The following is a 55,532-nucleotide window of genomic DNA, read 5'->3' as shown; positions in this document are numbered from 1 at the left end:
CAGGACCCGCATGGTCGGTTCGAGCCGGCCCGTGATCTCCCAGAGCGTGATCGCCGCCCTGAGCCGGGACCAGTGCGTGAGGTTCTCCATGAGGGCGCGCAGCCCGTCCGCGTAGGGTGCCGCGTCGGAACCGAATCCGGCGAGGGTGCTCATCGGACCCCACCCGGGGTTCTCCGCCGTGAGGACCGCCTCACCGATGACCCGCAGGGCCGCGTCGCGGTCACCGCCGATACGCGCGGAAGTCCAGGCCATCAAGTCGTGGTTGCCCGGATGGTCCTCCACCTGGCAGGTCCGCAGGGCGGGTTCGGCCGAGGCCGCGGCCGGTCCCATGCTCAACAGGATCCTCAGGACCGTGGTCGAGGTGGAGGTGTCCGTGAGGAGCGGGAGGAGCTCGGGCAGGGCGGCGGACTGCGCGTCCTCGCCCCAGGCCTCCAGCACGTGGAGGATGGTGTGCGTCAGACCTTCTCGGGGTCCGCCCTCACGGATCGCCTCCAGCATGGCGGGCAGCAGGACGTCCGCGTGCGCGCGCAGCGGGACCAGCACGTCCGTGATCTCCGGCCGCCTCGGATCACCGATGACGTAGCCTCGGCCCTGCTCCTCCGCCTGTGCGCGGAGCTGCTCCATCAGCCCCGGCAGAGCGCGCGGGTCGTCGATCCGGGTCAGTGCCCACCGGGCGATCTCCCGGACTGTTCCGTCGAGAAGGTCGTCGGACGCGTCGTCGTCGAGCATGTCGGCGAGCCGGTCGGCGTAGGGAGCCGCCGCCGGGCCGAGCACCGCGAGGATGTTCGCCGCCCTCAGCCGCAGGGTCCCGTCCGGATGGGTCAGCAGCCCGCCCGCGAGGGGCAGCAGGGCGGCTTCCACGGACCGTCGTTCGGTGAGGAGGCGCCACGCCACGTCGAGTGCCTCCCGGCACAGTGCGGTGTCCGCCGTTCGCCCGGCCGTCTCGATCAGCGTGACGGCGAAGGAGAGTTCGGCCTCGCGCTCGTGTTCGAACAGCACGGCCGTCGACCGCACCAGGTCCTCGCGGGTCCAGGAGCCGTCGACGTTCGGGGAGTACCAGACCTCTTCGAACCGCGGTCTCAGGACGAGGTCGGAGAACACCTCGATCAGCCTGTCCATGTGCCGGAGCGGCAGGTCGCGGTCGAGCTCCGCCGAGGCGTGCACGGCCGCGACCCACAGGACGGGGTCGTCGGCGTCCAGCATCGCGGACAGCACGGCTCGTACCTCGTCCTCTCGTTGCCCGGCCCGCCCGGCCGCGGCCTCTTCGCCGAGGGCGAGCAGCAGTGGCAGCCGTACCGCCGGGTCCGTCTCCACCCGCCACCGCTCCAGGAGCCTTTCGGCTCCGACGGCCAGCCCCATCCCGGCCCGCCGCATCGCCGGCTCCGGATCCGCGAGCAGGGCCCATGCCCCGGACCAGTCCTCACCGTTCAGGGCGGGTGCCTGCATCGCCACCAGTACGTCGACGAGTTCGCGGCGCACCCTCACCGGCACGACGGGGTCGGCGGCGAGGGCGATGACGAAGGGCAGGGCCACCGCCGCCGCGGACGGCGGCTCACACCCTTCCCTCGCGACGAGCGAGTACAGCGGGTAGGCGTCCTCCTCCTTCGCCGCCGGGCCGGCCGTGACGAGCCGGCGAAGCGCCCGACGGACGTCCTCGACCTGCTCCGTCGGACTTGCCGTCGCAAGGCCGTCCCACACCACGGCGTCGAGCGCCTTCAGCGACATCCGCGTCCCCCTGCCTCGTTCATCCCCGCATCATCCTGCCACCGGGCCGCCCCTCGTCGTCGGGCCGATCGGCCCCTCGCCCCGGCGGGCGTGCGGCCCTCGTCGTGGCCCCGCCCCCGAAAGGGCGGGGCTCGGCGTCAGGCCTCGGTCCGCTGGCGGCGGGCGAGGGCGTCGGCGGCCGAGCGGCGACGCTTGTCGTGTACGTCCACGAGGACGCCGGCGCCCTGGCCGGAGGTGCGCTGCCCGGTGCGGAGGCGTTCGGCGACGGCGGCCAGTCGGGTGTCGTCGGGGCCGACGGCGAGGTAGAAGAGGGCCTCGTCGACGGCACGGTCGTCGCCGCCCCAGCGTACGACGCCCTGGAGTTCCGCGAGGATGTCGCGGAGAACGGCGAGTTCGAGGGGGAAGTAGCCGCCCTTGGTGCCGGGCGGGAAGTGGCCGGGGCGGACGCGGACGGCGGTGCCGGAGGCCAGGTTGCGGGCGGGCCCCCGGAGCCCGTCCGGAGCGGTCCAGCCGACGGCCTCGCCGGGCTGGAGCTCGGCGATCTCGTAGTGGAAGCGGCGTACGAGGTGGACCAGGACGGTCTCGGGTGCGCCGAGCCGGACCTGGAGGTCCGTCACGGGGGTGCCGGGCACGGGCCGGGTGGCGATGGATCCGCCCTGGTCGGCGGCGGCCTCGATGGCCCAGCCGTTGGCCGAGCGGGCTCCGGTGAGGAGTCGCTCGTTCCGGGCTTCGGCCCGTGCGACGCCCTCGCGGATGGCCCGGGGGAAGGTGTAGTCCCGCGGGGCGACGGCGTACGCCGGGGAGGCCAGCGCCTGCGAGTGCGGGAGCGCCACCGCGGCGGTGGCGACGGCGGCGGCACGCAGCAGGAAGCCTCGGCGGGACAGCGGGGAGGCGGGAGTGGCGCTCACGTGTTCCTCTTCTCGGAATGCTCGGAATGCGGGGAAGGCGCGGGATGCCGGGGGCGTACGGACGGGGTGGTGCGGCGGTGTTCGGCAACGGCGAGCAGGGCGAGCGTCACCGCGATCACCGCACTGCCCGTCATCACGGGTGTGAGGAAGTCGGGGACGGCCGCCGCGTACGAACCACCGGATGTCAGCCGGCAGTCGAGGCCGGGGGGCAGATAGGACACGCTGTAGCCGCTCACCTGCCCGTACAGGCCGGGGTTCGCGTCCTGGCAGGCCTGGGCGGTGCCGCTCTCGTCGCGGAGGAGCGACACCAGGCCCCAGGCGTAGGCGACCGCGGCGAGGGCTCCGGCGAGCGCGGCGCCGCCGCGTGCCACGGCCCCCCGGCCGATCGCCGGGAAGCCGTAACCGGTGAGACCGAAGGCGGTGAGGGCGGCGACGACGATGCCGATCAGCAGGGGCACGAAGGCGGGGTACGAGGAGGTCATGGCGACCACCTCACTCGCCGGCGAGCTGCCGGACAAGGTTGTTGTACTTCTCGAAGATGTGGTAGAGCCCCATCCGCTTGGCCGCGTCGGTCTCGGCCTGGTCGCCCCAGCCCTGGTAGCGGCGGATGATCTCGAAGATCTCGCCCTCGGTGTAGTTCAGGCTCATGTCGCGCAGAGTGGTCTCGCCCGCCGGCGGGTTCTTGCCGCCGGGCTTGCCCGCGACGCCCCAGAGGTGGATCAGCGGCACGGTCCGCAGGGAGAAGGCGTTGTCCTGATTGACCTTCTGCCACATGGTCCAGATGTCGGCGTCCTTGGTCGGGTCGGTGCGCGTGCCGGTGACGAAGCCCTTGTCGATGCAGTGGTTCCAGGCCCGGATGCCGACCTCGCCGCTGATCTGCCCGATGCCGGTCGAGGAGTCCTTGACGATGCCGATGCCGTTGAGGTGGTACGAGGCGACCTGATGGTCCACCCCCTGGTCGATGAGGTCGTAGTGCCGCATCTCCCAGTAGGCGGAGGTCTGGATGAGCGCCTTGCGCATGCTGTAGGCGAGGGACAGCTGGGTGGTCTGCGCGTCGTGCGCCATGATCGTCTCGAAGCACTGGGTGTGCGTGAAGAGCCGGGCGTCGGTACCGGTGCCGCCGTCGTCCTCGTAACCGATGCTGCGCATGTACCGGCTGAGGTCCTCGTGCAGCGCGGTGAGGAAGGAGCCGTCGAAGGCGACGTCCGGGCGCGGCGGGCGCGGCGGGTCGAAGGAGCCCTGGCCGGTGTCGCGGCCGGAGGCGATGTTGACGTCGATCTCGATGGAGCCGGCGCCGGAGCCGACGGTGCGGGTGACGATCTGGTCGTACGCCCAGTCGGCGGGGAGCGGGTAGCCGAGGTTCCCGGAGAAGCCGGAGGACATGTCGGAGACGAACGAGGCGGTGGAGTGGCCGGCCTCGCCGACGCGGGTGCAGACGTTGCGGGGGCCGTACACACCGATCTCGAACCGTCCGCCGTCGGCGGCCAGCGCGTCCACGATGCCCTTGAAGTGCGGCAGGACGTTCGACGTCACCTCGTGGTCGAGCGCGTCGAAGTCGACGGCGAAGAAGATCCGTGAGCCCGGCTTGAAGCCGTGGTCGAGGGCGGCGTTGGCGGCGGCCTGCCCGGCGGCCCGTCCGGCGGCGTAGTTGAAGCCGTCGGCGTCCCGGCCGTACGTCTGGTAGATCGGGAAGCAGCGCAGGCCGTTCGCGGCGATGGTGGCCAGCTCTCCGGGCTGGATGGCCTTCTCGGGGAGAGAGGTGGCGCTGGGGTTGGTGAGGTAGCGGCCTATGTACTTCACGCCGGCCGCCTTGAGACCGGCCGCACGGGCGTCGGTGATCTTGGTGACTCCGTCGCAGGCCTCTCCGTTACGACTCTGGTCGCCGTAGGAGACGAGGAGGGAGGCCCAGGTGGAGAAGTCGCCGTTGCCGGTGACCGGGAGCTTCGCGAAGGACTGGAAGCCCTGGACGGCGGTGGACACCGCGCCGGTGAAGTCGCCGAAGGCGACGGACCTCTGATTGAGGATCATCGCGCCGGTGAACAGCCGCGCCCAGTTGCCGGAGCTGCCGACCGACTGGGTGTGCGACTTGAGGCCGGACTGGGTGCCGGGCCCGAAGACACCGTTGGCGACGCCGTCCGCCATTCCGAGCTCGTACTGGACGGCGAAGAGCATCGACTTGGCGACGTCGCGCGAGTGGTGGCCGTCGCAGGGGATGACGTAGAAGTCCTTGCGCAGCACGTACTGGCCGTTGAGCCACTGCTGCACAGAACGAACGGCGCTGGAGCCGCCGTTGACGGTGACGTACGCGTCCATGTTGAACAGGCCCTTGATGACCTTCGGCCACAGCGCGCTGCCCGGATAGACCGCGCTCAGGCCCATGTCGGCGTTGAGCTCGGTGACGGACTGCTGGACGCGGGCGCTGTACGTACCGTCGATGCCGCCGCCGTCGTAGCCCTTGCAGTACAGGGCGGACTGCAGGATCCGGCAGAAGTCCGCGGACGGCACGTTGGACGCGTCGATCTTGCCGTACTTCTCGGCTATGGCCGCCAGGGTGGCGGGGCCGAAGCTGTTCGACAGGCTGGTGATGCCCAACTCGTACTGGAGCGCACGGGTCAGGGCGTACATGACGTTCCAGCTGGTCTGGCCGTTCTCCTCGACGCTCATGCCGATACGGCTGCTGTACGTGCGGTTGATGGAGACCTGGGCTTGACGCACCATCTCGTCGGCCATGGGGTGCCCTTCTCGACAGGTGACAGCAGGTGAAAGCCGGTGGACAAGGGCCTGCCGCGACCTGGGTCGGTCGGGATCAACGCCCTTGAGGAGCCCTGGTCTTGACCATTTCACGGCCAGTGCGACGACGGTCCTGGATCTTTCCGAGCAATGGACCCCGGATCGGACCCGGCCGGTGATCTTCGTGATGATCTCGTGACGTCGACGACACCGAACGTGCGCACAACCTTCCGCCCGCTCGCGCGTCTCCTCTTCAAGACCCCACACCGCAGGCACACTTCCCTCACGGGGGCCTCAGGCCGAGGTTCCTCCGTAGCGGTCGGCCAGTGCGGAGGCGCGGTCGTGCAGGGCGGTGCGCAGGGACTGCGGTGCCAGGGCCTCCGCGTCCATGCCGAGCTGCCACAAGGCCCATTCGGCGTGTCGTGAGTCCTGGTAGGTCAGCTCCAGACGCAGCCGGCCGTCCGCGTCCGGTGCTTCGGCGCGTACGGCCACCGCGGTGTCCAGCAGGTCCTCGCGGCGCGCCGGGTTCACCCGTACCAACACGACGAGGTGGTCGTCGCCGAGGAACCGGGCGGAGCGCTCCCGCCAGATCCGGTCCAGGTCGACCCGGTCGGGCCGTTCGGCCGCCTCGGCGAGCTCCTCGGCGGCCCGTACCCGTGACAGCCGGTACGTGCGGTCCGCGCCGGCCCGTGTGGCCAGCAGATAGCCCCGGTCGCGCACCGTGACCAGGCCGATCGGGTCCACCGTGCGCCACTCCGGATCCTGGCCCGTGGCCGCGTAGTGGATGCGCAGTCTGTGTCCGGCGAGCACCGCGCGCCGGACCTCGGTCATCGTGGTGCCGGGTACCTCGTCGGCGACCACCCTCCGCGAGAGCAGGTCCGTCTCCGGCTCGACGAGAAAGCGCCGGACCGCGTCGCTCGCGGTGGCCCGGTGGTTCTCGGGCAGCGCGTCGAGAACCTTCCGCAGGGCCGAGGCACGCGCCGAACCGAGGCCGAACGCCTGCTCCCCGCGGCCCGGTCCGGCGGTCAGCAGGGCAAGGGCCTCGTCGTGGTTCAGCCCGGTGAGCTCGGTCCGGAACCCGGGCAACAGGGCGAAGCCGCCGTGGCGGCCGCGCTCGGCGTAGACGGGGACACCGGCCGCGGAGAGCGCCTCGATGTCGCGCAGCACGGTGCGGGTGGACACCGCCAGCTCACGGGCCAGCGCGTCCGCGGTGAGACGACCGCGCTGACGCAGCAGGAGCACCAGGGAAACCAGCCGGTCGGCACGCATCCGAGAACGTTAACGGAATACATGACCAAGGGTGTCGTGATTTGTTGGGAGGCTCGTCACCACGACATCGGAGCAGGCGGCCGCCACGGCGATGGACGTACGCACTCCCCATGGATCGACATGAGTCGAACGAATCGAACGGAGCTGATGTGGCGATGGAGCGAACCGCGGTCAACCCGGTGACGTGGTCGGTGGAGAAGGGGTTCAACCAGGGCGAGCTCGTCTCCGGGCACACACGGACCCTGTACATCTCGGGCCAGACCGCGATGAGCGACGAGGGCGGGCCGCGGCACGAGGGCGACATGGCCGGGCAGTTGGCGCTGAGCATCGACAACGTCGAGGCCGTGCTCGCCGAGGCCGGGATGTCCCTCGCGAACCTCGTGCGGCTCAACGTCTATACGACCGACGTCGATCTGCTCTTCCGGCACTACGGCGAGCTGGCGGGCCGGCTGGGCGCCGCCGGGGTGGCGCCGGCCACCACGATGCTCGGGGTGACGCGGCTGGCGCTCCCCGGCCAGATGGTCGAGCTCGAGGGAACCGCCGTCGCCTGACGCGACAGCGGCGGCCCGCTCCTCGTGCCGGCTCGGCCGGCACCAGGAGCGGGCCGGGCTCACTCGCACCCTGCCGGTGCGGCCCGTGCTCGCATGCTCGTCGACCTGCTCGCGCGCTTCTCCGGGGGCACTGTGGAGGTAGTCGTTCGAAGAAGGTGACGGCCATGGGAGTCACACCCGGCCAACAGCCCCCTTCCTGGGGAGGTCAGCCGCCCCCCTCGGGCGGAGGCTCAGGAGGTCAGCCGCCTCCCCCGGGCGGGGGCTGGGGAAGCCAGCCGCCTCCCCCCGGCGGAGGCTCGGGAGGTCAGTCGCCTCCGCCCGGCGGGGGCTGGGGAGGCGGCCCGCCGCGGCCTCCGCGGAAGTCGAGGACCTGTCTGGTCGTGGGCCTCGTCCTCGGCGGCCTCGCGCTGCTCGCCGTGATCGGCGTCGTCGCCCTCGTGGTCACCGTGGACGATCCCGGCCGGGACGATCCGGACGGCCCCGCGGGGGATGTGAGGATCACGGCCTGCCAGGTGGACTCCGGCACGAAGTGGCCGCACGCCGAACTGGACATCACCAACCGCAGCAGCAAACCGAGCGACTACTTCATCGACGTGGAGTTCACGGCCGCATCGGGAGAACGCCTCACCGAGGCCCACACCGCCGTGAACCACCTGGCTCCCGACCAGGTCGCCCACGAGCGGGCTCAGAGCCTGACCCAGGTCGACGAGCCCGTCACCTGTCGGATCACCGAGGTGACGCGGGTCGCCTCCTGACCTCTCGGGACGCGAGGATCCTTCTCCCGGAGTGACCTGGGAAACACCGAGAACAGGGCAACCATTCAGCGCAGTCGCGAGTCTCCTGATCGATCACGCCGGTGATCGAACCCATGAGGAGACCATCATCACCGCCATACGCAAGACCCTCACCGCCACCGCAGTCGTCGGCGCCGTCCTGGCTGGTTCGGCCGCCTGCGGCACGGTGGAGCAGCTTTCCGCCGGGAAGAAGCTGGACCAGGCCTTCGAGAAGCTGGGCAAGGAGAAGTCGATCTCCTTCGAGCTGGACCTGGACGTCGACGCGAAGACCCTCAAGCTGATGGACGCCGAGTCGGACCCGGAGCCCGGCGAGGAGATCCCCGAGGAGGCCGCGGAGCTGATCAGCGGCGCGAAGATCAGCGTCACGGTGGAGTCGAAGAAGGCGATCGACGAGTCCGAGGAGAAGGACTTCGTCGGTATGGCCATGAAGGTCAGCACCTCGGGCGGTGACCTTCTCGACTACCGGGTCGTCGGCGACTACACGTACGTCCGGTCCGACGTCGAAGCCCTCGGCAAGGCGATGGACACGCCCATGCCGCCCGCCGACGAGCTGCCGCCGGAGGCGAAGGGCCTCAAGAAGGTGCTCGCGGGCGAGTGGGTCAAGTTCAACACCAAGGAGATGGAGAAGGCCGGCCAGGAGATGGCCGAGGAGATGGGCGAGGCGCCCGGCGCCACGCCGTCGCCGGAGGCCTCTCTGGACCCCAAGACCCAGAAGAAGCTCGTGGAGGCCCTCCGCGAGGTCATCGCCCGTGAGGTCGACTTCAAGACCGCCGGCGGCCAGGACGGCACCGAACACATCACCGCCACAGCCCCACTGCGCAGCCTGCTCACGTCCCTGATCGGCGAGCTGCGTCCGCTCACCAAGGACCTGCCGCCCGGCATGGACCTGCCGTCGGACAAGGACCTGAAGGACACCCCCGACACCAAGGTCTCGGCCGACTTCACGCTCAAGAACGGCGAGCTGACCGAGGTGTACGTCGACCTCGCCAAGCTGGCCGAGAACGCGAAGGTCAAGAAGTTCGGTCTGGCGCTGAAGATGAGCGGCGGCACCAAGCCCGTGGCCCCGGCCGGTGCCACCGAGATGAACCTGGAGGAGCTCATGGGCGGCTTCTTCGGCGCCATGATGGCGGACGAGGGCCTCGAGGAAGGCTCCGAAGAGGGCTTCGAGGGCGGTGCCGCGTAGGCGCACCGCGTACGGCGTCTGCCGCGTTGGCGCACGCGCGTACGGCGTGTGCCGCGCAGGCATTCCGCGTACGGCGTCTGCCGCGTAGGCGCACCGCGTACGACGCAGAGGGAGGCCCGCTCCGCGACCACGAGCCGACCCCGCCCGCGGGACGGCTTCTGACGCACGGCGCCCGGTCCCGTGCACGGGGGAGGCACAGGACCGGGCTGTCTCCTACGGTACTGGTCGCGGGCCCTGCCGCGTAGGGTCTGTGGCCGATTCCGGTCGTCCACAGCGCCGGCGCGCTCGGACCGTTCCACCTACTTCCGGGGTGGCGGTGGAGGCTCGGTATCGGTCTCGCCCTTGCGGCGTACGCGGGTGGCGAGCAGACCGCCCAGGAAACCGAAGAACAGGCCCCACAGGACGGCGAATCCGACCGTCTTCCAGATGTGGGGGCGGAGGATCACTTCGCCGCCCAGAGAGTCCAGGTCGCCGATGCCGAGGACCGAGAGGCCGAGGCGGGCCTCCACCAGGGTCAGCGGGGCCGCGACCAGCATCGTCAGCGCGAAGGCGATCCCCAGGTGCAGGGAGTGCTGCCAGAGCTTGATCCTGGCCGGGGAGCGGACCGCCGCCACGAAGGCCGCTGCGAGGACCAGGACGGCCGCCACGGGGAGCAGCCACCACGCCCGGGCGTCCTGCGCCGCGAGCGAGCTCAGGTCGATCGTCGAGAGGTCCGTGCTGTCGCCCGTGCCGTCGCCCTGGCGGAGCACGGCGTCGAGGATCTGCGGCATCGGCAGGCCGAACGGGCCGTCGACCCGGCCCTCCCAGGAGCCGCCGATGCCCACGCCGAGCGCAAGCCAGGTGACGTTGGGCAGGCCGAGCAGGAGGACGGCGAGGGTCTCCGCGGCGTGGCCCTTGGTCGCCGCGACCACCACGCCGATGACCAGGCCCACGACCACGTACGCGAGGAGCAGCAGGAGCATCGCGTGCGCCGCCGGCCGCACGGTCTCGTGGTATCGGACGAACCGGGGCGGCAGCGGGGTTCTGCGGGAGACGAGGAGTGCGACGACGAGCACGCCGATGATCCACAGGAGACCGTAGAAGAAGGTCGGCCCGAAATCGGTGCGGAAGCCGACGGTGGGGTTCACGGCGTCGAGCAGCTCGCCGAAGATGTCCATCAGGGCGTCCTGCTCGTCCCCGCCGCCGATGGTGATGGGGAAGTCGTGCCGGGCGACGACGGAGACTCCCGCCAGGGCCGCCAGCCAGAGGACGACCGTGCTCACGCCGCGGAGCAGGAGCTCGCGGGAGCTGGTCACCGCGTGGTGCCGCAAGGGCCGCAGGAAGCAGTAGCCCGTGACCAGTGCGCCCACCAGGGTGACGGTCAGCGGCATGGCGGTCAGTTCGGCCTGGGTTCCGGCGAGGCCCCCGGCGTCGCCGGAGAGTTCGACCTTGCCGCCCGCGGCCATGACGACGACGGCGGCAAGGACGGCAGTGAAGCCGCCGGGCAGATCGCCCGCGCCCGCCGCCCAGAGGCCGAGACCCGCGACGATGCCCATGGCGACGTACCCGGCGACCACCGCGGCCAGGGACTGCAGGCCGACCCGGGCGAGAAGCCCGGTGGTGGGGGCGGCGGGCGGTGCGGAAGTGGGGAGCCGACTGCTCACCCTGCTCACGCTAGTACCGGTGACGGCCGGCCGCTTGTGGACGGGTCCGCACGTGTACGGGCTCCTGGGGGCGGCCGCGCGTGGACGAGGCCGCTCGTGCACGGGCGGTCCGTGAACGGGGCAGCCGCTTGCCGGGCTCTGCCACTCGGGGTTCTCCGCTTGCGGGTACCCACCGTTCGGCGCACACAATGGGCCCGGAACGGAAGAAAGGGAAAAACGTGACTTCCCACCCGCCGTCCGGCCCTCCGTCGGTTCCTCCCGCAGGTCCCCCCTCGGGCCCCCTCTCGGGCCCGGGCGCACGCCCAGGATCCGCCGGGCCCCCGCCACCGCCCCCCGGCCCGCCCCACAGTGGCGCGGGCGGCGGTGCGGGCGGCGGCGGTTCTTCCGGCGGCGGGGGTTCGGGTGGTTCCGGCGGTCCGGCCGGCCCCGGCGGAGGTGCCGGCGGTTCCGGTGACGGCACTCCCGGCGTCCCTGGGAACGGCGGCCCGAAGAAGGGCCCCTGGTGGCGTTCCGTCCCGAAGGTCGCCTCCGTCACGGCCGTCGCGGTCGCTGCCGCCGCCCTGGCCGTGGTGCTCACCAACAGCCCCGACGACAAGAACGACACGGCGGGTTCCGGCGGCGGCGAGGTGTTCCTCCAGAACGCGGCCGCGTCCGGACCCGACCCGTTCACCAGGTCGACGGCCCGTTCCGGGGCGACCACCGCCTCACCGGCCTCGCTGCCTCCCCGTACCGCCTCTGCCACCCCCGAGGTGTCGGGCTCGACACCCGGCCTCTACGGCGGAACGCAGTCGGTGGCCAGCTGCGACGTGGAACAGCAGGTCCGCTACCTCTCCGAAGAGCCCGCGAAGAACACCGCCTTCGCCTCCACCCTGGGCATCCAGGCGAACCAGGTGCCCGGCTATCTGCGCTCCCTGACCCCGCTTCAGCTCCGGGCCGACACCCGGGTGACCAACCACGGCTACAAGAACGGCGCCGCCACCACGTACCAGTCGGTACTCCAGTCCGGAACGGCGGTCCTGGTCGACAACCGCGGGGTACCCCGGGTGCGCTGCGCCTGCGGCAACCCTCTGACCCCGCCGGTGGCCCAGAAGTCACCGAAGACGACGGGCACACCGTGGCAGGGCTACAACGCGAGCCAGGTGGTCGTGGTGGCGCCGTCGGTCACCGTCGTGAACGTCTTCGTGGTGTACGACCCGAACGACGACAGCTGGTTCGCGCGGCAGCACGGGGACCACGGCAAGAACGACAAGCCGACCCCGCCGCCTCCCCCGCCTCCCACCAAGTCCCCGTCGACCTCGCCGTCTCCGTCCACCTCGACGTCCCCGTCCGTCTCCCCGTCGACACCGGTGCCGTGCGTGACGGTGACGGGCGACGAGACCCCCACGCCGAGGGACGGCGTGACACCGTCGCCGTGCCCCTCGACGCTCACCCCGACGGAGTCGACGTCCTCGCCGCCGACTTCGCCCCCGGACACGTCCCCTTCCACCGACACGCCGCCGCCCGACACCCCGCCCGCGGACGACACCACCCCGCAGGACAACGCGTCGTCGTCGACCGACACGTCGGGCCCCGAGTCCGCGCCGGTCACGGCGAGCTAGGCGGATCTGTCCGGCGAGCCGGCCGGCGGCTCCGCCCCCGCCCCGGTCGATCCCCTTCGACCGGGGCGGGGGTACGGGCGTTCCGCCGCAGGACGCGGGCCCCGCCCGGGAGCAGCGCGGGACCCGGGACGGTCAGCACCGGGCAGCCCGCATCCTTCAGGACGGCCCGCAGGACCGGACGGCGGCGCAGTCGCGCGACGGCCGACCGGCCTCGGCCCGGCGCCGAGCCGACGACGAGCAGGTCGCCGGGCAGACACGCCACCCGGCACAGGGCCGCCGCCGGGGTGCCCCTGACGACGCGCCCCTCGAAGGCGACTCCGGCGGGGAGGGACCCGAGTCCGTCGACGACCGCGTCCTCCAGACGCCGCCGGGCGTCCTCGGCCCACATCCGGGCCCAAGACCGGTCGGGCATCCGGGCGTACAGCGCCTCGCCCTCCGGCGGCTCCCAGGCCAGCACCGCGAGCAGCGGTACGCCCTCCCGCCGGGCGAGAGCCGAGGCGTGGCGCAGGGCGGAGAGCGAGGCCGGCGACCCGGTCACCCCGACGACGATCCGGCCGGATCTGCTCACGCCTGTTCCGCGGGGCGAGCGGTGACCGGAGGCGTCTTCGTCCCCGCACGCAAGGCCCGCAAGGCACGCGACGTGCGCGATACCTGCGGGCTCTCCAGGTTGCGCAGGCTCCGCAGCCGCGCCCCGATCCGCAGTGGCCGGGCCACCCGCTCCTCCGCACGCCGCTGCCACATCCGCTCGTCACGGTCGGTGAAGTGTCCGGACATCGGTCGTCCCCTTTCCCCTGTGGAAGGTGGCCACCAGGCCACTGGAAAGGAGTCTGTAACCTTATTGGACCGGACAGCAGAGCCAATGAGGAGTGATTGGCATGGCAGTGGCACGCGTGGTCCACACAGCGGACCGGACCCTCACGGGTCGTCAGCTGGCCTCGCTCCTCACCCCGCCCCCCGACGGCCGCTTCGGCTACCGGGAGCTCGCGCGGGCGGTCCGGGAGGCCCTTCTCGACGGACGGGTGGCCCTGCGGCTGCGACTGCCGGCCGAGCGGGAGCTCGCCGCGGTGCTCGCCGTGAGCCGGACGACGGTCACGGGGGCGTACGACCTGCTCCGGGAGAGCGGGTACGCGCACAGCCGACGGGGTGCGGGCACCTGGACCGCGCTCCCGGAAGGCCAGGCACCGACCGCGCTCGGGGCCTTCCACGACCACACCGGGGCGACCATCGACCTCGCCCTGGCCTCGCCGGAGGCCCCCGCCGAGGAACTCTCCGCCGCGCTCGCCTCGGCTGCCGCCGAGCTCCCCCGGTACGCCGGCACGCAGGGCTACCACCCGTACGGACTGCCCGCACTGCGTGCCGCCGTCGCCGCGCGCTACACGGCCCGTGGCCTGCCGACGCTCCCGGAGCAGATCCTCGTCACCACCGGGGCACAGCAGGCCCTGTCCCTGGTACTCACGCTGCTCGGCCGGTCCGGTGACCGGGTGCTCGCCGAGAACCCCTCGTACACCAACGCCCTCGACGCGATGCGGGGCCGCATGCTCCGCATCACCCCGGTGCCGGTCACCGAGACCGGCTGGGACACCGGGCTCGTCGACGCCGCACTCCGGCAGACCGCGCCGCGCCTCGCCTATCTGATCCCCGACTTCCACAACCCGACCGGTCGTCTGATGCCGCAGGAACAGCGGCGTGACCTCGCGCGGTCGGCGCGGGCCACCGGGACCTGGCTGGTGGTGGACGAGACGCTGACGGACATCGCGCTCGACGTACCCGCGCCGCGGCCGTTCGCGGCGACGGCCGCCGGCGGTGACAGCGAGCAGATCGTCACCGTGGGCTCACTGAGCAAGAGCTGCTGGGGCGGTCTCCGGGTCGGCTGGGTGCGGGCTTCGTCCCGGGTCGTGACCGAACTGGCCCGGGTACGGATCACCGCCGACCTGTCCGGTTCGGTGCTGGACCAGCTGGTGGCCGTCGCCCTCATGGACCGGCTCGACGAGATCCTGCCGAAACGCCTGGCAGAGCTGCGGCTGCGCAGGGACGCGCTGACCTCGGCCCTGGCCCGCCATGTGCCCGAGTGGCGGTGGACGGTTCCGCCCGGCGGGATGTGCCTGTGGATCGACCTGGGCCGACCGGCCGCCTCGGCCCTCGCGGCCCGCGGTCTGCGGCACGGGGTGCGGGTGGAGGGCGGGGCCCGGTTCGGTGTGGACCCCGGCACGCACGAGCACCGGCTGCGCCTGCCGTTCACCCTGCCCGAGGACGTGTACGAACCGGCGGCGGAACGGCTCGCGGCGGCCCTCGACGGGGCGCCGGGGCGCTTCACCGACCCGGCCCTGCCGGACTGGGTGGCCTGAGGACCCTCGCCGCGGGGGCTTATTCGGATGCCCGCCGACCGAGGTGCATGTACGGTCCACCGAGTGGAACCACTGACCGACAAACAGATCCGCTCGTCCTTCGTGAACTGCACCAAGGGCGAGGCGGCACGCCTCAAACTGCCGCTCGACTTCGCCGAACTCGCCTGGGAGGAGCTGGACTTCCTCGGCTGGATCGACCCCGGTGCACCGCTCCGCGCCCACCTGGTCGTCCCTCGCCCGGACGGGCCGGTCGGCGTGAGCCTGCGCGTCCCGGCCGCCGGGCGGACCAGTGCCATGAAGTCGAGCATGTGCCAGGTGTGTCTGACCGGGCACGCCTCCTCGGGCGTCACCCTCCTCGTGGCGCCGCTCGCCGGGCCCCGCGGCCGCGAGGGGAACACCGTCGGGATCTACCTCTGCGCCGATCTCGCCTGCTCCCTGTACGTGCGGGGCAAGCGGCAGCCGAAGCTGCGCGGCCGGCGCCAGGAGGAGTCCCTCACGGTCGGCGAGCAGGTCGCCCGGCTGACGGGCAACCTGGACGCCTTCGTCGACCGGGTGACGTCGGGCTGAGCCGGGAAAGGCCGAACCAGCGCGGGGCGAGCCGGCGTCAACGGAGCCCGCGCCGGGCCCGCGACAGACCGAACCGACGTCAGGGCGAGCCCGCGACAGACCGAACCGACGTCAGGCCGAGCCCGCGTCAGGCCGAACCGACGTCAGGACGGCCTGCCGGCTCGGCGCGGCTCAGCGGAACGCCTGTTCGCCGGTGAGCGCCTTGCCGATGACCAGGGAGTGGACCTCGCTCGTGCCCTCGTAGGTGAGCACCGACTCCAGGTTGTTGGCGTGGCGCAGCACCGGGTACTCCAGGGTGATGCCGTTGGCGCCCAGGATCGTGCGGCACTCGCGGGCGATGGCGATGGCCTCGCGGACGTTGTTCAGCTTGCCCACGCTGACCTGCTCGGGGGTGAGCGCGCCCGCGTCCTTGAGCCGCCCCAGGTGGAGGGCGAGCAGCATGCCCTTGCCGAGTTCGACGGACATGTCGGCGAGCTTCTGCTGCGTCAGCTGGTACGAGGCGAGGGAGCGGTCGAAGACGGTCCGCTCGCGGGCGTAGGAGATGGCCGTCTCCAGGCAGTCGCGGGCGGCGCCGAGGGCGCCGAAGACGATGCCGAACCGGGCCTCGTTGAGGCAGCCGAGCGGGCCCGACAGGCCCCGGGCGTCCGGCAGCACGGCGTCCGCCGGGAGGCGGACGTCCTCCATGACCAGTTCGCTGGTGACGCTCGCGCGCAGCGACAGCTTCATCTTGATCTCCGGGGCACTGAACCCGGGGGTGCCGGCCGGAACGAGGAAGCCGCGTACGCCGTCCTCGGTACGGGCCCAGACGACGGCGACATCGGCCACCGAGCCGTTGGTGATCCACATCTTGGTGCCGTTGAGGATCCAGTCGGAGCCGTCTCGCTTGGCGTTGGTCCGCATGGCGCCCGGGTCGGAACCGGCGTCGGGCTCGGTGAGGCCGAAGCAGCCGATGTACTCCCCCGCCGCCATCTTCGGCAGCCACCGCTGCTTCTGCTCCTCGGAGCCGTACTTCCAGATCGCGTACATGGCGAGCGAGCCCTGCACGGAGACGAGCGAGCGCAGTCCGGAGTCGACCGCCTCCAACTCCAGACAGGCGAGGCCGTACGCGACGGCGTTGGTGCCCGCGCAGCCGTAGCCCTCCAGGTGCATGCCGAGCACACCGATGCCGCCGAGGGTGCGGGCGAGTTCGCGGGCGGGGACCTCACCCTTCTCGAACCAGCCGGCGACGTGCGGGCGCAGCTCGCGGTCGGCGACGGCACGCACGGTCCGCCGGATCTCGCGCTCCTCGTCGGTCAGCAGTCCGTCGACGGCGAGCAGGTCGAAGGGGTGGACGGGGGCGGAGCTGGACTGCGACGACGATGGCGACTGCGACGACTTCACGGACGGCCTCCTGGCGGCTGTGGCAACTCGGCGAGGCGAAGCGTAGCCCCAGATCGGATATTGGATCCAGTATTGAAAATCCCCTGTCCCGGACCTACGGTCCGAGGGGACCCGATGGCCAGTGAGGGAGAGCGGAATGCGCGCAGACCAGCCGGGCACACCGGGGCCGACGGCGGCCGGCGCCCTGTCCGGGATCGTCGTCGCCGACTTCGGGCGGGTCCTGGCCGGGCCGTACATGACGATGCTCCTCGCCGACCTGGGCGCGGACGTGATCAAGATCGAGCGGCCGGGTTCCGGGGACGACACGCGCGCGTGGGGGCCACCGTTCGCCGACGGCGAGGCCACTTACTTCCTCGGGGTGAACCGCAACAAGCGCTCGGTCGCGCTCGACCTCACCGACCCCGACGGCCTGGCGACGGCACGTGCGATCGTGGACCGCGCGGATGTCCTCGTGGAGAACTTCCGCCCCGGGACGATGGAGAAGCTGGGCCTCGGGTACGAGGACGTGCGGACGACCAACCCCGGTCTCGTCTACTGCTCGGTGACCGGATTCGGCACCGAGGGGGGCGCCCGGCTGCCCGGTTACGACCTGCTCGTCCAGGCCATGGGCGGTCTCATGAGCGTGACGGGCGAACCGGGCGGACAGGGGACGAAGGCCGGGGTCGCCCTGGTCGACGTCATCACCGGGCTGCACGCGGGCATGGGCGTCCTCGCCGCCCTCCGCCACCGCGAGCGCACCGGCGAGGGCCAGCGGGTCGAGGTGTCTCTGCTCTCCTCCCTCCTGTCGGCGCTCACCAACCAGGCGGCCGCCCACCTCGGGGCGGGGGTCGTGCCGCGCGCGATGGGCAACCGGCACCCGAGCATCGCTCCGTACGAGGTGTTCGAGGCACGGGACCGGCCGCTGGTCCTGGCAGTGGGCAACGACCGTCAGTTCCGGGTCCTGTGCGAGCGGCTGGGACTGCCCGGGCTCGCCGAGGATCCGCGCTTCGCGACCAACTCGGCCCGGGTCGCCCACCGGGACGAGCTGGTGACGGCACTCGCCGGACCGCTGGGGACCCGTAACGCCGACGGCTGGTTCGAGGAGCTCACCGCGGCCGGGGTGCCGTGCGGGCCGATCAACGACCTGGCCGCCGCGTTCGACCTCGCCGACCGGCTGGGGCTCGCCCCGCGCGTCCCGGAGTCCGCCGCGGGTCCCGGCCAGGTCGCGCATCCGGTCCGGCTCGGCGCGACCCCGCCCGCGTACCGCTCCGCTCCCCCACGCCTCGGCGCGCACACGGAGGGCGTGCTGGCCTCGCTGGGACGGACGGAGGACAGGGCAGCGGGAGCTCCGTGACCACGTGCGCGTAGGAAGATGGTCGGCACCGGTGGAGAGATCGTCCGGTGGGGAGCACGAGGGATCGGAAGGTCACAGGCGATGAGCAGCGCGGTGCAGAAGCGGCGGCCGCAGACCGCCCAGCAGTTCGTTCTCGGGGAACTGCGGCGCGCCATCACCAGCGGGGAGCTGAGACCCGGCGGGCAGATCCGTCAGGACGCCCTCGCGGCCCGGTTCGAGGTGAGCCGGGTGCCGCTGCGCGAGGCCCTGAAGGCCCTGGAGGCCGAGGGGCTGGTCGTCCATCACATCCACCGGGGCTACTTCGTCGCGGAGCTCTCGCTCGCCGATCTGGAGGAGATCTACCGGATCCGTGAGCTCCTGGAGACGGAGGCCGTACGGAGGGCGGTACGACGGATGCCGGACGGCATCGTGGCCACCCTGGAGCGCGTCCAGCGCGAGGTGGAGCAGGCGGCCGACGAGGGCGACGTGCCGGCGATGGCGGCGGCGAACCGCCTCTTCCACTTCACGCTCATCGAGGCGTCGGGGATGCCGCGGCTGGTCCGCCTGATCGCGACCCTGTGGGACTCCACCGACGCCTACCGCTCGCTCTACTACACCGAGGACCCGCACCGGAAGCAGGCCGTCCGTGAGCACCGCGATGTCATCTCCGCGCTCCGGCAGGGCGACGAGGACGCCACCGTCCGCCGGCTCGACCGGCACCGGGCACACGCGGTGGCGGCCCTGCGCGAGGTCCTGGACCTGGAGCGGGACTGACATGCGGCCGCGTTTCGACATGCGCATGCAGTTCGTTTACATCGCCAACACGTGAGCTGGACGCCATCCTCCACCCCTCCGTGTACCTTTGAAGACATGGAGGACGACACCGCACGCCTGGCAACCACAGAGCCCCTTGTCACCGCGGCCGAGATCGCCCGGCTGACAGGAGTGACACGTGCCGCCGTCTCCAACTGGCGCAGGCGTCACGAGGACTTTCCGACCCCGGTCGCGGGTGGCGCCGGCAGCCCTCTGTACTCCCTGCCCGAAGTCCGATCCTGGCTCGAGAACCAGAGCAAGGGCAAGGAAGCGTCCACTGAGGTCCGCCTGTGGGAAAGGCTGCGCACCGTCTACGGCGACGACATGGTCCGCGGACTCACGGAGGTCGCGGAGACCCTGGTCCAGGGTGACCGAGGCAGACACAACGGCGACGACGCTCTCCGCTCCCTCGTCGCTGAACTCACGGCGGACCGCTCCCCCGCCGAGCTGCTCGCAGGACTCACCGCCCGGTACGTCGACTCTTCCGGGCGTGCCGGGTCCGACGGCATCACCTCCCAACGGCTCACGCAAGCGATCACGTACTTCGCGGGTGACGAGGCGAGAACCGTCCTGGATCCCGCCTGCGGAATCGGTTCGCTTCTGTTCGCCGTCGGCGGCCGGGCCGACACCCTGTACGGCCAGGACGTCGACCCCGCGAACGCCCGTTTCGCCGGGCTGCGCGCGGGGCTGATGGATCTCCCCGACACCACCGTCCGGGCCGGCGATTCCCTGCGGGACGACCAGTACCGGGACCTCAGAGCCGAACTCGTGGTCTGTGAACCGCCGGTGGGCATCGCCGACTGGGGGCGGGAGGACCTTCTCCTCGACCCACGCTGGGAGTTCGGCATTCCTTCCCGCGCCGAGAGCGAGCTGGCCTGGCTGCAGCACTCGTACTTCCACACCGCCCCTGGCGGTCAGGTCCTCATCGTGATGCCCACCTCCGTCGCCTATCGAAAGGCCGGACGCAGGATCCGGGCCGAACTCGTACGGCGCGGCCTTCTCACCCACGTCGTCGCCCTTCCGCCGGGGATGGCCGCCTCCCACGCCCTTTCGGTTCATCTGTGGGTGCTCAGGCGTCCGTCGGACACTCACCAGGCGGTCGAGTCCGTTCGCATGACCGACCTCACCGGCAACGCGCTCGACGCGTCCTTCGAGCCCCAGCCGGGCCAGAGCACCGAGGTACCTCGTATCGAGCTGCTCGACGACACCGTCGATCTGACACCAGCGACACACATCGCCGCCAGGCTGACCGACTACGCAGCGCAGTACACGGCCGTCCGGGCCGACATCGGCGCACGACTGGCCCAGCTCCAGGGCCTCTTGCCCACGCTCTCCGAAGGCTCCGGCGGCCACCTGCAGGACGGCGCCGTGGTGAGCCTCTCCGAACTCTCCCGCGCGGGACTCATCAGAACGTCCGAGGACGCGGCGGTGTCGACCAGCGACCAGCTCGACACCGACTACCTCAACGGCTTCCTCCGAAGCCCCGCCAACAATCGGCGGTCGACCACGGCGAGCGGCACGTTCCGTACCGACACACGTGGCGCCCGCATCCCCCGGATGGGGATCGAGGACCAGCGCCGGTACGGCGCCGCCTTCCGCTCCCTCGTGGAGTTCGAGCGGCTCATGCGGGACCTCACCGAGCTCGGTGAGCGCGCCGCCACGCTGGCGCGTGACGGTCTCACCGGCGGAGCCCTGCTGCCGCCGTCGGACAATGACGCCGGCAGCTGACTTCCCTGCTCGTCTGAAGGGGATCTGTCATGGTTCCGGCAGGAACGGGCTCGGTGCCCTGCCGGGCTGTCCCCGCCGTCGCCGCCTTGCGGCCCTTGTTCGCCCTGGGCCCCTTGCGGGCCCTCAGCCCCTACGGACCCGGCCGGGCCCTGCGCCCCTGAGGAGCCGTCGCGACAACGTACGCACCGGCCGCGCCCGAGAGCGTGACGACGGCCAAGGTGGCCGCCATGCCGATCGCCAGGCGACGACGGGTGGTGCTCATGGTCCTTCCTTGGGGTCAGTGGACATCGTGGGGGCGTATGCGGCGAAGGCGCGGGCTTGCTCTGTCTTCCGTACCAGGCCCAGTTCGATGGGGCGCAGGCCATAAGGACGGCCCAGGGCACGGAGGATGTCGTCGAAGTAGGGGACGGGAGTGTGGCCGGGCCCGATGACCAGGGACGAGAGGAGCACTCCGGGGATGTGGGGCTGTCTGTCGACAGCCGTCAGGATGGCTCTCCGCGCCTCCGGGGAGAGTTCTCCCGGCTCCGTACCGGCCGCTGCAGCAAGAGTGTGCCAGCCTACGCAGACCTGGCGGCGTGCGGCATCGACGAGAGCCTGCCGTACAGGTCCCACGGCCCTTCTGCTGATCACGCCCATGCCGTCCAGCACCCGCGCGGTCTTGCTCCGCTCGGCGATGCGGTCTGGGGAGCGACCGGCCGACTCGTACGCGCGGTCCCGACCGATGCGCCACGCGGCGGCCACCGTGGGCGTCCTCCTGCTCGGTCGCCAACCCAACGCGGTCAGTACCTTCTCGAAGGACGGAGCGGGCCCATCCGTACCCTTCGCCTTGACGAGCGCTGACAGCATCGCACCGCCTGGCTTGAACGGCTCGTCCACGGCGGCGAGCATGCGGACTTGAGCGTCGAAGGACACCGATGTCGCGTCGATGCCCTGCCGTTCCAGGAGTGTGGCCCATCTGATCCGACCGCCGGCCTTGGCCACACCCATCAGCCCCTGACGGAGTGCACTCACCAACTCCTCATCGTTCAGATGCCGTTCGGACTCCGCGCGCGGACTCGCCACATCCGGGTTCTGGGCCCGAGGCTGAATCGACTGCTTCCAGATGCGGTGCACCTCGGAGTCGGTGTGACCGGTACCCAGGCCGAGTCGGGCGAGGATGTCGGCGAAGAAGGGCGCGGGACCCGGTGCCGCGTGTGCCGGCTTCACGACGGCGGAGAGCAACGGCGCTCCGGGGGTGTGCGGCGAGTCGACCGCAGCCAGGATGCGGGCGCGGTCGGTCGAGGTGAAGTCACCGGACTTGGCGTCCGCGTGACGTATCAGGGTCTCCCAGTTGATGAGCCCACGCGAGCGATGGATCGGCTCCAGCTTCTCTCGGAAGAGCGCGACCATTTCCTCTTCGCCCATGACGAGCCTCGGCGGGGCGGGCGGGCGAAGGTCCGGCCAGCGGGGGTCCGTCCTGTGCGGGAGCGCGACCGCGGCCTCGGCGCGTATGAGCCAGTGACTGTCCGCCAGTGGGATCAGGTGCGCGATGCCGGTGAGTGTGTGGATCAAGTGGGCCGGCGGCACGGGGGCCTGGTGAGGCAGGGTGATCCGGGCGCGGGTGACGGGCGAGCCTTCGGGCTGGACGTCCGCCTCGTAGAGGCGCGTGCCGTCGGCCTGGTGAGCGGCTAGCTCGACCGCCCCGGTGAACGCGACGGCTCCGGCCTGGAGCGGGAAGGCCACCAGGGCGGGAGCCTCAGGTGCAGGCACCGATCTCCTGGCAGCGAGAGTGGGCGTGATGATGCCGTCCTCCGTCAGGCGGCATTCGGGGAGCGTCGTCCACTCCACCGCGTGGCCGGGGAGCTGCGTCCCGACGTACACCTTCCGCGTGCCGCCCTCCGTGCGGCAGGAGAACCGGATGGCGTGGCCGTGTTCGTCGACCTCGTTGTGAGCGAGGCCGCTGTCGGGGCCGTAGGACCAGTGAGCGCCGCGCGGATGCTTCCGGGCGAGGCGGTCGCGGTCGGATTCCCACGTACGGAGCGGAAGCCGGCCCATCTGAACGCGGATGAGCCGGGAGCCACCTCCGAACCGGATCTCGATGGCCCCGCCGGGACCGGCGCCCTGGTCGGGATAGGCGACGGTCGCTCCCGGGTGGCCGCAGTGGCGACCCAGCCAGTCCAGGATCGCCTTGCCGATGTAGAGGTGGTCGGCGCTGGACTCGCCGTTCGCAGTACGTCGGCAGTGGACGGGCGGGCGGTGCGCGAAGTGGCACTTCTTCTGCGTGTACCGCCTGGCCGTCAGCTTCTTGCCGCAACCACCCAGGAGAATTCCGCAGTAGAAGTCCTCGCGGGAACGGCCCCGCATGAACGTGTCGAACTCGTCGGGCTCGAAGGGCAGGAAGACAGGCATGTCGGATCCTGCCCGCCCGATGACGGCGGTCTGGACTTTGCGGGTGTCTTCCTCGTCGGCGTACGGCGTCATGGCACGGCTCCGAGCAGTCGGTAGTGACGAATAGGTGGGGCGGGATGTTCGCGGTGGGTCCGGCGGGAGACGGTCCACGGGACGGCCATGGGCCGGATGAGCCGTCAACTCATGCTGGAATCCGCAAGGTTCACCACGGCCAGATCATCCTCGTCCATGCCCCGGGAGCCGGAGAACGTCCACCCGGCCGGGCGCACGTCGGCAGGGATCTTGTAGACGAAGACGGCGTCACGCTTGAACCCGGGTTGCATGGCTTCGCCGCAGGCATCGGCCTTCTGGTTGGCCTTGACCAGATACGCGTCACTGATGAGGTCGAATGTCCGACCCTCGGCGTCGATGAGACCCTGCGAGATGCCGCCTCCGCAGACGGGATCAAAGGGCTCGGTACCGTCGTTGTAGACAGTCGTCTCCACGATCGCGAACTTCGCCCCGACACCGGCCTTGAGGATCTTGTCTGTCTCGAAGTCGTCGAGTGTCACTGTCGCGGACTCGCGGACCTTCTTGACGACGACGGTCGCGCCGCTGCTCTTGGCCTTCTCCCCGATGGCGTAGCCCTTGACCGTGGGAGACGGGACGGGCTCTGCTTCCGGCCCTTGCGGGGGATCGGCGGGATAGGTACGTGTGTCCTGCCATATCGACGGCCTGACCACCGGCGCCGCGGTGACGCCGTCACTGTTGCCGACGACGGCGACGGTGATTCCGGAGGAGACCCCGGCGACGAGCACCGTCCAGACGACCGCCAGCACGGCGGCGCGGCGGGACGGCCTGGGGCCGGCGGGCGCGGGAACGGGAGCGGCGGGAAGCACGGGCTCGTCGGTGGGCTTGGGCGGGATCATGCAGAGGACTCCTGAGGTGCCGGCCCGTCCAGGTCGGGCGGGCGGTTCCGGGGCTCATCGCGATCGAGGGTTCAGGTGGAGCAATCGGAGCTCGGACGAGGTGGCCGCCGACAGGGCCGAAGCGGCTCACGTGAAGCCTGTGGAGGTGCGTCAGGCTCGCTTGTCGGGTGCACGAGGAGCCCCTGTAACCGGGTGTCCCTGCACTCTCATCCTTCCTCGTCGCCCCCACGCCGACGGAGCGTTCGCTCGGCGATCCCGCTGGAGAGCCTGCCTGTCGCCGATCTGGCCCGGCCGAGGGTCTCGGTGCCGAGGCGCCGGGCGGCGTCGACGTTCTCCGCGCCCTTCTCCAACGCCTTGTCCCTCACTTCCACGGCCGCGTCCTTCCAGCGTCGCGCCTCCAACGACTCCTGATCGCGCTCGATCCCGAGCCGTCCGTGGAAGTCGACGACGGCGACCTCGACGTTGTTGCGCGCGTGCACCACCTCACGGGACGTGGTCGGGTGCAACAGCACCTTCGCGTTGGCCGTGCCGGCGGCCGTGTGCATCCTGGCCACCAGACGCTCGGTACTCTCCGAGATGAGATCCATCCGGTTCTTCCGGGCGGCCCGAAGTCCGAGACGGTGCGCGTCCAGCTCGTGCGGATGCGTCTCCCGCACCCGGTCGAGTTCGAGTACGGCGAAGGCGTCCTGGAGCTGGAAGCAGTGCGCCAGAACGGCGAGCCACTCCCGCGCCCTGGACTCGATCCCCTTGGACGCCTTGGCCAGTTCACCGACCTTGCTCTTGGTCTCCGACTTCTCCGCGAGCGCGTCGAGTTGACGCAGCGCGTACGCCTGAGTGTCGGCGATGGTCGTGGATGTGTGCTGCACCTTGGACCACGTGACCTCGGAAACACGGCCCACCTGCTCCCGGACGGTGACGGCATCCTTGAGCACGAGGTCCACCCCGATCATCCGGGCCAGCGCCTGGTCCTTCTGGGCGCGGAGCACGTCGTCGACCTTCTCGTCGATCGCGGCGAGGTAGTCGGCGATCTCGTCCATGGCCTGCTGCATCGCCAGCTGCGCCATGACCGTTGCGATGTTGGCCATCTGGGCCGGGTTGCCCTTGAGCGGTCCCGACCCCTTCGCGAACTCGACGAATCCCTTCACCTGCCCCTTGGGCCCCTTGAGCACTCCTGTTTCGAGACCGGTCCTGGCACTCTTCCGCAGCCCGATCCTGTCGATCCGCTGCGCGGACTCCTTGGTCAGCTTCACCCAGCGACCCGAGCCGGCGGCGATGTCGGAACCGGCCTGCACGAGCCCGGCCGCATCGCCAAGGGCGGCCCCGAGCCGCCGTGTTCCGTGCCCCCTCGCCGGCAGCCCCTCGGAGACAAGAAAGCGTTCGACCGCAGCCGGGTCTCCGATGACGGCCAGGCCGTCACCGTCCCTGAACAGCTGGATCTCGTCGTCCATGGTCGACCCCTTTCGGGTCGCGGCCCGGACCGTGGCTCCCCTCCGGTCCGGGCCGCCTAGGCGTGGCGGGCGTCAGACTGCCGATTGGCGGGGACGGTGACTCGGGAGAGGGGTGAGGGTGGAGGTGTACTTCTCGCCGTCCACAGGGGGGGTGGTGAGAATGACGCCGGCCGCCGCGCTGCGGTCGCATGCGGCGGGGATGAGCCTGAACCGCCCCTCGACCGTCTCCAGGTCCATGGCCACTCCCTCGCACGCTCCCCGCGCACCCTCTGGTCCAGAGCGTGCGCCTCCCCTTAGCACCTACCGGGGCTCCGTCGTCGCCGACGGAGCCGATCCGACGAGAACACTGTACACGCTCACGGCACCCCTCACCCGAATATCGCTCTGTTTACATTGCCAACACGTCAGTGCTCTATACCAGGGGCGGACCACTCGCCGCCCTCACGTGACGGATGGGTGACCTTGGACCTCAGGCACGGGCGAGACCGGCTCCTGAGCCGAATCGCAGGAAACCGCGCGCGAGCGTTCGCCATGTTCAGTTCTCAACCATCTCCGACACGCACGATGGGGAGAAGGTTGCACAGTCGCGCCCAGAAAACCCGCAAACGGCGGAAACCGTCCGCCGGCTCGACCGGCACCGGGCCCACGCGGTGGCGGCCCTGCGCGATGTACTGGAGCTGGAGCGGGACTGAGTCACCGGCAGTGGTGCCCGCCGTGGGGGCGAGCGGTCAGTCGAGACAGAACTCGTTGCCCTCGATGTCCCGCATCCCGATGCACGCGTCGTGCCCGTCGTACAGCAGGCGCTCGCGTACCGCGCCCAGCGCCGACAGTCGTGTGCACTCGGCCTCGAGCGCGGCCAGACGCTCCTCACCCACGAGCCCGGTGGCGACCCGGACGTCGAGGTGCACCCGGTTCTTGACGACCTTGCCCTCGGGTACGCGCTGGAAGTACAGGCGCGGACCCGCGCCCGAGGGATCGGTGCACGCGAACCACGCTCCGCGCTCCTCGGCCGGCTGCGAGCGGTGGTAGTCCTCCCAGGTGGCGAATCCCTTGGGCGGCGGCGGTACGACGTACCCCAGCACCTCGCACCAGAAGCGGGCCACGCGCTCGGGATCCGCGCAGTCGAAGGTGACCTGGAACTCCTTGATCGACGACATCGGCGCACCCTAGCAGGGGTACCGATTAGGCTTCTCGCCATGTATCACGGGGGATTGGTCAACGTCGTCGACGTCGAGGCGACCTGCTGGGAGGGCGAACGTCCGCCCGGCGCCGTCAGCGAGATCATCGAGATCGGGCTGACGGTGGTCGATCCGGGCGCGGGTGAGCGGGTCTCGCGGCACCGGATCCTGGTGCGGCCGGCCCGCTCGAAGGTCAGCGCGTTCTGCACCGAACTGACCGGGCTCACCCAGGCGGAGGTCGACACCGGTCTGGACTTCGCCGCCGCCTGCCGGCTGCTCGCGACCACGTACGAGGCGGGTCTGCGGCCCTGGGCGAGCTGGGGCGACTACGACCGCAAGCAGTTCACCCACCAGTGCCGGGTCACCGGCACCCCGTATCCCTTCGGGCGCCACCACACCAACGCGAAGGCCGTGTTCACCGAGGCGTACGGCCTGCGCAAGCGCCCGGGCATGGCGCGCGCCCTGGAGGTCGCGGGGCTGCCGCTGGAGGGGCGTCATCACCGGGGCGAGGACGACGCCTGGAACATCGCGGCGTTGGTGCTGCGGCTCGCGGAGCGTGACGCGTGGCCGCGGGCCGGCGCGGTGGACGTTCCGTAGGCGCCCGGGGGACCTGCGGTTACCCTGGCGCCGGACGCGAGGAGGAACCATGGGGCGGATGCCGTCGGCCGAACGACGCAGACAGCTGGTCGACGCGGCGATCAGGGCGATGACCAGGGACGGGGTCGCCCGGACCACCACCCGGTCGATCTGCGCCGAGGCGGGCGTCTCGCTGAGCGTCTTCCACTACTGCTTCGAGTCCAAGCAGGCCCTCCTCGAAGCCGCGATCGAGACGATCAACAGCAACTACGTGGCGCGCGTGATGTCGGCTGTCGAGCCGGGTGCCACCCTGCGCGAGACCGTACGGGGCGCGCTCCAGTCGTACTGGGACCATGTCACGGCCCGCCCCGGTGAGCACATGCTGACGTACGACCTCACCCAGTACGCCCTGCGGGAGCCGGGGTTCGAGCATCTGGCGCGCGCCCAGTACGAGCAGTACGTGGTGTCGGCGGTCGCGCTCGTCGAGCAGGTGCGCGCGATGCGGGGCATGGAGCCGCGGGTGCCGGTGGAGACGATCGCCCGATACCTGGCGGCGGCGATCGACGGTCTCACTCTCCAGTTCCTGGTGGTCGGGGACGAGAAGACGGCGGCGACCCTGCTCGATCTGACGGCCGATCAACTTGTGGTCCTCATCGACGGATGAGGACTCGCCCCTTCACTTCGGGGGAAGCCTCATGACCATCAACAGGTCATCTGTCCCGGACTATTGACTCACTCCGCCAACACCGCGATCCTCGGGGCGCCCGGTACTCCCCCACCGTCCGGAGGCATCGCTGACCATGACCCGACCCCTTTCGCGCCGGACCGGCGGCAGATCCGCCCTCCTCGCGCTGTTCCTCGCCCTGGCCGCCGTCCTCTTCGGCTCCGGTCCCGTTCCCGCTGCCGCCGCCGGCGGTTCGTGGTGGGAGCCCACCACCCGGCCCGCCGCCGACTCGCAGATCAATGTCACGGGCGCGCCGTTCGCGGGAACGGACGCACAGGGGAAGGTGCGCGGCTTCGTCGACGCGCACAACCACCTGATGTCCAACGAGGGCTTCGGCGGCCGGCTCATCTGCGGCCAGACGTTCTCCACGGCGGGTGCCGCCGAGGCCCTCAAGGACTGTCCCGAGCACTATCCCGACGGTTCGGGCGCACTGTTCGAGAACATCACCGGCGGAGCCGACGGCCATCACGACCCGGTCGGCTGGCCCACGTTCAAGGACTGGCCCGCCCACAACTCCCTGACGCACCAGCAGAACTACTACGCGTGGGTGGAGCGCGCCTGGCGCGGCGGGCAGCGCGTGCTCGTCAACGACCTGGTGACGAACGGCCTCATCTGCTCGATCCTGCCCCGTGACCGGAGCTGCGACGAGATGACGTCGATCCGCCTCCAGGCCCGCAAGACGTACGAACTCCAGGACTACGTCGACGGGATGTACGGCGGGCCCGGCAAGGGCTGGTTCCGGATCGTCACCTCCGCGGCGCAGGCGCGCTCGGTGATCGAGCAGGGCAAGCTCGCGGTCGTCCTGGGCGTCGAGACCTCGGAGCCGTTCGGCTGCAAGCAGATCCTCGATGTCGCGCAGTGCAGCAAGGAGGACATCGACCGCGGTCTCGACGAGCTGTACGGGCTCGGGGTCCGCAGCATGTTCCTGTGCCACAAGTTCGACAACGCGCTGTGCGGTGTCCGCTTCGACTCGGGCACCATCGGTACTGCGGTCAACATCGGCCAGTTCCTGTCGACGGGCACCTTCTGGGCGACGGAGAAGTGCGCCGGCCCCCAGCACGACAACCCGATCGGGCTCGCGGCCGCCCCGGTGATGGCGTCCAAGCTGCCGCCGGGCGTGAGCACCCCCTCGTACGCCTCCGACGCGAAGTGCAACACGCGTGGTCTGACCCGGCTCGGCGAGCACGCCCTGCGGGGCATGATCGACCGCGGCATGATGCTGGAGCTCGACCACATGAGCGTCAAGGCCGCCGGGCGGGCACTCGACATCCTGGAGTCCGAGGAGTACCCGGGCGTCCTGTCCAGCCACAGCTGGATGGACCTGGACTGGACGGAGCGCCTCTACAAGCTGGGCGGTTTCGTCGCCCAGTACATGCACGGCGCGGAGGGCTTCGTCGGCGAGGCCGGCCAGAAGGCCGCGCTGCGCGCGAAGTACAAGGTCGGTCTCGGCTACGGCACCGACATGAACGGTGTCGGCGGCTGGCCCGCCCCGGTGGGCAGCGGGGCGCCGAACGCGGTGAAGTACCCCTTCCGCAGCTTCGACGGCGGCTCGGTGATCGAGCGTCAGGTGACGGGCGACCGCACCTGGGACCTCAACACCGACGGCGCGGCGCACAACGGCCTGGTGCCGGACTGGGTCGAGCAGATCCGGCTCAGCGGCGGCCAGGGGGTCGTCGACGAGCTGGCGGCCGGCGCGGAGTCGTACCTGACCACGTGGAAGGCGACCGAGAACCACGAGCCGGGTGTCAACCTCGCGAAGGGCGCGCCGGGTTCGGCGAGCTCCTCGGAGTGGAACCCGTTCGTCAGCTACGCACCGGGCCGCGCCCTCGACGGCGACACCGGCTCGCGCTGGGCCAGCGACTGGTCGGACGACCAGTGGATGGGCGTCGACCTCGGGGCGGTCCGCAGGGTGGGCAGGGTCACCCTGGACTGGGAGCGAGCGTACGCGCGCCAGTACCGGATCGACGTGTCGGAGAACGGCACGGACTGGCGGACGGTGTGGTCCACGGACTCCGGCGACGGCGGGTACGACACGGCGGAGTTCCCGTCGACGTCGGCCCGTTACGTTCGGATCCACGGCGAGCGGCGGGCGACCCAGTGGGGCTATTCGCTCTACGAGGTCGCGGTGCACAGAGCCTGAGCATGGCGCGTGGGGGCCGGCCGGATCACCTCGTGGTCCGGCCGGCCCCCACCGGCGGTCATCGACTCCCGTCGGAGCCCGTCCAGTCGGCAGGGATGCGGGCGAGCCGCACGCGCTGCGGGTGGTCGCCGACGTCCACGGAGGCCACACGTCGGCCGGTGGCGAAGTCGATCGCGGTCACCCGGTCGGTGCCGCTCTCGGAGATGACGCAGGACCGTCCGTCGCCGCTCACGGTCGCCCAGTACGGCTTGGACGCCTCGACCAGCGGGCCCTCCTGGAGGGTGGCCCGGTCTACCACGGTGGCGTAGTCGTCCATCGTTCCCGCGACGCAGAGCTTGCTGCCGTCGGGACTCATCGAAAGGCCGTGGTGGCGCGAGTCGTTGACCCAGGTCGTGCGGTCGGGGTCGGTCTTCGGGTTGCCGGGGAGGACCTTGGCCCGGGTGATGCGGTCGGTGGTGATGTCGTACTCCAGGAGGCCGTTGTAGAAAGAGACCTGGAGGTAGAGCTTCTTCTCGTCCGGGGTGAAGGCGACGGGCCGGACGGCGTCGGAGAGGTCGCCGCGGCCGAAGGCGTCGAGCCGCTCGCGCATGTCGATGACGCGGACGGTCCTGAAGGTCGTGGCGTCGACGACCGTGATGCGACGGTCGCCCTTGGTCCAGTCGAGCCATGGGGCGTCGAGGGCGGTGGTGACCTCACCGATGGACATGTTCCACAGGAGCCCGTCGGAGGTGAAGACGTTCTCGTGGGGCTTGTCGCCCGTCTTGAAGGAGCCGATCTCGCGCCCGGTGCCGATGTCGAGGACGTGCACGGTGTTGGCGGTGGAAGCGGAGACCGCGACCCGGGCGCCGTCGGGCGAGACGGCCATGTGATCGGCGCGGTAACCGGCCACGGGAAAACGCCAGTTGATCCGGCCGGTGCGCAGGTCGAGGGAGACGACGTCGGCGAAGCTCGGCCGGGAGACGACCATGGACGAGCCGTCGGGGGTCGCGTACATGTCGTCGACGAACTGGTCGTGCCCCTCCCCCGGGCCGCTGCGGACTCCGAGGAAGAACGCGAGCTTGATGGGGTTCAGATAGATCTCGCGGAGGCGTTCCTCCTTGTCGGGGATGACGTTCACGCGGCCGATGCGGTGGAAGTCGCCCCGGGCGGCGATGACGTCGGCCGTTCCGTCCCAGTTGTTGCCGACGAACATCGCCTCGCGGAGTCCGGCGGACGCCGGCGCCTCGGTGGCGCCCGGTCCGGGGACGGCCGAACCGGTGCCGCCGGCCGTGGCGACGAGGGCGACGGCCACGGCGAGGGCGGCAGCGAGGCGTCGGGGGCGGGTGGACGACGTACGGGGAGAGGGCATGCGGGGGTCCTTCTTCCGGCTCGATGGGCTGACGTCGGGGGTGACTGCGGACATGACTTCAGGCGTGGATCAAGACGTGACGTGCGGCGTGACTTCAGGCATGACTTCAGGCGTGACTTCAGGCGTGACTTCAGGCGTGACTTCAGGCGTGACTTCAGGCGTGACTTACCCGAAGTAACCATGTACATGACAGGCCTCGCAAGTCCCTGTCGCCCCCTCGTCCCGCTCCGGCGCCCGGTAGGAGATCATGGACTCCGGAACCCAGAAGGGACGGAACGGACGATGAGGCACCGCAGTGTCGCCGACCTGATGACGCCGACCGCGGTCGCGGTACAGCCAGGGACGTCGTTCAAGGAGATCGCGCGGCTCCTCGACGAGTACGGCATCACCGCCGTCCCGGTGGTCGACGACGAGAACCGGCCCGTGGGCGTGGTCTCCGAGGCCGACCTCCTGCGACGGCACACCGCGAAGGACGGGCCGAGCACCGCGGAGGCCATGATGTCGAGCCCCGTCGTGACGGCCAGGCCCTCCTGGACGGCCGTCGAGGCGGCCCGCCTCATGGAACGGCACCGGGTGAAGCGACTGCCGGTCGTCGACGCGGACGGGAAGCTCATCGGGGTGCTGAGCCGGAGCGACCTGCTCCAGCTGTTCCTGCGGAGGGACCGGTCGATCCAGGAGGAGATCCGCGAGGACGTGGTCGTCCGCATCCTCCGCCTCTCCCCCTCCGCCGTCCACATCGACGTCGACGAGGGCCGGGTGACGCTGAGCGGCACACTCGACCGCGCGGGGATCGGCCCGATCCTCGTCCGGCTGTGCGAGACGGTGGACGGAGTGGTGGAGGTCGAGGACCGGCTGACGTACGAGGACCAGGGCGGCGCCGAGGGCGGGGAGGACCGGTCGGCGTAGGGGCGGTCGAGGGCCCGGCCCGGGGGGACGAGCCCTCGACCGCCCGGCGCACGGGGGCGCGAGACGCCCCGGCCTGGGGAGACCGGCCCGCGCGAGTCCGGCCTGGGGAGACGAGCCCGCGCGATCCCGGCCCGGGAGACGAGCCCGGCGCGGAAGACGGGCCCGGCGCGGGAGAACGGCGAGAGCCCGGCCCGGGAGGAGAACCGCGGGAGCCCGGCGCCAGGCCTGTCAGGGCGCAGTTACACCCCCGGGCCCGGCGCTTCGCTCGCGTGCCGCCGGGTCCTCACCCCGCAGACGCCCGCGGGCCGGTCAGGAGACCGCCTCCGGCCAGCCGTATCCGGGTCCGGTGCGCTGGGGTACGGTCCCGGCGCCCACCGCCTCCATCTCCCGGTTGGCCTCGCGCATGAGCTTGCCGGCCAGGTCCTTCATCGCCCGGCTCGCCGCGAGCTCGTCACCGATCGCCGGAACGTCGACGTCCGACGGGTTGCAGCGGGCGGAACCGTGACCCGTGAGGGTCGAGTTGCCGGTCAGGAGCCGGGCCTCGGCCTTGGTCCTGCCGTCGTCCTCGACCAGCTCCACGCCGACGGTCCACTCCAGAGTGCGGCTCATGATCTGCCTCCTCGCACAGCCGGCCTCGCGCGACCGAGGCGCGGCCCCTTCCGATACCTCCAGGATCCATCGGCGCGCGCCGCGCGGCACGCCGCGACGGGGGCGGTCACGGATCCTGAACGCCTCCGCACGCTCGGTGGCCGGTCAGCCGCGGGTACGGGGGCGGCGAGGACCGCCGTACACGGGCCGTCGAGGGACCCGGAGGTCCGCGGCGTACGCTGCTCGGTTCCTGGGCCTGGCCCTACTCCGGACTCGCAGGCGGCACCCCGGACGCCCTACGGCGCCCGGAAGAGGCGGGGGAAGCGCGGGGCCAGCCAGGGCTTCCGGCCCCATCCGAGGGCCTTGCCGCAGGCGATCACGGGCCAGGGGTCGATCCGGCCCAGGCCGAGGAGGAGGAAGGCGACCGGCTCGGTGAGGATGGTGCAGTCCGGGCGGGCGGGCGGCTCGTGGGTGGTCTCCACGGCGCCGTCCGTGACGAGGACGCCGAAGCTCGGACCACTCCGGAGCCGTACCGCGAAGCGGGCCGTCAGGCCGTCGACGGCGGCCGGGTCGGTGACCCGGGGCATCGCCTCGATCATGAACGGCAGCGTGAGGTCGACCCGCCGCGCGTCCAGCATGTGGGGGCGGCCGACGGCCCGGGCCAGGTCGTAGCCGTGACCGAGCATGTGCGTCAGCAGGTACGAGCCGAGGACGGCCGGGCGCATGGCGCCGAGCGGGGTGGAGAGGAGATCCTCCGGGTCGCGGTCCTCCACGGAGGCGAGGAAGGCCTCGGCCTGGGCGGTGATCATCTCGGCGAGTGGACCGGGTGCCCGCTCCCCGAATCCGGCGAGCGCGCGTTCGTTGGCGGCGGCGAGGCTCCCGGGGGTGCCGTCGCCGTAGGGGCGGTCGTGTCCGGCGGCCAGGTCGGCCATGAGGGCGTTGGCCTGCGCCAGGTGGGCGGCGGCCTCGCCCAGGGTCCAGGTGGACCGGGGCACGGGCAGTCCGGCGCCGGCCTTGCCGGGCGCGGCGCGCAGCACCGTGGCGATGTCCTCGGCCGTCCCCCGTATCGCCTGCGCGAGCCCCTCGGGCAGCACCCCGACCGCACCCACTCGTTCCACCGTCACTCCGCACCCCTCCCGACCCGGCGGCCCCACGTGGAGCGCCGGTTGGTCAGGGACCGTACCAGTGAGTAGCTCCATCGGCACCGGTCGCGTCCGCCGTACGCCGACGTCGGCCATGGACGTATCAGAGCTCGTGAAGGAGAACCACCGTCCCGTCCCGTCCGGTTTCGAGCCGGGCGGGCACCCGCGTCGTCGGGTGCGCCGTGCTTCGCACGGAGGCCGGGCGTCGCCGACGCCTGTGGGCCGGCCGTCCCCCGACGGCCGGCCCACGACACCCCGCGCGGGCTACAGACCGACGTCCCGGGCCCTGAGGTCCTCCAGCGTCTCCCTGCGCACCAGGAGTCGCGCGTGGCCGTCGCGCACGGCAACCACCGGCGGGCGGCCCACGAGGTTGTACGAGGAGGCCATCGAGAGGTGGTACGCGCCGGCCACCGGTACCGCGAGGAGGTCGCCCGGGTGCGTGTCCGCGGGCAGCGACACGTCCTCGGCCAGGAGGTCGCCGGCCTCGCAGTGGCGGCCGACGACCGTCACGCTCTCGCTGTCGGCCGGCGAGTGACGGCCGATCAGGCGCGGGGCGTAGCGCACCCCGTACAGCGCGGGTCGCGGGTTGTCGCTCATCCCGCCGTCCACCGCCACGAAAGTCCGTCCGGGTGTGCGCTTGACCGCGAGGACCCGGTAGACGGCGACTCCGGCCGGTCCGGAGACCGCGCGGCCCGGTTCGACGACGAGGCGCGGGACGCGGAGGCCGGCGGCCGCGCAGCTGTCGGCCAGTTCGGCGCGGACCCTGCGGGCCAGCGCGGTGACGTCGAGGGCGGGCTCGCCGGGGCGGTACGCGATGCCGTGGCCGCCGCCGAGGTCGAGCTCCGACAGGGCGAACCCATGGGTGTCACGCACCCTGGCCATGAGGCCGACGAGGCGCCGCACGGCCACGAGATACGGCTTGACGTCCGTGATCTGTGAACCCAGGTGGCAGTGGATTCCGGTGAGTTCGAGCTGCGGCTGGTCGAGTATGCGGGCGATCGCGTGCTGGGCGTGGCCGTCCCGGAGGGAGAGCCCGAACTTCTGGTCGTCGGAGCCCGTGCGGATCTTCTCGTGGCCGCCCGCGCTGATCCCGGGCGTGACACGGACCATGACCCTCTGACGTCCCCCGGGCCCGACCGCGGCGGCGATGCGCGCGATCTCGGCGGGGGTGTCGATGACGATCCGGCCCACGCCGAGGCGCAGTGCGGTGCCGAGGTCCTGCGGCGACTTGGCGTTGCCGTGGAACAGGATCCGGTCGGCCGGGAAGCCGGTGGTGACGGCGAGCTCCAGCTCACCGGCGGAGCACACGTCCAGGCCGAGTCCCTCCTCCTCCACCCAGCGGGCGAGGGCGCGGCACAGAAAGGCCTTGGCCGCGTAGTGGATGTCGGCGTCCGGGAAGGCGCTGCGGTAGGTGCGGCAGCGTTCGCGTACCTCGTTCTCGTCCAGGACGTACACGGGCGTGCCGTGGCTCTCGGCGATCTCGGCGAGGGCCACGCCGCCGACGAGGAGGCCGCCGTGGGGCTGCTCGGAGGTGGACGCGGGCCAGACGGAGAGCGAGTCGGGGGTGGTTCCGGGGCCGGAGGCGGGCCGGGTGTCGAGCGTGGTCATCTCCGGGTCTCCCGTCAGCTCGCGAGCGCGGTCAGAGGCCGCCGCAGCGGCTCGGGCAGGGGTACGGAGGCGGTGGCGGGCCGCGGAGCCGTCAGCACCGGATCGATCCTCAGCTCGCGGACGTCCAGCGGCTCCGTCAGTGCCCGCAGCGCCGGTTCCGACAGCGGGATCCAGGGCTGGTCGGCGCCCAGAACGGCCCTCAGCCGCGCCGGGTCGGTGAACGCGACGGCGGTCCTGCCGCCGACCGGCGTGCGGAACAGACGGGTCACGAAGCCGCAGCCTCCCGGCCGGACGGGCACGCAGAGGCGTCCGGCCGGGAACGGTTCCCCAGGCTCCGGGTCGTCTCCGTACAGGGCGTGTGCCATGGGTTCCTCCCGAGAAGCGGAACACGGTCCCCGGCACGGTCGCGCCGGGGTGTCTTCGACGCTATGCCCGGTGATCACCTGGCCCTGGTCCGCCCTGACGCGCCCCTGACGCGCGGAGGCCGCATGCATACGCCCCACTGACGTGCGCGCGCTCCTGCGGCCCCGCCGGCCCCACGACCGACGCCCGGCCCGGCGCCTGCTCGAGCCGACCGATCTGCCCGTGGACGGCATCGCGACGGAGGTCGGCCTCGCCACGGGGACCTCACTGCGCCGGCACCTGCGTGCCGCCATCGGGGTCACTCCGCTCGGCTGTCGGCGTACCTTCCGCGGCACGCGCCGCGGAGGCCGAGCCGGTGAACGTCTGAGCCTTTCCGCAGGCCAGGGGCATGGGCGTATTCCCGTGGACCCATCGGAGTTCCCATGGCAGCCATTGGATTCCGCATTGGAAAGGTCTCCGGGACGGGGCTACGTTCGAGGACATCGCCACACCGACGGTCCCCGCACCGGGGCGCCGGGTGGGCGATCACCGCCCTTCGGGCCGGAACCAGGCCCGCACCTCCCGGGAGAACCCTCATGCCCAAGATCCTTTTCGTGTTGACCGGCACCGACTTCTGGACCCTGGCCGACGGTACGAAGCACCCGACCGGCTTCTGGGCCGAGGAGGCGGCCGCGCCGTACGAGGCGTTCACGGCCGCCGGGTACGAGGTCGTCGTCGCCACCCCCGGCGGTGTCGTCCCGACCGTCGACAAGAGCAGCCTCGCGCCTGAGTTCAACGGCGGCCAGGAGGGTGCGGACAAGGTCGCCGCCGCCGTCGACTCGCTCACCGAGCTCCGGCACCCGCTCCGCCTCGAGGACGTGGACCTGGCCGACTACGCGGCCGTCTTCTACCCGGGCGGCCACGGCCCCATGGAGGACCTCGCGGTCGACGCGGTCTCGGGCCGGCTGCTGATCGACGCCCTGGATTCCGGCAAGCCGCTGGCCGTCGTCTGCCACGGCCCGGCCGCGCTGCTCGCCGCCACGAAGGACGACGGCACCAACGCCTTCGCCGGCTACAAGGTCGCCGCGTTCACCAACGACGAGGAGACCCAGTCCGGTTTCGCCGACAAGGCGAAGTGGCTCCTGGAGACCCGCCTGGTCGAGGCCGGCATCGACGTCCAGGTCGGCGAGCCGTGGGTGCCGAAGGTCGTCGTCGACCGCAACCTCATCACCGGCCAGAACCCGGCCTCGGCCGCCCCGCTCGCGGACCGGGTCCTGAAGGAACTGGGCTGATACGACGCCCCGGCGGCCCGAGCGGCCCCGGCGGCCGGACGCCCCGCACCCCCTGAGGGTGCGGGGCGTTCCCGTCATAGGAATACCAGTAGGCTTCCCGTGTGAGGCATACGGATCCTGATGGCCCGGTGGGCGTCCCCCGCACCGCGACGGCGCCTCCCGGCGGCAGCGCGGGACCGGCGGACCTGAATCTGCTGCGTACGTTCCTGGCCGTCTACCGCTCCGGCTCGTTCACCGCGGCCGCGGGGCTCCTCGGCCTCTCTCAACCCACGGTGACGACCCAGATCCGCTCCCTGGAGCGACAGACAGGCCGAGAGCTGTTCGAACGGCTGCCGCGCGGGGTCGCCCCGACCGCGGTCGCCCACGACCTCGCGGCCCGCGTCGCCGCTCCCCTCGACGCGCTCGCCGCCGCGACCGGCCATGACACCGAACCCCACGAGCGGGCCGCCCCCGTCCACCTGGCGGGCCCCGCCGAACTGCTCTGCACCCGCGTCCTGCCGGCCCTGGCACCCCTGGCGGCCGAAGGGGTGAGGCTCCGGATCACGCCGGGCCTCACCGAACCCCTCCTCGACGAACTCCGGGCCGGACGCCATGACTTGGTGATCGCGACCTTTCGTCCGCGGGGGCGCGCGCTGACCTCCGTACCGCTGATGGACGAGGAGTTCGTGCTGGTCGCCGCCCCCACGTGGGCCCATCTCGTCGGCGAGCGGGCGGCGCGGGAGGGCCCGGCGGCCCTGCACGCCGTCCCGCTGATCAGCTACGCCGAGGACCTGCCGATAGCCCGTCGCTACTGGCGCCACGTCTTCGGCAGCCGGCTCTCCCGCACCGCCGCCGTCACCGTCCCCGACCTGCGCGGCGTCCTCGCGGCGGTCACCGCAGGCGCGGGCTTCACGGTCCTGCCCCGCTACCTCTGCGAGGCCGAACTGACGTCGGGCGCCCTCGTGCCCCTGCACCACCCGGACGACCCGCCCATCAACACCGCTTACCTCGTCCAACGCCCCGGTCGCCCCGCCAACTCCGACGTCACCCGCGTCCGGGACCTCCTGACGGAGGCCGGCCGCACCTGGTGACGTCACGTCAGGAACCGGGCCGCCGCTCCTGACGGGCGGAGGTGGAGCGCGTACGACCGCTCAGGACCCGGTCCCGGTGGACGCCGTCTCCGCGGACGCGGTCCCGGCGGTCGACGCCGCAGCCGCGATCGCCGCCGCGCGCCGCCAGGCGGCCTCCCGGAGAAGGCGCAGGCCGTTGAGGCCGACCAGGACCGTGGAGCCCTCGTGGCCGAGGACACCGAGGGGCAGCGGCAGGGTGCCGACGAGGTCCCAGAGCACCAGGCCGGTGATGAACACTCCCGCGATGACGAGGTTCTGCGCGACCAGACCGCGGGCGCGGCGGGAGAGCGCGACGACCGTGGGGACGGTGGCGAGTTCGTCGCGGACGATCACCGCGTCCGCCGTCTCCAGGGCGAGGTCGGAGCCCGCGCGGCCCATTGCGATGCCGGTGTGGGCTGCGGCGAGCGCGGGCGCGTCGTTGACGCCGTCCCCGATCACCAGGACCTTGCGTCCGGCCCTCTCACGCTCCTGGACGGCGGCGACCTTGTCCTGGGGCAGGAGTCCGGCGCGTACGTCGGTGATGCCGACGTCGGCGGCGAGGCGGGCGGCGGCGCGCGGATTGTCCCCGGTGAGCAGTGTCGGCGTGGAGCCGGTCAGCCCGGTGAGGGCGGCGACGGTGGCGGCGGCGTCCGGGCGCAGCCGGTCCGCGATGCCGAGGACGCCGACGGGCACGCCGTCGACCTTGACCAGGACTGCGGTGTGTCCGTCCGCCTCCAGTGCGGCCGCGAGGCCCGCGGCCACGGTGGCCGCGCGGGCGGTGCGGGGCGCGTCGTCCGTGCGGCCGTCCTCGGCCCCGGGGAGGAGCCGGGCGGGGGCACCGACCTCGACCCGCTCGCCGCCGACGGTGGCGGTGACGCCGACACCGGGGGTGGAGCCGAAGTCCTCGGCGGGCAGGAGTCGATGGCCACGGGCGTGGGCGGCGAGGACGACCGCGCGGGCCAGTGGGTGTTCGCTGGGATGTTCGGCGGCCGCCGCCAGGGCGAGCAGCCGGCCCTCGTCCACGGCGCGCTCGCCGGGAACGGGGCGGACGGCCGTGACCCGTGGGGTCCCCTCGGTCAGCGTGCCCGTCTTGTCGAGGGCCACGGCGTCGACCTGCCCGAGCCGCTCCATGACGACGGCGGACTTCACGAGGACGCCGTGCCGGCCGGCGTTGGCGAGGGCGGAGAGCAGCGGTGGCATGGTGGCGAGTACCACGGCGCACGGCGAGGCGACGATCATGAAGGTCATCGCGCGCAGCAGGGCGTCGGTCGGCCCGGCGCCGAACGCGAGCGGCACGAAGAACACCGCGAGGGTGGCCACGACCATGCCGAGCGAGTACCGTTGTTCGATCTTCTCGATGAAGAGCTGCGTCGGGGCCTTGGTCCCGGAGGCCTCCTCGACCATCCGTACGATGCGGGCGATCACCGAATCGGAGGCGTCCCGCTCGACCTCGACGCGGAGCGCGCCGGTGCCGTTGAGGGTGCCTGCGAAGACCTCGTCGCCGTTCTCCTTGACCACCGGTAGGGGCTCTCCCGTGATGGTGGCCTGGTCGACCTCGCTCGCTCCTTCGAGGACCCGGCCGTCGGCCCCGATCCGCTCCCCCGGGCGGATCACGACGACGTCCCCGACCACGAGGTCGGCGGTGGCGATCGTCTCCTCGGCTCCGTCGTCGAGGAGCCGGGTCGCGGTGGCGGGGGCGAGGTCGAGCAGCCCGCGCACCGAGTCGGCGGTCCGGGCGGTGGCGACCGCCTCCAGCGCTCCCGAGGTCGCGAAGATGACGATCAGGAGCGCTCCGTCGAGGACCTGCCCGATGGCGGCGGCGCCGAGGGCGGCGACCACCATGAGCAGGTCGACGTCCAGGGTCTTGTCCCTGAGAGCCTTCAGTCCCTCCCATGCCGGTTCCCAGCCGCCGGCGAGGTAGGTGGCGGCGAAGAGCGGCCCCCACGTCCACGCCGGAGCACCGAGCAGGTCCAGGGGAAGCGCGATGAGGAACAGCACCAGGGCGGCCAGCGCCCAGCGGGCCTCCGGCAGTGCCAGGACGCGGGTGCGGCGTGCGGCCGGGGGTCCGACGGGGGGCCGTGCGGGCTTGGTCAGGGTGGAGGCCATGACAGAGGGAGTCCTTCACGGGAGGCGTCGTACGCCGCCACCGTACAGGAATACTTGAACATCCATTCATGTGTTCATTCCGTAGGATGGCACCCATGGGCCACGGAGTGAACGCACCGGACAGCAGCGCGGCACCGCGCACCCGTCTGACCCCCGAGAACGCCCAGCAGGTCGCCACCACACTCCAGGCGCTGTCCACCCCGTCGCGCCTGCTGATCCTGGCCCGTCTGCGCGAAGGACCGTGCGCGGCGACCGAACTGGCGGCGGCCGTGGGCATGGAACAGTCCGCCTGCTCCCACCAGTTGCGCCTGCTGCGCAACCTCGGCCTCGTCACCGGCACCCGCGAGGGCCGTTCCGTCGTCTACGCCCTCCACGACGACCACGTCGCGGGCCTTCTCGACCAGGCGCTCCACCACGTGGAGCACCTCCGCCTCGGCGTGACCGACGCGGCGCCGGCGACGCGCTGACGGTCAGCCATCCGCCGGAGCGGGGGCAGTCAGCAGATCGTGCCGCGGCGGAGCGCAGTGGCCTTCAGGAGGTCACGCACCAGAGCGAAGTCGATCCGCTCGGGCGTCCTGAACCGCAGACACCCCTTGCCCATGTCCTGCGCCGCGAGCCGCTCCGCGAAGGCATCACGGACGTCACCGCGCAGGAGGTAGAAGGAGATGTACCGCTTCTGGCTGGCGAAGGCGATCTCGGCGCTGCCGTCCCGCTCGTAGACCGGCATGCCGTACGCCATCGACTCCGTGAAGCCGGCCAGCTCCTCCCGGCACAGCTCCCGCAGCCGCCGCAGCGCCTCCTGCCGGGCGGCGGGCACCTCGTCCAGGTATCCGTCGACGTCTTCAGCGTTGCTCTGGACCATACGACGAGCCTACCGACGCCCCTCGACGTATGAACATCACGTTGCCGCCGAGGCCCTGGCCGACCGGCCTGCGGACCGGGCCGGTACTGTCCGGACGGCGACGGCGGAACGGGGAGCCCGGTGGACTGGACGGTGTGGGCGGGCCTGATCGCCGGGCTGCTGATCGCGGTGGTGACCGCGCCGGTCGGCGTGTCCGGGGCGGTGTTCCTCCTCCCGGTGCATCTGAGCGTCTTCGGCGTACCGAACCCGGCGGTCACCCCCACGAACCTCCTGTACAACGTGGTGGCCGGACCCGGCGCCCTGTGGCGCTACCGCCGCGACGGCACGCTGCGCGGCCCTCTGACCCGGCGCCTGATCGCCGGCACCCTGCCGGGAGTCGTCCTCGGTGCCGCGATCCGCGTCTACGCCCTCCCCGGCCCGGGGATCTTCCAGTCGCTGGTCGCGCTCCTCCTGTTGCCCCTCGGACTCTGGCTGTGCGCCCGCACGCTCGCCCCCGCACGCACCCCGGCCCCCGCCGTTCCGCCGGCGGAACCGCGCCCGGCCGTGCTCACCACGCTGGCCGTGGCGGTGGGGGTGTTCGGCGGGATCTACGGCATCGGCGGCGGCTCGCTGCTCGGGCCGATCCTGGTCGCACGCGGCCTGCCGATGAGCCGGGTGGCGCCGGCCGCGCTCGCCGCCACGTTCGCGACCTCCCTCGTCGGTGCGGCCGCGTTCGTGGTGCTGTCCCTGACCAGCTCCGGTGACGTCGCCCCCGACTGGTGGCTCGGCCTGGCGTGCGGCCTCGGCGGACTGGTCGGCGGCTATCTCGGCGCCCGCCTCCAGCCCCGCCTGCCCGAGAGGGCCCTGCGGCTGCTGCTCGGCGTGCTCGCCGCCGCGATCGGCGCCTTCTACGCCGCACGGACCGTCGGATCCTTCTGAGGGGTGCGGCGACCCCGACGGATCCGACAGGATCTTCCGCACCGGCGTCGGCCGACCGCCGTCGCCACAGGTGTCACGACACCCCGACGGCGCCCGCACGAGGTGCGGGCGCCGTCGACAGCGGGTCGCCGTCAGGGGGAGACAAGCTCGCCGGAGCGGTCCGAGGGCTCAGCCCCGGACGATGTTCTCCGCCTGCGGACCCTTCTGGCCCTGGGTGATGTCGAACGTCACGGCCTCGCCCTCGGTCAGCTCGCGGTATCCGTTGCCCGAGATGTTGGAGTAGTGGGCGAAGACGTCCGGTCCGCCGCCGTCCTGGGCGATGAAGCCGAAGCCCTTCTCGGAGTTGAACCACTTCACGGTGCCGCTGGCCATGCTCGTCCTTCTGGTCAGTCCAGCGACGGTCCGGGGTGGGACCGTCGCGGTGCCCTTCCACGGGCGCCACTCCGGTCTTCCCCCGACACATCCCCACCTACACCCACCGATCCGATCTTGTTACATCGAACGGGTGACACCCGTGGCCCTCACCAGCATCCATTGCAACTCGTCGTTGCACTCACCTGCCAGGCCATCGCATCAGTTTCCGTCCATAGAGCAGGGATTCGACTCCTCGCTCGATTGACGGCGTTTCGAACGCAACGCAGCTTTCACGAGACGTCAAACACGTCACGCTCAAGATGAGGGCACGCCATGAGGGCGGAGGACCATGAGTCCGTCCTCCAGGGTCGCCACCATGGCGAAGGGGAAGCGGTCGAGTTCAAGACAGAGGGCGACATCGTCGGGGTGGGCTCCTCGGCGCACGCCCTCCTTCAGCTCGGTGGCGGCGCGCGACGCGCCGGCCCGGCGAAGGAACTCGGCCGCGTCCGTCGCTGGCTCCGTCGCCCTCCGGGCGATGTACTGCGCGCACGCCAGGTCTTCGTCGGCCCGGCCGTCCTCGCCGGTGACCACGAACGTGACATCGTCGCCGCCGCGCGACCGCAGGACCCGGGCCGTCGCCTCCGCCACCACGAAGCCCGCGCACAGCACCAGCGACGCCTCCTTGACGGCGAGGGCGCCGACCGTCCCGGCCGTGGTCTTCTGCACGACGGTCCGCCCGCCGAGGTCGACGGACCGCAGCAACGCCGGTGAGTTGACGGCGTCGAAGCCGGGCGCGGGCGGGCCGTCCTTGAGCGCCACCCAGTCGGGGTGGCGGGCCTTGAGCGCCAGGGCGTCGTCCGGCGACTCGGCGAGAACGATCTTCTCCGCACCCCGCGCGAAGGCCCAGGCGGCCACCGTGTAGGCACGCATGACGTCGATCACGACCGCCACGGACGGGGGTTCGGCGAGCTCGGCGATACCGAGGAAACGAGCGTCCATCCGGTCATGATCACGCATGCCCGACGCGGAACGACCCGACAGTGGCACGCATCACGTCGTCCGGCTCACCCCGAGCGGGCACCTGCCGCGCCTGCGGAAGGAGTCGGTCACGGTCGCAGACCGCGGACCGCCGACATACGGTATGCGTGGTCCGCCCCGCCCCGCCCGGCCCGTACGTACGCCGCAGCCGCAGTCCGACGCCACGGCGCAGGAACCCCGACGCGATAAGAGGAGTCCGCGATGGGAATGTACGAGGATGTCTTCCGCGCCAGCACGGAAGACCCCGAGTCCTTCTGGCTCGACGCCGCCGAGGGCATCGACTGGGACGTCGTTCCGCGACGCGCCCTGGACTCCTCGGGTGCTCCCTTCTACCGCTGGTTCCCGGACGGACGGCTCAACGTCTGCTTCAACGCGCTCGACCGGCACGTCGACGCCGGCCGGGGCGACCAGCCCGCGCTCGTCTACGACTCCCCCGTCACCGGCACCCGGCGCACCTACAGCTACGCCCGGCTGAGGGACGAGGTCGCGGTATTCGCCGGGGCGCTCGCCCGGCTCGGCGTGGAGCGGGGCGACCGGGTGGTGATCTACATGCCGATGGTTCCGGAGGCCGCCGTCGCGATGCTGGCCTGCGCGCGCATCGGCGCGGTCCACTCGGTCGTCTTCGGCGGGTTCGCCCCGCGCGAGCTCGCCCTCCGCATCGACGACGCCGCTCCCAAGGTGGTCGTCTCCGCCTCCTGCGGCATCGAGGGCAAGCGTGTCATCGCGTACAAGCCGCTCCTCGACGAGGCGCTCGAACTCGCCGCCCACAAACCCGAGAAGAGCGTGGTCCTGCAACGGCCACAGGCGCCGGCGGACCTGGGACCCGACGACCTCGACTGGGCCGACCTGGTGGCCGCCGCACCGCCGGCCGAGTGCGTTCCCGTCTCCGCGAACGACCCCCTGTACATCCTCTACACCTCCGGAACCACCGGAAAGCCCAAGGGTGTGGTGCGTGACTGCGGCGGCTACGCGGTCGCCCTGCACTGGTCGATGGGCGCCGTGTACGACATCGGTCCGGGCGAGACGATGTTCACCGGATCCGACGTCGGCTGGGTCGTCGGCCACTCGTACATCGTCTACGGGCCGCTGCTGGTCGGCGCCACGACGGTCCTGTACGAGGGCAAGCCGGTCGGCACCCCGGACGCGGGTCAGTTCTGGCGCGTCGCGGCCGAGTCCGGCGTCAAGACCATGTTCACGGCGCCCACGGCGTTCCGGGCCATCCGCAAGGAGGACCCGGAGGGAACACTCGCGGCGCACCACGACCTCTCCGCCCTGCGTTACCTGTTCCTCGCCGGCGAGCGCCTCGACCCGGAGACCTATCGCTGGGCGAGCGCTCTCCTGGACGTCCCGGTGATCGACCACTGGTGGCAGACCGAGACCGGCTGGCCGATCGTCGCCAATCCGGTGGGGATCGAAGCCGCTCCCGTCAAACCCGGCTCCCCCACGCGCCCGCTGCCCGGCTGGGACGTCCGCGTCCTCGACGCCTCGGGCCGGCCGGCCCCGGAGGGCGTCGACGGCGCGATCGTGGTCAGACTGCCTCTGCCGCCGGGAGCGCTCCCGACGCTCTGGAACGACGACGAACGCTACATCGCCTCCTACCTGTCGGCCTTCGACGGCTACTACCTCACGGGCGACAGCGGGCACATCGACGACGACGGCTACGTCTTCGTCATGGGCCGCACCGACGACGTCATCAACGTCGCCGGACACCGGCTGTCCACCGGCAGCATGGAGGAGGCCCTGGCCGCCCACCCCGACGTCGCCGAGTGCGCGGTCATCGGCGTCGCCGACCCCCTCAAGGGGCAGGTGCCGCGGGGCTTCGTCGTCCTGAAGGCCGGCGCTGCGCGCGAGCCCGGCGAGGTCGAGGCCGAGCTCGTCCAGCTCGTACGCGACCGCATCGGCGCCGTCGCCTCCCTCAAGGACGTGGCGGTCGTGGCCGCTCTGCCCAAGACCCGCTCGGGAAAGATCCTCCGCAAGACGATGCGCGGCATCGCCGACGGCCGCGACGAACCCATCCCCTCCACCGTCGACGACGCGAACGTCATCGACGCGCTGCGCCCCGTCCTCCGGAGCACCGGTGACAGCGGCAGCAACACGTGAAGGGGGGCCCAGCCGTTGTCGGACCCCCCGTCGGGACGGCCGGCCTTGCCGGCCTCCCTGTCCGCTGTGCACGACCGCGCGCCGCAGACCCTGCTTCACCGGCACGTCAGGCCTGCGGCGCCCCGGCCGCGCGCTTCGTCGCTCACCGTCGCCGGGCGGGGCGGCGCGGCGGATCGGTCACCTCACCGGTTGACGATCTTGCGGACGTTCTCGATGTCCCCGCAGTCCGACGCCAGTTGCTTCGCGCGCTCCTCACGGAACGCGGCGGCCAGCTCGGCCCGTCGCTCGTCGGGAACGTTCTCCCTGGCGCCGTTCAGGATCGTCCGTTCCTCCTCGTCGAGGTGGTGGGAGACCGCCTGCACCAGGTCTTCCAGCCGGGAGTCCCACGCGTCGGAGCCGACGTCCTCGACCTCCAGCAGACCGAGGAGCGCTTCGTTCCCCTCGGCGTGCTCCGCCGTGCCGTGCTCCACTTCCTCGTCGTCGATGTCGCGGAAGCGCTTGAGCGCTCCGTAGACCTCGGACTCCTCCGCCTCTCCGTGCGCGATGAGCAGCGCGGAGAACTCCTTCAGCGCGGCGGCACGGTCGGACTCGACGCTCCGCATACGACGGAACAGGTCCTCCATGGTGCGGTGATCCTTGAGGATGGCCGCGACGACGTCCTGGTCTTCCCTGCTGCCGTGACTCACCGTAGTCCTCCCTCGACGGTTGCGGTCGCCCCTGCCCGGCGTAGGCACCGTGGACCGGGGCGGTTCGTTCCGCGGGTACCCCCGGTCGGGCGGGTCAATCCCTCTCGGCGGGGCGGTGAGGCTACGCCGCTGCGGGCCGCGAGCGCGGGGCGATCCGGATGGGGCCGACGACCGTCAGCGGGGTTCCCAGGCTTTCGCACAGGCGGCGGGCGCGGGCGAGCACGCTGAGCGAGGCAGGGGAGGGGTCGTGGGTGGGCAGCTGTATGCGGACATGCCGCGGACCGTGGGTGGCGAGGAGCGTCTCGATGTGCAGGATGACTGCCGCACGGCCGGTGACATCGAGATCGCGCAGGAGGGTCACGTGCAGGACACGATCCTCGAAGACATGGCTGATGAGCATGAACCCTCCTGCCACACGTCGGTCCCCCTCTGCCCCGGTCCTCTGTCGGCGAGAGGAGGCGAGGGGTGGTGGACCCAGTATCCGACAACCGGTCCGCAGCGGCGCGCGGGACGCCCGAGGACCGGGCTCCCCCGGTCGGGAAGCGCTGTCCCGACCGGGTGGAGCCCTCGGGACAGCGCCGTCCCGACCGGGTGGAGGCCCTCGGGACAGCGCCGTCCCGACCGGGTGGAGGCCTCGGGACAGCGCCGTCCCGACCGGGTGGAGGCCCTCGGGACAGCGCCGTCCCGACCGGGTGGAGGCCCTCGGGACAGCGGTTTCCCGACGGTGGCGGTACGGGAACGGGAGGGGACGAGAGGGGTTCGCCCGCGGTTTCGGCGCACTGCCTCCGGGCAGCCGCCCGGGGAGGGCACCCGTCGCAGCGAAGGGGGTGTGGGCCATGTCCACAGGAACGATCCTGGCCCTGGTCGTTCCGGCCGCGGTGCTGGTCGTCCTGATCGTGTCGTCGTTCGCGCTGGACCGTCGCCTTCGGCACCGACCGCGCGAGCCCTTCGGCCCGGAGAAACGGCACGACTCTCACGAAACCCACCCCCTGCCGGACCACGTGCGGGATCGCTACGTGCGGGAATGGCAGGGCGTGCAGAAGCAGTTCGTCGATCGGCCGGAGGCGGCGGTCCACGACGCGGACCGGCTGGTGACCGTCCTCATGCGGGAGCGCGGATACCCCACGGAGGACTTCGAGCACCGGGGAGGCGATCTGTCCGCGGAACACGGCCACGCTCTGGAGCGCTACCAGGAGGCCCACGAGATCGACCTGCTCGCCGCCACGCACCGGGCCACCCCCGAGCAGCTGCGGGGAGCGATGGTCCACTACCGAGCCCTCTTCGACGCCCTCCTCTCCGGCGGAGACCAGGCCGGCCCCTGAGGCACGAGCGCCGGGTCGTGGTGACCGGACTCCTGCCATGTTTACGGGACACGAAAACGGCTAACCGCAATACAGCGAACGGTGTCGCAGGAGAACGAGCACCTCACGGCGAAGGGCCCACCGGGCCGGCCGCGGCCCGTTACGCACGCGGCTCACCTCAGAGAGCGAGGCACACCATGATCCTCCTCGGAGTCATTCTGCTCGTCATCGGACTCATCGCCGGCATCTCGATCCTGTGGACCATCGGGATCGTGCTGGTCGTCATCGGCGCCATCCTGTGGATCCTCGGAGCCGTAGGACATGCGGTGGGAGGCCGACGCCACTACTACTGACGACGTTCCTCCTCGGCACTCACGAACCGGCCCGGATCCCCGGCCGAGGTGACCCGCGGGTACGGACTCACACCGGGTCCGGCAAGTCCCTGAGCGCGAGTTCGGCCGGGTCGATCACAGCGGCGGACCCGGTGACGCGGCCGTCGGTCCGCCCAAGGTGAGGAGAGAGCGGGGTGCCGTCTTCGCTCCGGGCGAGGACGCCGGGGCGGCCGTCGACGGCCGCCCCGGCGTCCTTGTGCCGCGGCGCATCGCGCTGATCACTCCTCAACCGGCTCGACCGCGCCGTCAAGGAACCGGCCGGCCAGACCTGGGGCGAGTTCGCCGTGGACCCTGCCCACCGGCCGCGCGGTGGTGATCGAGCTCTTCCTCGTCCTACCGTGGAGAGAGCAGCGAATCCCTGGAGCGCGCCATGCTCGACTTTCCGAGCGCCGAAGGTGGGCCGATGACGCCGGGCGCGGCTCGGGCGGCGGACAGCTGATGGGCGCCCGTTCCGCTGGGCGTCGCTCTCCGTGGGAGCGGATACGAAGCGTCATCCGCCGACTGCGCGCCGGACACCGGTGGGGGCCGGTCAGCGAACTCGATCTGTGGCAGCGTTCGCTGGGGTTCGCGGCGCTCGGATTCCTCACCCTGATACCGCTGCTGATCGTCGTGTCCGCGGCCGGGGCCGGCAGCGGCAAGGGGTTCGCGCAGTGGCTCGGCGACGCACTGGGGGTCTCGGCACCCGCCAGGATGGAGATCGAGCAGCTGTTCGCGCTGCCGGGCCAGGTGCGGCGGACCGCGACGGCGTTCGGCCTCGCCCTGCTCGCCGTGTTCGGGCTCTCGTTCGGGACCGTGGCGCAGAGCGGCTACGAGAAGGTCTGGGACCTGCCCCCGGCCCGCTGGCGGGCCAGATGGCGGCATGTGCTGTGGCTGGCCGTCCTCCTGGGGGTCCTCTATCTGTTCGCCGTCGCCGCCTTCTGGCGCCAGGGGCCGGCCGCGGGCGTCGTCACGACATTGACCGGCATCCTGTTCTTCTGGTGGTCGCAGCGGCTGTTGCTCGGGGGCCGGATCGCGTGGACGGCCCTGCTGCCCGGTGCGGTGGCCACCGTGCTCGGGCTGCTGGGGCTCAGGGTGTTCTCCCGGCTCGTCTTCTCTCCGTTGATCGCGTCGAGCGCCGTCAGCTACGGGCCGTTCGGAGCGTTTCTGGTCATCGAGACCTGGCTCGTCGCGGTGGGCGTGGTCGTGTTCGGCGGTGCGCTCGTCGGCCGCCTGTTCCACGACGAGCTGCCCCGGCTGACGCGCACGCCGAAACGGCGGAAGTGACCCCGGTGGGCGATCGAGGCATGGGTTGCCGGGGCCGGGGCAGGCGGAGCACAGGCGGGCACACCACCCGCCGCGCACGGAGCACGAAGCACGGAAAGGGAGGACGGCGGAGAACCGCACGCCGTCTTCTGCCTACCGGAGGAGTTGTTTTCGCGTGACCAAGCACATCTGGAGCTACAAGTCGACCACGGGCCACCTGGCCGGGACCGATCTGACCGGCTACAAGGTCGAGGCGACCAACGGCAGTATCGGGAAGGTGGACAAGCACTCCGACGAGGTCGATGACGCCTATCTGGTCGTGGACACCGGTCCCTGGATCTTCGGTAAGGAGGTCCTGCTGCCGGCCGGCACCGTCGTCCGCATCGACGTGGACGAGCGGACGATCTTCGTCGACGGGTCCAAGGAGCAGATCAAGGACGCTCCCGAGTTCCACCGCGACACCCACCTGGACGACCCCGCGTACCGTCACGAGCTGGGCGCGTACTACTTGCCGGGCGGCCCCTTCGGCAACCGCCTGGTCTGAACCCCCGCGCGACCGAGGGCCCGAACTCGACGAGTTCGGGCCCTCGGTCGTCTGCGTGTGGCAATGCACATTCGCCACGAGACTCAACCGATCTCTCCGAAAAGACAGTTGAAGGAATTTGGCTTGCCATGTGCATGACGTAGCGGGGTACGGGCGCATACCGTCGGAACGCCTCGGAGGCTCGGCGATCCGACCGCCCCAGGTCGACCGGTACCAGCGCCGCTCCTCCCGCACTCCCGGTTCCGCCGGGTCCCGGTCCCCCACGAGTCAAGGAGCAGCATGTCGCTCTACACATGGCTGAAGACGGCCACCGTCGGCGTCGCCGTCGTCCTCGCCACGGCGTCGGCCACCACGGCGAACGCCGCACCCATCCCGACGGAGGAACGGCCGGCCGCGGCAAGCGCGTCGGCGGCGGTGGTGACACTTCGATACGACGACAGCCGGGCCGGAGGCTGGGAGGCGGCCATCGCCGCCGGCGTCGCCTCGTGGAACGCGAACGTCGACAACGTGAAGCTGGTCGAGGCCGCCCCGGGCACCCGGGCGGAGATCGTGATCGTGGCGACCACCGGCTGGCCTCAGGCCACGCTCGGGCCCGTCCGTCCCGGCAGGCAGGTCCGGGTCGAACTCGGGAGTCAGGCCGTGGCCCAGGGGTACGACAAGACCCGTATCGCCGCCCATGAACTCGGCCACAGCCTGGGCCTTCCGGACACGAAGCCCGGCCCGTGCTCGCAGCTGATGTCGGGATCGAGCGCCGGTACGGCGTGCGTGAACGCGACCCCCAACGCGACCGAACAGGCCCGGGTCGAGTCCGCCTACGCCGGCGGTGCCGCATCGCTCATCGCCACTGACGGCCGAACCCTGGTGGACGCCCCGTAAGCCGGTAGGCCCGTGAACGGCCCGCCTCCTCTCCTCTACGCTTCACCACGCGGAGAAGAGAGTGCGGGCCGTTGCCATGTCCACTTCTGTGGACGCTACGGGTTCGTTTCCCAGAGTCGAATGGCGGTCACGGTATGGCGTACGCAACTGAGCTGTCGGAAGCCCGGATCGAGGATGCGAGCAACGTCCTGGTGGCGCCTTCGACGGCGCGGGACCACGACATGGTCCGGGACTTCTTCGGGTCCACGATCACACCTGAGGACCTTGCCTCCGGCGCACTCGACCTCACGCGGAAGACGGTCTACGTGTACGGCGACGCGTCCGGTATCAGCGCCGACCGACTGCGCTCGGCGGAGCGGGTGTTCGTCGTCAGGGAGCCCTCGCAGGGCAACCTCGGGGACGTGCCCGCTCCTTGGCCCCTCGTCGGCCAAGGACGAGTACCCGTCCGCGTCCACGGCGCCGGCGTGTACTACCGCCGCTTCTTCGACCTCGACGCCGATCACTTCGGGCGGATCGTCGCGGAGCACGCCTTCCAGTCCCTGACGGAGTCCACCAAGCCCGGAACCGCCCATCGCAGCGGAATCTATCTGACGCCGGTGACACGAGACGGCGACGACCTGCGGTTCCGCCTGCTGCGGTGCTCCACGAATCTCTCGGGTCCGACCGAGAGCTTTCGCGCGACCGACACGGACATCGTCGACGCCCTGAACCGCGAGGCCGCCACCGTCTTCCGGAACCAGGCACCGCTCAATCACGTTCTCGCCCAGATCTACCGCAACTCCCTTGCCACGGCGGAGCGCAAGCAGTCCAAGGCCAGGATCTCGGCCCATGCCGACAAGACCAAGGACATGCCCGCCAACGGCATCATGGCCTTCTGCACGTTCTATGACCGGCTCGACACACTCCGGCCTCTGGCCGAGGACCCCTTCGACCACGGCGTGAAGGGCACCAGCGGGCTGACCAGACTCCACTTCCGCCTCAAGGAGCAGCACGAGGAACGCGACGGGGCGGCACGCGCGCTCCCCGCGCAGTTCACCGTGACCCTGTATCCCGGCTCCGTGTTCTTCATGCCGCTGTCCACCAACCGCCTGTACACGCACGAGATCCGGCCCTCGGCGTTGGACGCCGATTCGCTCCCGACGCGCCTGGGATACGTGGTGCGCTGTTCGAACACCGAAGCCGTTCACAGGAACGGCCACACGTTCCTCGAAAGGGCCGGAGACCTGGTGAAGCTGGAGCCACCCACAGCGGACGGGATGGACGCCCTGCGCAGGCTGTACGCCGAGGAGAACAGGACCTCGTCGTTCGTCGACTACGGCGACAGGTTCCTCTTCAGCATGAACACGGGAGACTACCGTGCGCCCCGCATCTAGGATTTCGGACGAGATCCTCTCGTTCGTCGTACCGGGCGAAGAGAACCTCTTCGCGGAGCTGTCCGCGTCGGCCCTCTTCGAAGACGTGGGAAAAGGCCGCCGAGGCACCACGCTCACCAGGGTCGACGATACGGATGGCGTGCCGCTCGTACGGACGACGACTCGATACGACAGCCCGACGCAGCGCTTCCGGGCGGTGCACGAACGGCTGGCCGAGCAGATCCGAGAACGTGCGGCGCTCCCGGTCGGCTTCAACAACGCTCTGATCGAGACCTACACGAACGCCTACACCACCATGGGCAGCCACTCCGATCAGGCGCTCGATCTGGCCGACGAGTCGTTCGTCGCCGTCTTCTCCTGCTACCGGAATCCCGAAGCGGGCCCGCCGAGAAAGCTGATCTTCGAATCGAAGGTGTCCGCCGGTGAGAGGTTCGAGGTCCCCCTCGCCCACCACAGTGTCATCGCGTTCTCTGTGGCCGCGAACCGGCGACTCAAGCACAAGATCGTTCTGGACAAGCCCGTCCCGGCGGTGGACAACCCATGGCTCGGAGTGACCTTTCGAACGTCCAAGACCCTGCTCCGGTTTCGCGGCGGACAGGCATACCTGCCGCAGGGTGAGCGCCTCACGTCGGCCGACGAGGAGCAGGCGCGCGAGTTCTACCGGCTGAGGCGCCGCGAGAACACCGAAACGGACTTCGTCTACCCGCCGCTGACGTTCACGGTCAGCGAGAGCGATCTGACGCCGCCCGTCTGAAGAACGGTGGAGCGGCGGGCGGTGCGTCTCGCGGCGTGTGGCCGCCGCGGGCACGGACGCGGGTCCCCTGGAGGTCTCACGTCCTGTCGTCGGCCACAGGGTACGGGACGAACGTGCTGGTGCTCTCATCCACGGCGAGCGGGCGGCGAGAGAGGCTCCGGGCGAGGGTCCTGTGCCGCGCGTGCAGGAGGGCGGGAAGCGTGGAGGCTTCCCCGCCCTCCTGCCATCAGTCCTTGCCCAACTCCTACGCGTACACGGTGAGCTCGCCTTCCTGGTCCCACGTCAGGTGCCGGATCTCCCAGATCAGCGCGGCCGTGTCGAGCACCTCGGGCGGGTGTTCCCGGCCGTCCGCCGACGGGCGGACGCCGGTCAGCTCGGCCAGGACGGCGACCGGCACTCCGAGGGTCGCGGCGAAGCCGTCCAGCATCTCCCCGTCGAGCGGCTTGGCGCCACGCCCCACCGCGCCGATCGTCGAAGCCGCTTTGCAGACACCGGACATCAGGCACATCGCCTTGGCCGTCCCCGACCAGTTCAGGTTACGGAGGGCCAGCATCCGCAGGAGGAGCGAGCCGAAGCCCGGTGGGTACTGTTCGTACGGACGGGGCTGCCAAGCGTGAGCGTGCCCGTCGGCGCGGTCAGGGAGCGCGCACGGGTGCGCAGCAGCCGACGACCGGACGAGGGCAGCGCGAGGGAGCGCGCCACCAGGGAGCTGGAGGCACCGGCCGTCTCGTCCATGAACCACGCGGTCTCGGGCGGGGGGATGTCCGCGACGAGCAGGAGGTCGTGGGCGCGCAGCCCGGTCCGCTGCGCGAGGCCACCGAGGAACTCCTCCGTGGGGGGCCACACGGCCGGCAGACCGACCGCGCCGGCCAGGCGCGCGAGCCGTACGTCGGGTTCGGGGTAGGGCAAGGTTTCCATGGCCACCACGGCTTCGGTCGAGGGCGTGTGTTCTGTGTTCTGTGTTCTGTGTTCTGTGTTCTGTGTTCTGTGTTCTGTGAATGGTGCTCGTTGGCGGTGCCGAGTGGCGACTCGCGGCACCAACACACACGCCCGGAGCGCGCGCACTGCGCGCTCCGGGCGGTGTGACGGACGGTGCGTTCCGCACGCGGTGCGGTTCAGTTCACGCTGACTGCCGCGACCGAGAACAGCAGCACGCCCGCGATGACGGCGAGGACCACCACGACAACCAGGGCCAAGACGGCCGCGATGGCCACCCAGCCCACGCGCTCGGCCTTTCGACTCCGGGCGATCTCCGCGCGAAGGTCATCGGACTCGTCGCTGTCGCCGAAATCCTCGTACATGTCATTCTCCCAACGGCTGCATCGGCAGGCGCTCCGACCAGCGAACAGTGAAGTGGACGTCTCGCATTCCGTTCGGGAACACCTTCCTGATCGCATCCGCGGCTGCCGCTGCGCCGGGCTCCTTGGCCCCGGACTCGTAGCCCTCGTCCGATACTCCGCGGGTGAACGACTCCTCCGACATCGTCTGCGTGAGCTCGTACTCGACCTTTCCCGTGCGGGTGAGCGGCTGGTAGTCCGAGACCGTCGCCTGCAGGTTGAACGAGCCGAGAATCGCTCGGGTCGCTCCTTCCCGGGCTGCGGGGTCCTTGGACCCGGAGAGGTAAGTGACGAAGTCGGCGAGTTCACCCACCATCATCACCTTCAGTTCGTCCTCTCCGTTCATTTTGGCTCCGGCCCTTGTCGTGTAGTCGAGCCCCTTGATCACCTGGCCGCTCTTCAGGCCCTTCCGTGACGTGAGGAACCTTCTCACCACGTCCATCCAGATGTGGTCCTTCACGCCGGCCGTGAACTGGTCCGACTCGTCGAAGCTGTACGCGTCCGGTGCCGAGCCCATGAAGAACATCGCGACGATCTGGGGAGCCGTCGGGTTCAGATGAAGCGATGCGTCACCGCCCGCACCGCTCCTGTACGCCGCCCTGGCGCGTCGGCCCAGTTCGGAGCTTCGAATGTAGTTGTCGTAGTTCTGCTTGAAGACCGTGCTGTTACGGCGGTTCTGATCCACGACCTTGTCGTAGTTCTTCCCCTTCTTGACGATGTCCGTGCCCTTGTTCTTGCACACGTACATCCCGTTGACGCATTCCTCCAGCGCTTCACCCGTGGGGTCGGCGAACGAGAACGGGTTGTTGGCGGCGTACCCGTATCCGTTCATCGTCTGGGGCTTGTCGGCCTCCAGGATGGGGTCCACGCTGACGAAGCGCCCGGTGGCCGGGTCGTATTCGCGGGCCCCTATGTGGACGAGTCCGGTGTCCGCCTCGTTCGTGCCTCCGACGAAGCCCTTGTCTCCGATCCACTTCGTGGGCTGGGTGCCGCGCGGGCCGCCGAAGAGGGTGGTCTTGCGGCGGGTGATCGCCTGGCCGGCGTCGTTGCTGATCTGGGTGGTGCCGGTGCCGTGGTGGTCGGCGAGCAGGAAGGTGAGCTTCCCTCCCTTGTACATGGCCGTGCCGCCGCCGTAGTACCGGGTGCCCGTGACCTTGCCGGCCTTGTCCTTGTGGAGCTCGTTGCCGCCGGGCAGGTACAGGGTCGTGCCGGTGGAGTCGCGGCGGATCAGCCGCTGTCCGGTCGTGTCGTAGAGGTAGCCGGTGGCGCCGGCGGCCGTCGTGACGGACTTGAGGCGGCCCTCGTCGTCCCAGGCGAGGTTCTGGAGATCGGCGTTGCCGATCTTCCGGGTCTCGGTGTTGCCGGCGGCGTCGTAGGTGTACGTCTCCGTGCGCGGGTCGGCGCCGGTCTGTGTCACCGACGGCAGG

54 protein-coding genes and 1 pseudogene (1 of these 55 running past the window's edge) are annotated in these 55,532 nt (G+C 71.2%); 26 read left to right on the top strand and 29 right to left on the bottom strand.

Translation table 11 applies throughout. The features are described from left to right. The 5 genes from IF00_RS0135950 to IF00_RS0135930 form a co-directional block, all read right to left on the bottom strand. Nucleotides 1–1,725, bottom strand: partial view of a hypothetical protein gene (locus IF00_RS0135950; RefSeq protein ID WP_030325516.1) — the 5' portion only. It extends 267 nt beyond the left edge of the window; the window shows 1,725 of its 1,992 coding nt (coding positions 1–1,725); the start codon lies at nucleotides 1,723–1,725; its stop codon lies off the left edge, out of view. 137 nt (nucleotides 1,726–1,862) lie between these two features. Continuing rightward, a complete protein-coding gene (locus IF00_RS0135945) occupies nucleotides 1,863–2,633 on the bottom strand; it encodes a hypothetical protein (protein ID WP_030325514.1) in 771 nt (256 codons plus the stop codon). Further along, nucleotides 2,630–3,115, bottom strand: coding sequence for a hypothetical protein (locus IF00_RS0135940; RefSeq protein ID WP_063740712.1), 486 nt, complete (start codon nucleotides 3,113–3,115; stop codon nucleotides 2,630–2,632). The genes IF00_RS0135945 and IF00_RS0135940 overlap by 4 nt, the downstream gene beginning before the upstream one ends. Before the next feature lie 10 nt (nucleotides 3,116–3,125). Further along, nucleotides 3,126–5,363: a glycoside hydrolase domain-containing protein gene (locus tag IF00_RS0135935; protein ID WP_030325510.1), complete on the bottom strand. Its 2,238-nt coding sequence runs from the start codon at nucleotides 5,361–5,363 to the stop codon at nucleotides 3,126–3,128. Nucleotides 5,364–5,657: 294 nt separating this feature from the next. Further along, the gene (locus IF00_RS0135930) at nucleotides 5,658–6,632 is read right to left on the bottom strand and encodes a helix-turn-helix transcriptional regulator (protein WP_030325508.1); all 975 of its coding nucleotides are present in this window, start codon (nucleotides 6,630–6,632) and stop codon (nucleotides 5,658–5,660) included. 155 nt (nucleotides 6,633–6,787) lie between these two features. Between IF00_RS0135930 and IF00_RS0135925 the strand changes: the two genes are divergently transcribed. The 3 genes from IF00_RS0135925 to IF00_RS0135915 all read left to right on the top strand — a co-directional run bounded on the left by IF00_RS0135925 (nucleotide 6,788) and on the right by IF00_RS0135915 (nucleotide 9,160). Then, entirely contained in the window at nucleotides 6,788–7,183 is a 396-nt protein-coding gene (locus IF00_RS0135925; protein WP_030325507.1) for a RidA family protein, read from the top strand. Between the two features lie 380 nt (nucleotides 7,184–7,563). Beyond that, complete coding sequence (locus IF00_RS0135920; protein ID WP_030325505.1) at nucleotides 7,564–7,938, top strand: hypothetical protein; 375 nt, start codon at nucleotides 7,564–7,566, stop codon at nucleotides 7,936–7,938. Between the two features lie 205 nt (nucleotides 7,939–8,143). Further along, entirely contained in the window at nucleotides 8,144–9,160 is a 1,017-nt protein-coding gene (locus IF00_RS0135915) for a hypothetical protein (protein WP_030325504.1), read from the top strand. Nucleotides 9,161–9,459: 299 nt separating this feature from the next. Here the strand turns inward: IF00_RS0135915 and IF00_RS0135910 are convergent, their stop codons facing one another. Beyond that, on the bottom strand, nucleotides 9,460–10,812 hold the full coding sequence (locus tag IF00_RS0135910; protein ID WP_030325502.1) for a streptophobe family protein: 1,353 nt from the start codon (nucleotides 10,810–10,812) through the stop codon (nucleotides 9,460–9,462). A 209-nt stretch (nucleotides 10,813–11,021) separates the two neighbouring features. On the opposite strand from IF00_RS0135910, the gene IF00_RS41810 reads away from it, so the two are divergent. Next, nucleotides 11,022–12,401, top strand: coding sequence for a DUF6777 domain-containing protein (locus tag IF00_RS41810; protein WP_030325501.1), 1,380 nt, complete (start codon nucleotides 11,022–11,024; stop codon nucleotides 12,399–12,401). Here the strand turns inward: IF00_RS41810 and IF00_RS0135900 are convergent. Together IF00_RS0135900 and IF00_RS45865 are read right to left on the bottom strand one after the other, a co-directional pair. Next, nucleotides 12,388–12,969 (bottom strand): universal stress protein, encoded by a 582-nt coding sequence (locus IF00_RS0135900; protein ID WP_051820787.1) that lies wholly within the window; start codon nucleotides 12,967–12,969, stop codon nucleotides 12,388–12,390. The two genes, IF00_RS41810 and IF00_RS0135900, sit on opposite strands and share 14 nt — an antisense overlap. Then, complete coding sequence (locus IF00_RS45865) at nucleotides 12,966–13,175, bottom strand: hypothetical protein (protein WP_030325499.1); 210 nt, start codon at nucleotides 13,173–13,175, stop codon at nucleotides 12,966–12,968. The genes IF00_RS0135900 and IF00_RS45865 overlap by 4 nt, the downstream gene beginning before the upstream one ends. A 101-nt stretch (nucleotides 13,176–13,276) precedes the next feature. On the opposite strand from IF00_RS45865, the gene yczR reads away from it, so the two are divergent. Both yczR and IF00_RS0135885 read left to right on the top strand, forming a co-directional pair. Continuing rightward, nucleotides 13,277–14,746: a MocR-like transcription factor YczR gene (gene yczR, locus IF00_RS0135890; protein ID WP_030325498.1), complete on the top strand. Its 1,470-nt coding sequence runs from the start codon at nucleotides 13,277–13,279 to the stop codon at nucleotides 14,744–14,746. 63 nt (nucleotides 14,747–14,809) lie between these two features. Beyond that, nucleotides 14,810–15,313: an FBP domain-containing protein gene (locus IF00_RS0135885; protein WP_030325497.1), complete on the top strand. Its 504-nt coding sequence runs from the start codon at nucleotides 14,810–14,812 to the stop codon at nucleotides 15,311–15,313. A gap of 171 nt (nucleotides 15,314–15,484) precedes the next feature. Here IF00_RS0135885 and IF00_RS0135880 read toward each other — a convergent pair whose 3' ends face one another. Continuing rightward, nucleotides 15,485–16,693: an acyl-CoA dehydrogenase family protein gene (locus tag IF00_RS0135880; RefSeq protein WP_245234721.1), complete on the bottom strand. Its 1,209-nt coding sequence runs from the start codon at nucleotides 16,691–16,693 to the stop codon at nucleotides 15,485–15,487. Nucleotides 16,694–16,829: 136 nt separating this feature from the next. On the opposite strand from IF00_RS0135880, the gene IF00_RS0135875 reads away from it, so the two are divergent. The 3 genes from IF00_RS0135875 to IF00_RS0135865 all read left to right on the top strand — a co-directional run bounded on the left by IF00_RS0135875 (nucleotide 16,830) and on the right by IF00_RS0135865 (nucleotide 20,546). Next, nucleotides 16,830–18,026 (top strand): CaiB/BaiF CoA transferase family protein, encoded by a 1,197-nt coding sequence (locus IF00_RS0135875; protein ID WP_030325494.1) that lies wholly within the window; start codon nucleotides 16,830–16,832, stop codon nucleotides 18,024–18,026. Nucleotides 18,027–18,107: 81 nt separating this feature from the next. Then, nucleotides 18,108–18,779: a GntR family transcriptional regulator gene (locus IF00_RS0135870; RefSeq protein ID WP_030325493.1), complete on the top strand. Its 672-nt coding sequence runs from the start codon at nucleotides 18,108–18,110 to the stop codon at nucleotides 18,777–18,779. 96 nt (nucleotides 18,780–18,875) lie between these two features. Next, the gene (locus IF00_RS0135865; protein WP_030325491.1) at nucleotides 18,876–20,546 is read left to right on the top strand and encodes an N-6 DNA methylase; all 1,671 of its coding nucleotides are present in this window, start codon (nucleotides 18,876–18,878) and stop codon (nucleotides 20,544–20,546) included. A gap of 130 nt (nucleotides 20,547–20,676) precedes the next feature. Here IF00_RS0135865 and IF00_RS47740 read toward each other — a convergent pair whose 3' ends face one another. From IF00_RS47740 to IF00_RS0135835, 5 genes are all read right to left on the bottom strand, one after another. Continuing rightward, on the bottom strand, nucleotides 20,677–20,808 hold the full coding sequence (locus IF00_RS47740; protein ID WP_280922637.1) for a hypothetical protein: 132 nt from the start codon (nucleotides 20,806–20,808) through the stop codon (nucleotides 20,677–20,679). Continuing rightward, nucleotides 20,805–23,006 (bottom strand): competence protein CoiA family protein, encoded by a 2,202-nt coding sequence (locus IF00_RS0135855; protein WP_030325489.1) that lies wholly within the window; start codon nucleotides 23,004–23,006, stop codon nucleotides 20,805–20,807. The genes IF00_RS47740 and IF00_RS0135855 overlap by 4 nt, the downstream gene beginning before the upstream one ends. A gap of 104 nt (nucleotides 23,007–23,110) precedes the next feature. Continuing rightward, entirely contained in the window at nucleotides 23,111–23,752 is a 642-nt protein-coding gene (locus IF00_RS0135850; protein WP_158710560.1) for a DUF4352 domain-containing protein, read from the bottom strand. A gap of 296 nt (nucleotides 23,753–24,048) precedes the next feature. Next, nucleotides 24,049–25,290: a hypothetical protein gene (locus IF00_RS0135845; RefSeq protein ID WP_030325485.1), complete on the bottom strand. Its 1,242-nt coding sequence runs from the start codon at nucleotides 25,288–25,290 to the stop codon at nucleotides 24,049–24,051. 728 nt (nucleotides 25,291–26,018) lie between these two features. Beyond that, on the bottom strand, nucleotides 26,019–26,447 hold the full coding sequence (locus IF00_RS0135835) for a VOC family protein (RefSeq protein WP_030325483.1): 429 nt from the start codon (nucleotides 26,445–26,447) through the stop codon (nucleotides 26,019–26,021). Nucleotides 26,448–26,486: 39 nt separating this feature from the next. Between IF00_RS0135835 and IF00_RS0135830 the strand changes: the two genes are divergently transcribed. From IF00_RS0135830 to IF00_RS0135820, 3 genes are all read left to right on the top strand, one after another. Next, a complete protein-coding gene (locus IF00_RS0135830; RefSeq protein ID WP_030325481.1) occupies nucleotides 26,487–27,065 on the top strand; it encodes a 3'-5' exonuclease in 579 nt (192 codons plus the stop codon). Between the two features lie 49 nt (nucleotides 27,066–27,114). Next, complete coding sequence (locus IF00_RS0135825) at nucleotides 27,115–27,708, top strand: TetR/AcrR family transcriptional regulator (RefSeq protein WP_030325479.1); 594 nt, start codon at nucleotides 27,115–27,117, stop codon at nucleotides 27,706–27,708. A gap of 136 nt (nucleotides 27,709–27,844) precedes the next feature. Beyond that, entirely contained in the window at nucleotides 27,845–29,908 is a 2,064-nt protein-coding gene (locus IF00_RS0135820; protein ID WP_030325477.1) for a galactose-binding domain-containing protein, read from the top strand. Between the two features lie 58 nt (nucleotides 29,909–29,966). Here the strand turns inward: IF00_RS0135820 and IF00_RS0135815 are convergent, their stop codons facing one another. Next, nucleotides 29,967–31,256: a YncE family protein gene (locus IF00_RS0135815; protein WP_030325475.1), complete on the bottom strand. Its 1,290-nt coding sequence runs from the start codon at nucleotides 31,254–31,256 to the stop codon at nucleotides 29,967–29,969. Between the two features lie 282 nt (nucleotides 31,257–31,538). Here IF00_RS0135815 and IF00_RS0135810 point away from each other — a divergent pair, with 282 nt between their 5' ends. Continuing rightward, nucleotides 31,539–32,162: a CBS domain-containing protein gene (locus IF00_RS0135810; RefSeq protein WP_030325474.1), complete on the top strand. Its 624-nt coding sequence runs from the start codon at nucleotides 31,539–31,541 to the stop codon at nucleotides 32,160–32,162. A 309-nt stretch (nucleotides 32,163–32,471) separates the two neighbouring features. Here the strand turns inward: IF00_RS0135810 and IF00_RS0135805 are convergent, their stop codons facing one another. The 4 genes from IF00_RS0135805 to IF00_RS0135790 form a co-directional block, all read right to left on the bottom strand. Continuing rightward, nucleotides 32,472–32,771, bottom strand: coding sequence for a DUF1876 domain-containing protein (locus IF00_RS0135805; protein WP_030325472.1), 300 nt, complete (start codon nucleotides 32,769–32,771; stop codon nucleotides 32,472–32,474). Between the two features lie 275 nt (nucleotides 32,772–33,046). Next, complete coding sequence (locus IF00_RS0135800) at nucleotides 33,047–33,868, bottom strand: maleylpyruvate isomerase family mycothiol-dependent enzyme (RefSeq protein ID WP_030325470.1); 822 nt, start codon at nucleotides 33,866–33,868, stop codon at nucleotides 33,047–33,049. Nucleotides 33,869–34,156: 288 nt separating this feature from the next. Further along, entirely contained in the window at nucleotides 34,157–35,500 is a 1,344-nt protein-coding gene (gene lysA, locus IF00_RS0135795; RefSeq protein ID WP_030325468.1) for a diaminopimelate decarboxylase, read from the bottom strand. A 14-nt stretch (nucleotides 35,501–35,514) separates the two neighbouring features. Then, on the bottom strand, nucleotides 35,515–35,865 hold the full coding sequence (locus IF00_RS0135790) for an SAV_915 family protein (RefSeq protein WP_051820786.1): 351 nt from the start codon (nucleotides 35,863–35,865) through the stop codon (nucleotides 35,515–35,517). 187 nt (nucleotides 35,866–36,052) lie between these two features. Here IF00_RS0135790 and IF00_RS47290 point away from each other — a divergent pair. From IF00_RS47290 to IF00_RS0135780, 3 genes and pseudogenes are all read left to right on the top strand, one after another. Further along, nucleotides 36,053–36,193: pseudogene (locus tag IF00_RS47290) on the top strand (AraC family transcriptional regulator); the annotation flags it as partial. A 245-nt stretch (nucleotides 36,194–36,438) separates the two neighbouring features. Continuing rightward, nucleotides 36,439–37,134 (top strand): type 1 glutamine amidotransferase domain-containing protein, encoded by a 696-nt coding sequence (locus tag IF00_RS0135785; RefSeq protein ID WP_030325465.1) that lies wholly within the window; start codon nucleotides 36,439–36,441, stop codon nucleotides 37,132–37,134. Between the two features lie 101 nt (nucleotides 37,135–37,235). Then, nucleotides 37,236–38,204: a LysR family transcriptional regulator gene (locus tag IF00_RS0135780; protein WP_030325463.1), complete on the top strand. Its 969-nt coding sequence runs from the start codon at nucleotides 37,236–37,238 to the stop codon at nucleotides 38,202–38,204. Nucleotides 38,205–38,264: 60 nt separating this feature from the next. Here the strand turns inward: IF00_RS0135780 and IF00_RS0135775 are convergent, their stop codons facing one another. Further along, a complete protein-coding gene (locus tag IF00_RS0135775) occupies nucleotides 38,265–40,328 on the bottom strand; it encodes a heavy metal translocating P-type ATPase (RefSeq protein WP_051820784.1) in 2,064 nt (687 codons plus the stop codon). Between the two features lie 95 nt (nucleotides 40,329–40,423). Here IF00_RS0135775 and IF00_RS0135770 point away from each other — a divergent pair, with 95 nt between their 5' ends. Next, on the top strand, nucleotides 40,424–40,795 hold the full coding sequence (locus IF00_RS0135770) for an ArsR/SmtB family transcription factor (RefSeq protein ID WP_030325460.1): 372 nt from the start codon (nucleotides 40,424–40,426) through the stop codon (nucleotides 40,793–40,795). A gap of 29 nt (nucleotides 40,796–40,824) precedes the next feature. Here the strand turns inward: IF00_RS0135770 and IF00_RS0135765 are convergent, their stop codons facing one another. Then, nucleotides 40,825–41,190 (bottom strand): DUF1801 domain-containing protein, encoded by a 366-nt coding sequence (locus tag IF00_RS0135765; protein WP_030325458.1) that lies wholly within the window; start codon nucleotides 41,188–41,190, stop codon nucleotides 40,825–40,827. A gap of 120 nt (nucleotides 41,191–41,310) precedes the next feature. Here IF00_RS0135765 and IF00_RS0135760 point away from each other — a divergent pair, with 120 nt between their 5' ends. After that, entirely contained in the window at nucleotides 41,311–42,108 is a 798-nt protein-coding gene (locus IF00_RS0135760) for a sulfite exporter TauE/SafE family protein (RefSeq protein ID WP_030325456.1), read from the top strand. 168 nt (nucleotides 42,109–42,276) lie between these two features. Here the strand turns inward: IF00_RS0135760 and IF00_RS0135755 are convergent, their stop codons facing one another. Then, on the bottom strand, nucleotides 42,277–42,480 hold the full coding sequence (locus IF00_RS0135755; protein WP_030213732.1) for a cold-shock protein: 204 nt from the start codon (nucleotides 42,478–42,480) through the stop codon (nucleotides 42,277–42,279). Between the two features lie 297 nt (nucleotides 42,481–42,777). Next, on the bottom strand, nucleotides 42,778–43,461 hold the full coding sequence (locus IF00_RS0135750) for a 2-phosphosulfolactate phosphatase (RefSeq protein WP_030325455.1): 684 nt from the start codon (nucleotides 43,459–43,461) through the stop codon (nucleotides 42,778–42,780). Nucleotides 43,462–43,701: 240 nt separating this feature from the next. Between IF00_RS0135750 and IF00_RS0135745 the strand changes: the two genes are divergently transcribed. Beyond that, nucleotides 43,702–45,600, top strand: coding sequence for a propionyl-CoA synthetase (locus tag IF00_RS0135745; RefSeq protein ID WP_030325453.1), 1,899 nt, complete (start codon nucleotides 43,702–43,704; stop codon nucleotides 45,598–45,600). Nucleotides 45,601–45,782: 182 nt separating this feature from the next. Here IF00_RS0135745 and IF00_RS0135740 read toward each other — a convergent pair whose 3' ends face one another. Continuing rightward, nucleotides 45,783–46,286, bottom strand: coding sequence for a hemerythrin domain-containing protein (locus IF00_RS0135740; RefSeq protein WP_030325451.1), 504 nt, complete (start codon nucleotides 46,284–46,286; stop codon nucleotides 45,783–45,785). A 121-nt stretch (nucleotides 46,287–46,407) separates the two neighbouring features. Further along, complete coding sequence (locus IF00_RS0135735) at nucleotides 46,408–46,686, bottom strand: hypothetical protein (RefSeq protein ID WP_030325450.1); 279 nt, start codon at nucleotides 46,684–46,686, stop codon at nucleotides 46,408–46,410. Nucleotides 46,687–47,122: 436 nt separating this feature from the next. On the opposite strand from IF00_RS0135735, the gene IF00_RS0135730 reads away from it, so the two are divergent. The 7 genes from IF00_RS0135730 to IF00_RS0135695 all read left to right on the top strand — a co-directional run bounded on the left by IF00_RS0135730 (nucleotide 47,123) and on the right by IF00_RS0135695 (nucleotide 52,768). Next, nucleotides 47,123–47,608: a hypothetical protein gene (locus IF00_RS0135730; RefSeq protein ID WP_030325448.1), complete on the top strand. Its 486-nt coding sequence runs from the start codon at nucleotides 47,123–47,125 to the stop codon at nucleotides 47,606–47,608. 176 nt (nucleotides 47,609–47,784) lie between these two features. Beyond that, entirely contained in the window at nucleotides 47,785–47,940 is a 156-nt protein-coding gene (locus IF00_RS46285; protein ID WP_167346903.1) for a DUF6131 family protein, read from the top strand. Nucleotides 47,941–48,417: 477 nt separating this feature from the next. Beyond that, nucleotides 48,418–49,242 (top strand): YihY/virulence factor BrkB family protein, encoded by an 825-nt coding sequence (locus IF00_RS0135715; protein WP_030325445.1) that lies wholly within the window; start codon nucleotides 48,418–48,420, stop codon nucleotides 49,240–49,242. Between the two features lie 154 nt (nucleotides 49,243–49,396). Then, nucleotides 49,397–49,765 carry a PRC-barrel domain-containing protein gene (locus IF00_RS0135710; RefSeq protein ID WP_030325443.1) on the top strand — a complete coding sequence of 123 codons (369 nt, stop codon included), beginning with the start codon at nucleotides 49,397–49,399 and terminating at the stop codon, nucleotides 49,763–49,765. A 279-nt stretch (nucleotides 49,766–50,044) separates the two neighbouring features. Beyond that, entirely contained in the window at nucleotides 50,045–50,641 is a 597-nt protein-coding gene (locus tag IF00_RS0135705) for a snapalysin family zinc-dependent metalloprotease (RefSeq protein WP_030325442.1), read from the top strand. Nucleotides 50,642–50,775: 134 nt separating this feature from the next. Next, the gene (locus IF00_RS0135700; protein ID WP_030325440.1) at nucleotides 50,776–52,014 is read left to right on the top strand and encodes a hypothetical protein; all 1,239 of its coding nucleotides are present in this window, start codon (nucleotides 50,776–50,778) and stop codon (nucleotides 52,012–52,014) included. Further along, a complete protein-coding gene (locus tag IF00_RS0135695; protein ID WP_030325438.1) occupies nucleotides 51,998–52,768 on the top strand; it encodes a hypothetical protein in 771 nt (256 codons plus the stop codon). Before IF00_RS0135700 ends, IF00_RS0135695 begins: the two co-directional genes overlap by 17 nt. A 244-nt stretch (nucleotides 52,769–53,012) precedes the next feature. Here IF00_RS0135695 and IF00_RS41805 read toward each other — a convergent pair whose 3' ends face one another. The 4 genes from IF00_RS41805 to IF00_RS0135675 form a co-directional block, all read right to left on the bottom strand. After that, entirely contained in the window at nucleotides 53,013–53,321 is a 309-nt protein-coding gene (locus IF00_RS41805) for a hypothetical protein (RefSeq protein WP_158710559.1), read from the bottom strand. Continuing rightward, a complete protein-coding gene (locus tag IF00_RS0135685; protein WP_030325436.1) occupies nucleotides 53,300–53,686 on the bottom strand; it encodes a hypothetical protein in 387 nt (128 codons plus the stop codon). The genes IF00_RS41805 and IF00_RS0135685 overlap by 22 nt, the downstream gene beginning before the upstream one ends. A 197-nt stretch (nucleotides 53,687–53,883) precedes the next feature. Further along, complete coding sequence (locus IF00_RS0135680; RefSeq protein ID WP_030325434.1) at nucleotides 53,884–54,069, bottom strand: hypothetical protein; 186 nt, start codon at nucleotides 54,067–54,069, stop codon at nucleotides 53,884–53,886. A 1-nt stretch (nucleotide 54,070) separates the two neighbouring features. Beyond that, the coding region (locus IF00_RS0135675) for an RHS repeat domain-containing protein (RefSeq protein WP_030325432.1) at nucleotides 54,071–55,532 on the bottom strand (1,462 nt) is incomplete at its 5' end.

Origin of the sequence: Streptomyces flavochromogenes (assembly GCF_000717595.1) — a bacterium.
GTDB lineage: Bacteria > Actinomycetota > Actinomycetes > Streptomycetales > Streptomycetaceae > Streptomyces > Streptomyces flavochromogenes.
The sequence above is the reverse complement of the archived record's forward strand: the minus strand, read 5'-3'. Positions and strand labels throughout refer to the sequence as shown.

Coding starts and splice junctions, on each gene's coding strand:
- IF00_RS0135940 (WP_063740712.1), bottom strand. CDS start 3,115: ATGACCTCCTCGTACCCCGCCTTCGTGCCCCTGCTGATCGGCATCGTC.
- IF00_RS0135935 (WP_030325510.1), bottom strand. CDS start 5,363: ATGGCCGACGAGATGGTGCGTCAAGCCCAGGTCTCCATCAACCGCACG.
- IF00_RS0135930 (WP_030325508.1), bottom strand. CDS start 6,632: ATGCGTGCCGACCGGCTGGTTTCCCTGGTGCTCCTGCTGCGTCAGCGC.
- IF00_RS0135925 (WP_030325507.1), top strand. CDS start 6,788: ATGGAGCGAACCGCGGTCAACCCGGTGACGTGGTCGGTGGAGAAGGGG.
- IF00_RS45865 (WP_030325499.1), bottom strand. CDS start 13,175: ATGTCCGGACACTTCACCGACCGTGACGAGCGGATGTGGCAGCGGCGT.
- yczR (WP_030325498.1), top strand. CDS start 13,277: ATGGCAGTGGCACGCGTGGTCCACACAGCGGACCGGACCCTCACGGGT.
- IF00_RS0135875 (WP_030325494.1), top strand. CDS start 16,830: ATGCGCGCAGACCAGCCGGGCACACCGGGGCCGACGGCGGCCGGCGCC.
- IF00_RS0135870 (WP_030325493.1), top strand. CDS start 18,108: ATGAGCAGCGCGGTGCAGAAGCGGCGGCCGCAGACCGCCCAGCAGTTC.
- IF00_RS0135865 (WP_030325491.1), top strand. CDS start 18,876: ATGGAGGACGACACCGCACGCCTGGCAACCACAGAGCCCCTTGTCACC.
- IF00_RS47740 (WP_280922637.1), bottom strand. CDS start 20,808: ATGAGCACCACCCGTCGTCGCCTGGCGATCGGCATGGCGGCCACCTTG.
- IF00_RS0135855 (WP_030325489.1), bottom strand. CDS start 23,006: ATGACGCCGTACGCCGACGAGGAAGACACCCGCAAAGTCCAGACCGCC.
- IF00_RS0135845 (WP_030325485.1), bottom strand. CDS start 25,290: ATGGACGACGAGATCCAGCTGTTCAGGGACGGTGACGGCCTGGCCGTC.
- IF00_RS0135835 (WP_030325483.1), bottom strand. CDS start 26,447: ATGTCGTCGATCAAGGAGTTCCAGGTCACCTTCGACTGCGCGGATCCC.
- IF00_RS0135830 (WP_030325481.1), top strand. CDS start 26,487: ATGTATCACGGGGGATTGGTCAACGTCGTCGACGTCGAGGCGACCTGC.
- IF00_RS0135825 (WP_030325479.1), top strand. CDS start 27,115: ATGGGGCGGATGCCGTCGGCCGAACGACGCAGACAGCTGGTCGACGCG.
- IF00_RS0135820 (WP_030325477.1), top strand. CDS start 27,845: ATGACCCGACCCCTTTCGCGCCGGACCGGCGGCAGATCCGCCCTCCTC.
- IF00_RS0135815 (WP_030325475.1), bottom strand. CDS start 31,256: ATGCCCTCTCCCCGTACGTCGTCCACCCGCCCCCGACGCCTCGCTGCC.
- IF00_RS0135810 (WP_030325474.1), top strand. CDS start 31,539: ATGAGGCACCGCAGTGTCGCCGACCTGATGACGCCGACCGCGGTCGCG.
- IF00_RS0135805 (WP_030325472.1), bottom strand. CDS start 32,771: ATGAGCCGCACTCTGGAGTGGACCGTCGGCGTGGAGCTGGTCGAGGAC.
- lysA (WP_030325468.1), bottom strand. CDS start 35,500: ATGACCACGCTCGACACCCGGCCCGCCTCCGGCCCCGGAACCACCCCC.
- IF00_RS0135790 (WP_051820786.1), bottom strand. CDS start 35,865: ATGGCACACGCCCTGTACGGAGACGACCCGGAGCCTGGGGAACCGTTC.
- IF00_RS0135785 (WP_030325465.1), top strand. CDS start 36,439: ATGCCCAAGATCCTTTTCGTGTTGACCGGCACCGACTTCTGGACCCTG.
- IF00_RS0135775 (WP_051820784.1), bottom strand. CDS start 40,328: ATGGCCTCCACCCTGACCAAGCCCGCACGGCCCCCCGTCGGACCCCCG.
- IF00_RS0135770 (WP_030325460.1), top strand. CDS start 40,424: ATGGGCCACGGAGTGAACGCACCGGACAGCAGCGCGGCACCGCGCACC.
- IF00_RS0135765 (WP_030325458.1), bottom strand. CDS start 41,190: ATGGTCCAGAGCAACGCTGAAGACGTCGACGGATACCTGGACGAGGTG.
- IF00_RS0135755 (WP_030213732.1), bottom strand. CDS start 42,480: ATGGCCAGCGGCACCGTGAAGTGGTTCAACTCCGAGAAGGGCTTCGGC.
- IF00_RS0135750 (WP_030325455.1), bottom strand. CDS start 43,461: ATGGACGCTCGTTTCCTCGGTATCGCCGAGCTCGCCGAACCCCCGTCC.
- IF00_RS0135745 (WP_030325453.1), top strand. CDS start 43,702: ATGGGAATGTACGAGGATGTCTTCCGCGCCAGCACGGAAGACCCCGAG.
- IF00_RS0135735 (WP_030325450.1), bottom strand. CDS start 46,686: ATGCTCATCAGCCATGTCTTCGAGGATCGTGTCCTGCACGTGACCCTC.
- IF00_RS0135730 (WP_030325448.1), top strand. CDS start 47,123: ATGTCCACAGGAACGATCCTGGCCCTGGTCGTTCCGGCCGCGGTGCTG.
- IF00_RS46285 (WP_167346903.1), top strand. CDS start 47,785: ATGATCCTCCTCGGAGTCATTCTGCTCGTCATCGGACTCATCGCCGGC.
- IF00_RS0135715 (WP_030325445.1), top strand. CDS start 48,418: ATGGGCGCCCGTTCCGCTGGGCGTCGCTCTCCGTGGGAGCGGATACGA.
- IF00_RS0135705 (WP_030325442.1), top strand. CDS start 50,045: ATGTCGCTCTACACATGGCTGAAGACGGCCACCGTCGGCGTCGCCGTC.
- IF00_RS0135700 (WP_030325440.1), top strand. CDS start 50,776: ATGGCGTACGCAACTGAGCTGTCGGAAGCCCGGATCGAGGATGCGAGC.
- IF00_RS41805 (WP_158710559.1), bottom strand. CDS start 53,321: ATGCTGGCCCTCCGTAACCTGAACTGGTCGGGGACGGCCAAGGCGATG.
- IF00_RS0135685 (WP_030325436.1), bottom strand. CDS start 53,686: ATGGAAACCTTGCCCTACCCCGAACCCGACGTACGGCTCGCGCGCCTG.
- IF00_RS0135680 (WP_030325434.1), bottom strand. CDS start 54,069: ATGTACGAGGATTTCGGCGACAGCGACGAGTCCGATGACCTTCGCGCG.